This window comes from Nocardioides sp. PD653-B2 (assembly GCF_002117935.1).
In the GTDB taxonomy this organism is placed as follows: Bacteria; Actinomycetota; Actinomycetes; order Propionibacteriales; family Nocardioidaceae; genus Nocardioides.
The window spans coordinates 1-53,497 of record NZ_BDJE01000071.1 but is presented as its reverse complement, the minus strand read 5'-3'; the positions used below and the strand labels follow the sequence as shown (position 1 = coordinate 53,497).

55 protein-coding genes, 1 pseudogene and 1 riboswitch are annotated in these 53,497 nt (G+C 71.6%); of the genes and pseudogenes, 30 read left to right on the top strand and 26 right to left on the bottom strand.

Annotation, left to right across the window (positions count from 1 at the left end):
• The first annotated feature begins 52 nt into the window (after nt 1-52).
• Nucleotides 53-1,060, top strand: coding sequence for an aldo/keto reductase family protein (locus PD653B2_RS23735; RefSeq protein WP_085874893.1), 1,008 nt, complete (start codon nt 53-55; stop codon nt 1,058-1,060).
• On the opposite strand, the gene PD653B2_RS23730 is transcribed toward PD653B2_RS23735, so the two are convergent.
• The gene (locus tag PD653B2_RS23730) at nt 1,057-1,644 is read right to left on the bottom strand and encodes a DUF3043 domain-containing protein (protein WP_085874892.1); all 588 of its coding nucleotides are present in this window, start codon (nt 1,642-1,644) and stop codon (nt 1,057-1,059) included. The genes PD653B2_RS23735 and PD653B2_RS23730 overlap by 4 nt on opposite strands.
• Nucleotides 1,645-1,773: 129 nt before the next feature.
• Here PD653B2_RS23730 and PD653B2_RS23725 point away from each other — a divergent pair.
• The 5 genes and pseudogenes from PD653B2_RS23725 to PD653B2_RS23705 all read left to right on the top strand — a co-directional run bounded on the left by PD653B2_RS23725 (nt 1,774) and on the right by PD653B2_RS23705 (nt 7,262).
• Nucleotides 1,774-2,642 (top strand): annotated as a pseudogene (locus tag PD653B2_RS23725) (PspA/IM30 family protein).
• Nucleotides 2,594-3,520 carry a zinc metalloprotease HtpX gene (gene htpX / locus PD653B2_RS23720; RefSeq protein WP_085874890.1) on the top strand — a complete coding sequence of 309 codons (927 nt, stop codon included), beginning with the start codon at nt 2,594-2,596 and terminating at the stop codon, nt 3,518-3,520. Before PD653B2_RS23725 ends, htpX begins: the two are co-directional and overlap by 49 nt.
• Complete coding sequence (pspAB, locus tag PD653B2_RS23715; RefSeq protein ID WP_085874889.1) at nt 3,520-4,092, top strand: PspA-associated protein PspAB; 573 nt, start codon at nt 3,520-3,522, stop codon at nt 4,090-4,092. The genes htpX and pspAB overlap by 1 nt, the downstream gene beginning before the upstream one ends.
• Nucleotides 4,093-4,177: 85 nt before the next feature.
• The gene (locus PD653B2_RS23710) at nt 4,178-5,938 is read left to right on the top strand and encodes a sensor histidine kinase (RefSeq protein ID WP_085874888.1); all 1,761 of its coding nucleotides are present in this window, start codon (nt 4,178-4,180) and stop codon (nt 5,936-5,938) included.
• Between the two features lie 106 nt (nt 5,939-6,044).
• Nucleotides 6,045-7,262, top strand: coding sequence for a sensor histidine kinase (locus PD653B2_RS23705; protein ID WP_207559353.1), 1,218 nt, complete (start codon nt 6,045-6,047; stop codon nt 7,260-7,262).
• Nucleotides 7,263-7,265: 3 nt separating this feature from the next.
• Here the strand turns inward: PD653B2_RS23705 and nadA are convergent, their stop codons facing one another.
• Both nadA and PD653B2_RS23695 read right to left on the bottom strand, forming a co-directional pair.
• Entirely contained in the window at nt 7,266-8,438 is a 1,173-nt protein-coding gene (gene nadA, locus PD653B2_RS23700; protein WP_085874886.1) for a quinolinate synthase NadA, read from the bottom strand.
• A 41-nt stretch (nt 8,439-8,479) separates the two neighbouring features.
• Nucleotides 8,480-9,361, bottom strand: coding sequence for a GNAT family N-acetyltransferase (locus tag PD653B2_RS23695; protein ID WP_085874899.1), 882 nt, complete (start codon nt 9,359-9,361; stop codon nt 8,480-8,482).
• Nucleotides 9,362-9,395: 34 nt separating this feature from the next.
• Here PD653B2_RS23695 and PD653B2_RS23690 point away from each other — a divergent pair, with 34 nt between their 5' ends.
• Complete coding sequence (locus PD653B2_RS23690) at nt 9,396-10,469, top strand: glycerate kinase (protein ID WP_085874885.1); 1,074 nt, start codon at nt 9,396-9,398, stop codon at nt 10,467-10,469.
• A gap of 61 nt (nt 10,470-10,530) precedes the next feature.
• Nucleotides 10,531-10,893 (top strand): iron-sulfur cluster insertion protein ErpA, encoded by a 363-nt coding sequence (gene erpA / locus PD653B2_RS23685; protein ID WP_056148953.1) that lies wholly within the window; start codon nt 10,531-10,533, stop codon nt 10,891-10,893.
• Between the two features lie 103 nt (nt 10,894-10,996).
• Here the strand turns inward: erpA and PD653B2_RS23680 are convergent, their stop codons facing one another.
• Nucleotides 10,997-11,212: a hypothetical protein gene (locus PD653B2_RS23680; RefSeq protein WP_085874884.1), complete on the bottom strand. Its 216-nt coding sequence runs from the start codon at nt 11,210-11,212 to the stop codon at nt 10,997-10,999.
• A 63-nt stretch (nt 11,213-11,275) separates the two neighbouring features.
• Between PD653B2_RS23680 and PD653B2_RS23675 the strand changes: the two genes are divergently transcribed.
• A complete protein-coding gene (locus PD653B2_RS23675; RefSeq protein ID WP_085874883.1) occupies nt 11,276-12,259 on the top strand; it encodes a carbohydrate kinase family protein in 984 nt (327 codons plus the stop codon).
• On the opposite strand, the gene PD653B2_RS23670 is transcribed toward PD653B2_RS23675, so the two are convergent.
• Together PD653B2_RS23670 and PD653B2_RS23665 are read right to left on the bottom strand one after the other, a co-directional pair.
• The gene (locus PD653B2_RS23670; protein WP_085874882.1) at nt 12,252-12,485 is read right to left on the bottom strand and encodes a sulfurtransferase TusA family protein; all 234 of its coding nucleotides are present in this window, start codon (nt 12,483-12,485) and stop codon (nt 12,252-12,254) included. The two genes, PD653B2_RS23675 and PD653B2_RS23670, sit on opposite strands and share 8 nt — an antisense overlap.
• Nucleotides 12,482-13,612 carry a cysteine desulfurase family protein gene (locus PD653B2_RS23665; protein ID WP_085874881.1) on the bottom strand — a complete coding sequence of 377 codons (1,131 nt, stop codon included), beginning with the start codon at nt 13,610-13,612 and terminating at the stop codon, nt 12,482-12,484. The genes PD653B2_RS23670 and PD653B2_RS23665 overlap by 4 nt, the downstream gene beginning before the upstream one ends.
• Before the next feature lie 93 nt (nt 13,613-13,705).
• Between PD653B2_RS23665 and coxB the strand changes: the two genes are divergently transcribed.
• From coxB to PD653B2_RS23640, 5 genes are all read left to right on the top strand, one after another.
• Nucleotides 13,706-14,692 (top strand): cytochrome c oxidase subunit II, encoded by a 987-nt coding sequence (coxB, locus tag PD653B2_RS23660; protein ID WP_207559352.1) that lies wholly within the window; start codon nt 13,706-13,708, stop codon nt 14,690-14,692.
• Nucleotides 14,631-16,388: a cytochrome c oxidase subunit I gene (gene ctaD / locus PD653B2_RS23655; protein ID WP_085874880.1), complete on the top strand. Its 1,758-nt coding sequence runs from the start codon at nt 14,631-14,633 to the stop codon at nt 16,386-16,388. Before coxB ends, ctaD begins: the two co-directional genes overlap by 62 nt.
• Entirely contained in the window at nt 16,385-16,783 is a 399-nt protein-coding gene (locus PD653B2_RS23650) for a cytochrome c oxidase subunit 4 (RefSeq protein ID WP_085874879.1), read from the top strand. Before ctaD ends, PD653B2_RS23650 begins: the two co-directional genes overlap by 4 nt.
• Before the next feature lie 130 nt (nt 16,784-16,913).
• A complete protein-coding gene (locus PD653B2_RS23645) occupies nt 16,914-18,131 on the top strand; it encodes a L,D-transpeptidase (protein WP_085874878.1) in 1,218 nt (405 codons plus the stop codon).
• 191 nt (nt 18,132-18,322) lie between these two features.
• Nucleotides 18,323-19,309, top strand: coding sequence for a type IV toxin-antitoxin system AbiEi family antitoxin domain-containing protein (locus PD653B2_RS23640; RefSeq protein WP_345775759.1), 987 nt, complete (start codon nt 18,323-18,325; stop codon nt 19,307-19,309).
• Nucleotides 19,310-19,459: 150 nt separating this feature from the next.
• Here the strand turns inward: PD653B2_RS23640 and PD653B2_RS23635 are convergent, their stop codons facing one another.
• Genes PD653B2_RS23635 through PD653B2_RS23620 form a run of 4 tightly spaced genes read right to left on the bottom strand, consistent with a single transcriptional unit; the run spans nt 19,460 to nt 23,846 of the window.
• Nucleotides 19,460-21,211 carry a cytochrome b gene (locus PD653B2_RS23635; protein ID WP_085874876.1) on the bottom strand — a complete coding sequence of 584 codons (1,752 nt, stop codon included), beginning with the start codon at nt 21,209-21,211 and terminating at the stop codon, nt 19,460-19,462.
• A 2-nt stretch (nt 21,212-21,213) separates the two neighbouring features.
• Nucleotides 21,214-22,317, bottom strand: coding sequence for a ubiquinol-cytochrome c reductase iron-sulfur subunit (locus PD653B2_RS23630; RefSeq protein ID WP_085874875.1), 1,104 nt, complete (start codon nt 22,315-22,317; stop codon nt 21,214-21,216).
• A complete protein-coding gene (locus PD653B2_RS23625; protein WP_089504063.1) occupies nt 22,314-23,195 on the bottom strand; it encodes a c-type cytochrome in 882 nt (293 codons plus the stop codon). Before PD653B2_RS23625 ends, PD653B2_RS23630 begins: the two co-directional genes overlap by 4 nt.
• A 45-nt stretch (nt 23,196-23,240) precedes the next feature.
• Nucleotides 23,241-23,846 carry a cytochrome c oxidase subunit 3 gene (locus PD653B2_RS23620; protein WP_278247454.1) on the bottom strand — a complete coding sequence of 202 codons (606 nt, stop codon included), beginning with the start codon at nt 23,844-23,846 and terminating at the stop codon, nt 23,241-23,243.
• Between the two features lie 106 nt (nt 23,847-23,952).
• Between PD653B2_RS23620 and PD653B2_RS23615 the strand changes: the two genes are divergently transcribed.
• Genes PD653B2_RS23615 through trpD form a run of 3 tightly spaced genes read left to right on the top strand, consistent with a single transcriptional unit; the run spans nt 23,953 to nt 26,361 of the window.
• On the top strand, nt 23,953-24,906 hold the full coding sequence (locus PD653B2_RS23615; RefSeq protein WP_242665423.1) for a cytochrome c oxidase assembly protein: 954 nt from the start codon (nt 23,953-23,955) through the stop codon (nt 24,904-24,906).
• 10 nt (nt 24,907-24,916) lie between these two features.
• Nucleotides 24,917-25,336 (top strand): response regulator transcription factor, encoded by a 420-nt coding sequence (locus PD653B2_RS23610; RefSeq protein WP_207559351.1) that lies wholly within the window; start codon nt 24,917-24,919, stop codon nt 25,334-25,336.
• Nucleotides 25,336-26,361 (top strand): anthranilate phosphoribosyltransferase, encoded by a 1,026-nt coding sequence (gene trpD, locus PD653B2_RS23605; RefSeq protein WP_085874873.1) that lies wholly within the window; start codon nt 25,336-25,338, stop codon nt 26,359-26,361. The genes PD653B2_RS23610 and trpD overlap by 1 nt, the downstream gene beginning before the upstream one ends.
• On the opposite strand, the gene PD653B2_RS23600 is transcribed toward trpD, so the two are convergent.
• The 3 genes from PD653B2_RS23600 to PD653B2_RS23590 are packed head-to-tail and all read right to left on the bottom strand — an operon-like array spanning nt 26,358 to nt 29,065.
• Complete coding sequence (locus PD653B2_RS23600) at nt 26,358-26,987, bottom strand: YgjV family protein (RefSeq protein ID WP_085874872.1); 630 nt, start codon at nt 26,985-26,987, stop codon at nt 26,358-26,360. The genes trpD and PD653B2_RS23600 overlap by 4 nt on opposite strands.
• Nucleotides 26,988-26,994: 7 nt before the next feature.
• Nucleotides 26,995-27,273, bottom strand: coding sequence for an Lrp/AsnC family transcriptional regulator (locus tag PD653B2_RS23595; protein ID WP_085874871.1), 279 nt, complete (start codon nt 27,271-27,273; stop codon nt 26,995-26,997).
• A 10-nt stretch (nt 27,274-27,283) separates the two neighbouring features.
• On the bottom strand, nt 27,284-29,065 hold the full coding sequence (locus tag PD653B2_RS23590) for a DEDD exonuclease domain-containing protein (RefSeq protein ID WP_085874870.1): 1,782 nt from the start codon (nt 29,063-29,065) through the stop codon (nt 27,284-27,286).
• Nucleotides 29,066-29,157: 92 nt separating this feature from the next.
• On the opposite strand from PD653B2_RS23590, the gene PD653B2_RS23585 reads away from it, so the two are divergent.
• From PD653B2_RS23585 to PD653B2_RS23560, 6 genes are all read left to right on the top strand, one after another.
• The gene (locus tag PD653B2_RS23585; protein WP_085874869.1) at nt 29,158-29,427 is read left to right on the top strand and encodes a hypothetical protein; all 270 of its coding nucleotides are present in this window, start codon (nt 29,158-29,160) and stop codon (nt 29,425-29,427) included.
• An 11-nt stretch (nt 29,428-29,438) separates the two neighbouring features.
• Nucleotides 29,439-30,722: an NYN domain-containing protein gene (locus PD653B2_RS23580; protein ID WP_085874868.1), complete on the top strand. Its 1,284-nt coding sequence runs from the start codon at nt 29,439-29,441 to the stop codon at nt 30,720-30,722.
• 72 nt (nt 30,723-30,794) lie between these two features.
• The gene (locus tag PD653B2_RS23575) at nt 30,795-31,004 is read left to right on the top strand and encodes a hypothetical protein (RefSeq protein WP_085874867.1); all 210 of its coding nucleotides are present in this window, start codon (nt 30,795-30,797) and stop codon (nt 31,002-31,004) included.
• A 171-nt stretch (nt 31,005-31,175) separates the two neighbouring features.
• A riboswitch (cyclic di-AMP (ydaO/yuaA leader) is annotated at nt 31,176-31,340 on the top strand.
• A gap of 95 nt (nt 31,341-31,435) precedes the next feature.
• A complete protein-coding gene (locus tag PD653B2_RS23570; protein ID WP_242665424.1) occupies nt 31,436-32,350 on the top strand; it encodes a C40 family peptidase in 915 nt (304 codons plus the stop codon).
• A gap of 62 nt (nt 32,351-32,412) precedes the next feature.
• On the top strand, nt 32,413-33,624 hold the full coding sequence (locus PD653B2_RS23565) for a hypothetical protein (protein WP_085874865.1): 1,212 nt from the start codon (nt 32,413-32,415) through the stop codon (nt 33,622-33,624).
• Complete coding sequence (locus PD653B2_RS23560; protein ID WP_085874864.1) at nt 33,621-34,859, top strand: M48 family metallopeptidase; 1,239 nt, start codon at nt 33,621-33,623, stop codon at nt 34,857-34,859. Before PD653B2_RS23565 ends, PD653B2_RS23560 begins: the two co-directional genes overlap by 4 nt.
• An 89-nt stretch (nt 34,860-34,948) precedes the next feature.
• On the opposite strand, the gene PD653B2_RS23555 is transcribed toward PD653B2_RS23560, so the two are convergent.
• The 9 genes from PD653B2_RS23555 to PD653B2_RS23515 form a co-directional block, all read right to left on the bottom strand.
• A complete protein-coding gene (locus PD653B2_RS23555; RefSeq protein WP_085874863.1) occupies nt 34,949-35,167 on the bottom strand; it encodes a Flp family type IVb pilin in 219 nt (72 codons plus the stop codon).
• Nucleotides 35,168-35,464: 297 nt separating this feature from the next.
• A complete protein-coding gene (locus PD653B2_RS23550; protein WP_085874862.1) occupies nt 35,465-36,109 on the bottom strand; it encodes a response regulator transcription factor in 645 nt (214 codons plus the stop codon).
• Entirely contained in the window at nt 36,106-37,671 is a 1,566-nt protein-coding gene (locus PD653B2_RS23545; protein ID WP_085874861.1) for a sensor histidine kinase, read from the bottom strand. Before PD653B2_RS23545 ends, PD653B2_RS23550 begins: the two co-directional genes overlap by 4 nt.
• A gap of 13 nt (nt 37,672-37,684) precedes the next feature.
• Complete coding sequence (locus PD653B2_RS23540; RefSeq protein WP_085874860.1) at nt 37,685-38,599, bottom strand: type II secretion system F family protein; 915 nt, start codon at nt 38,597-38,599, stop codon at nt 37,685-37,687.
• A gap of 1 nt (nt 38,600) precedes the next feature.
• Nucleotides 38,601-39,572: a type II secretion system F family protein gene (locus PD653B2_RS23535; protein WP_085874859.1), complete on the bottom strand. Its 972-nt coding sequence runs from the start codon at nt 39,570-39,572 to the stop codon at nt 38,601-38,603.
• Entirely contained in the window at nt 39,569-40,954 is a 1,386-nt protein-coding gene (locus tag PD653B2_RS23530; RefSeq protein WP_085874858.1) for a CpaF family protein, read from the bottom strand. Before PD653B2_RS23530 ends, PD653B2_RS23535 begins: the two co-directional genes overlap by 4 nt.
• Nucleotides 40,951-42,141, bottom strand: a complete 1,191-nt coding sequence (locus PD653B2_RS23525) for an AAA family ATPase (RefSeq protein WP_085874857.1) — start codon at nt 42,139-42,141, stop codon at nt 40,951-40,953. Before PD653B2_RS23525 ends, PD653B2_RS23530 begins: the two co-directional genes overlap by 4 nt.
• A gap of 6 nt (nt 42,142-42,147) precedes the next feature.
• Nucleotides 42,148-42,891, bottom strand: coding sequence for a Flp pilus assembly protein CpaB (gene cpaB, locus PD653B2_RS23520; RefSeq protein WP_085874856.1), 744 nt, complete (start codon nt 42,889-42,891; stop codon nt 42,148-42,150).
• 234 nt (nt 42,892-43,125) lie between these two features.
• A complete protein-coding gene (locus PD653B2_RS23515) occupies nt 43,126-44,925 on the bottom strand; it encodes an AMP-dependent synthetase/ligase (protein ID WP_085874855.1) in 1,800 nt (599 codons plus the stop codon).
• A gap of 138 nt (nt 44,926-45,063) precedes the next feature.
• Here PD653B2_RS23515 and PD653B2_RS23510 point away from each other — a divergent pair, with 138 nt between their 5' ends.
• The 5 genes from PD653B2_RS23510 to PD653B2_RS23490 are packed head-to-tail and all read left to right on the top strand — an operon-like array spanning nt 45,064 to nt 49,127.
• Nucleotides 45,064-45,504, top strand: a complete 441-nt coding sequence (locus tag PD653B2_RS23510) for an SRPBCC family protein (RefSeq protein WP_085874854.1) — start codon at nt 45,064-45,066, stop codon at nt 45,502-45,504.
• 17 nt (nt 45,505-45,521) lie between these two features.
• The gene (locus PD653B2_RS23505) at nt 45,522-46,715 is read left to right on the top strand and encodes an ArsA family ATPase (RefSeq protein ID WP_085874853.1); all 1,194 of its coding nucleotides are present in this window, start codon (nt 45,522-45,524) and stop codon (nt 46,713-46,715) included.
• Between the two features lies 1 nt (nt 46,716).
• Nucleotides 46,717-47,178 (top strand): hypothetical protein, encoded by a 462-nt coding sequence (locus PD653B2_RS23500; RefSeq protein ID WP_085874852.1) that lies wholly within the window; start codon nt 46,717-46,719, stop codon nt 47,176-47,178.
• The gene (locus tag PD653B2_RS23495; RefSeq protein WP_085874851.1) at nt 47,175-48,116 is read left to right on the top strand and encodes an ROK family glucokinase; all 942 of its coding nucleotides are present in this window, start codon (nt 47,175-47,177) and stop codon (nt 48,114-48,116) included. The genes PD653B2_RS23500 and PD653B2_RS23495 overlap by 4 nt, the downstream gene beginning before the upstream one ends.
• A 3-nt stretch (nt 48,117-48,119) precedes the next feature.
• Nucleotides 48,120-49,127, top strand: coding sequence for an ROK family protein (locus tag PD653B2_RS23490; protein WP_085874850.1), 1,008 nt, complete (start codon nt 48,120-48,122; stop codon nt 49,125-49,127).
• Here PD653B2_RS23490 and PD653B2_RS23485 read toward each other — a convergent pair.
• The 3 genes from PD653B2_RS23485 to PD653B2_RS23475 form a co-directional block, all read right to left on the bottom strand.
• Complete coding sequence (locus PD653B2_RS23485) at nt 49,060-50,304, bottom strand: TIGR00300 family protein (RefSeq protein WP_085874849.1); 1,245 nt, start codon at nt 50,302-50,304, stop codon at nt 49,060-49,062. The genes PD653B2_RS23490 and PD653B2_RS23485 overlap by 68 nt on opposite strands.
• Before the next feature lie 130 nt (nt 50,305-50,434).
• Nucleotides 50,435-50,908: a hypothetical protein gene (locus PD653B2_RS23480; RefSeq protein WP_085874848.1), complete on the bottom strand. Its 474-nt coding sequence runs from the start codon at nt 50,906-50,908 to the stop codon at nt 50,435-50,437.
• Nucleotides 50,909-51,060: 152 nt separating this feature from the next.
• A complete protein-coding gene (locus PD653B2_RS23475; RefSeq protein ID WP_085874894.1) occupies nt 51,061-51,834 on the bottom strand; it encodes an alpha/beta hydrolase in 774 nt (257 codons plus the stop codon).
• Nucleotides 51,835-51,958: 124 nt separating this feature from the next.
• On the opposite strand from PD653B2_RS23475, the gene PD653B2_RS23470 reads away from it, so the two are divergent.
• Together PD653B2_RS23470 and PD653B2_RS23465 are read left to right on the top strand one after the other, a co-directional pair.
• Nucleotides 51,959-52,690, top strand: a complete 732-nt coding sequence (locus PD653B2_RS23470; protein ID WP_085874847.1) for a lysophospholipid acyltransferase family protein — start codon at nt 51,959-51,961, stop codon at nt 52,688-52,690.
• Nucleotides 52,687-53,193 carry a flavin reductase family protein gene (locus PD653B2_RS23465; RefSeq protein ID WP_085874846.1) on the top strand — a complete coding sequence of 169 codons (507 nt, stop codon included), beginning with the start codon at nt 52,687-52,689 and terminating at the stop codon, nt 53,191-53,193. The genes PD653B2_RS23470 and PD653B2_RS23465 overlap by 4 nt, the downstream gene beginning before the upstream one ends.
• 126 nt (nt 53,194-53,319) lie before the next feature.
• On the opposite strand, the gene PD653B2_RS23460 is transcribed toward PD653B2_RS23465, so the two are convergent.
• Nucleotides 53,320-53,497, bottom strand: a 178-nt coding sequence (locus PD653B2_RS23460; RefSeq protein WP_165763595.1) for an integrase core domain-containing protein, incomplete at its 5' end; no start/stop codon positions are given.

The window sequence follows — 53,497 nt, the reverse complement described above, 5'->3', positions numbered from 1 at the left end:
CGAGACAGGCGCTGCGCGCCTTCCTCAACCACCGGTGGATAGGGTCGAGCACATGGAGATTCGGAACCTCGGCGGTAGTGGACTCAAGATCTCGGCGATCGCGTACGGCAACTGGCTGACGCACGGGTCGCAGGTCGAGGAGGACGCGGCGACCGCGTGTGTGCGCCAGGCGCTGGACGAGGGCATCACGACCTTCGACACGGCCGACGTCTACGCGAACACCGCGGCCGAGACGGTGCTGGGCAAGGCGCTGGCGGGGGAGCGGCGCGAGGGGCTGGAGGTCTTCACGAAGGTCTACTGGCCGACCGGGCCCGGCAAGCACAACGACCACGGGCTGTCGCGCAAGCACATCATGGAGTCGATCAACGGGTCGCTGAAGCGGCTCCGGACCGACTACGTCGACCTCTACCAGGCGCACCGCTACGACTACGAGACCCCGCTCGAGGAGACGATGGAGGCCTTCGCCGACGTCGTCCGGCAGGGGAAGGCTCTCTACATCGGGGTCTCGGAGTGGCGGGCCGAGGAGATCCGGGCGGCGCACGCGCTGGCCCGCGAGCTGAAGATCTCGCTGGTGTCGAACCAGCCGCAGTACTCCATGCTCTGGCGCGTCATCGAGGCCGAGGTCGTGCCGACGTGCGAGGAGCTCGGGATCGGCCAGATCGTCTGGTCGCCGATCGCGCAGGGCGTGCTGACCGGCAAGTACCTGCCCGGTCAGGCGCCGCCGGAGGGCTCGCGCGCGACCGACGAGAAGGGCGGCAAGGACATGATCAGCCGCTGGATGCAGGACGACGTCCTCGAGCGCGTCCAGCGGCTCAAGCCAATCGCCGACGAGGCGGGGCTGTCGCTGGCCCAGCTGGCCGTCGCGTGGGTGCTGCAGAACGACAACGTGTCGGCGGCGATCATCGGCGCGAGCCGGCCCGAGCAGGTGACCGACAACGTCAAGGCCGCCGGCGTACGCCTCGAGGCCGCCACGATGAAGGCGATCGACGACGTGGTCGGCGACATCGCCGTCCGCGACGCGGCGCGCACCGAGTCGCCGCAGCGCCGCAACTTCGGCTAGCGGTAGTCGTCCGGCAGCTGCTGGCCGATCTTCACCTTCGACTTGGGCAGTCGCATGAACTTCATCTGCATCGCCCGGGTCACGGCGTAGTAGGTCAGCCCCTTCGTGGGCGCGTCCGGGAACCGTCGGGCGAGCTCGCGACCGAGGCGGAACCGCAGCATGAACATGTCGCCCAGGACGATGACGACGGTGAGCAGCAGCATCGTGTTGCCCCACTGCTTCAACGTCTGGTTGCCGGAGTAGCCGAGCACCATGGTGACGAGGAGCAGCGGGATGACGAGCTCGACGAACGAGAAGCGGCAGTCGACGAAGTCGCGGACGAAGCGGCGCACGGGGCCGCGGTCGCGCGCCGGGTAGTAGCGCTCGTCGCCGTCCTTCATCGCCTGGCGCATGCTCTTGCTCGACTCCGAGCGCATGGAGCGCTGCGACTGGGCCAGCTCCTTGCGGCTGCGCGGGACTTTCGCGCGCGCCCTCGCGGCGGCCTCGGCCTCACGGCGGGTGGGGGTGGGTCGACCCTTGCCCCCGACCTTGGTGACGGTCTGCTCGGCGGGGGTGGCGGACTCTGACTTGCTGCGACGGAACAACGCGGGGCCTTACACGGGAGTGGGTACGACAGAACGTGCCCCAGACTACCGGCGCCGTCGCGTGTGCTTGCTTTTGTGCCTAGGCTGGGGATTCAGACGTGTGATTCATATGGAGAGGGATTCGTCCTCATGGGCATGTGGCAGCGCTTCACCCTGATCTTCCGCGCGAAGGCCAACAAGGCGCTCGACCGCGCCGAGGACCCGCGCGAGACGCTCGACTACAGCTACCAGCGCCAGCTCGACCTGCTCTCCAAGGTCCGGCGCGGGGTCGCCGACGTGGCGACCAGCCGCAAGCGGGTCGAGCTCCAGATCAACCAGCTCGAGCAGCAGTCGACCAAGCTCCAGGACCAGGCCCAGAAGGCCATCACGATGGAGCGCGAGGACCTCGCCCGCGAGGCGCTGACCCGCAAGTCCGGGCTCACCACCCAGATCAACGACCTCAAGGTCCAGCACGCCCAGCTCCAGGGCGAGGAGGAGAAGCTGACCCTCGCGCAGCAGCGGCTGCAGGCGAAGGTCGAGTCCTTCCGCACCCGCAAGGAGACGATCAAGGCGACCTACACCGCCGCCGAGGCGCAGACCCGCATCAACGAGGCGATGTCGGGCATCGGCGACGAGATGGGCGACGTGGGGGCCGCGATCCAGCGTGCCGAGGACAAGACGGCGCAGATGCAGGCCCGCGCGGGCGCCATCGACGAGCTGATCGCCTCCGGCGCGCTCGACGACGTCAGCTCCACCGGCTCCGGCGACGACATCGCCCGCGAGCTCGACGCGATGAGCTCCGCGGCCGACGTCGAGGCCGAGCTCGCCGCGCTCAAGGGCGGCGCATCGGCCCCGCAGCAGATCGAGGCGGCCGAGAACGGCGGCGACATCCTGAAGGCGGAGCCCGAGAAGAACACCGCCGAGGGCAACCAGCCCTAACGGCTTGGAGCGACCGGCAAGAATCGCTCGTATGGCACGCACACGGTTCGTCGGCGACGCCGGGCTCACCGCCCGGATGACGCTGGTGATGTTCCTGCTCGGTGGGCTCTTCGTCGGCCTCGTGGTCGTCGTGATGTCGCTCTTCTGGAGCTCGATGGGGCCTGGCATCGGGGTGCTGATCGGGCTGATCGGCCTCGGGATCGCCTGGTTCCAGTGGTACAAGTCCGACACCGTCGCCATGAAGGCGATGGGAGCCCGTGAGGTCAGCCCCGAGCAGGCGCCCGAGCTGCACGGCATGATCGACCGGCTCTGCGCCCTGGCCGACATGCCGAAGCCGCGGGTGGGCATCGCCGACACCCGGTTGCCCAACGCGTTCGCCACCGGCCGGTCGCCGCAGCGCTCGGTCGTCGTGGTCACCACCGGCATCCTGCGGACCCTCGACGCCGAGGAGCTCGAGGGCGTGCTCGCCCATGAGCTGTCCCACGTCGCCCACCGCGACGTGCTGGTGATGACCGTCGCATCCAGCGCCGGCATCGTGGCCGGCATGCTGACGCGGGGCGCGCAGTTCGGCATGTTCTTCGGCACTGGCCGCCGCGACAACAACAGCGGTGGGCTGCCCGTCTGGCTGGTCGTGCTGCTCGTCAGCCTGGTCACGTACGCCGTCAGCTTCCTGCTGTTGAAGCTGCTCTCGCGCTACCGCGAGCTCTCGGCCGACCGGGCCGGTGCCTACCTGACCATGAAGCCGGCCGCGCTCGCGTCGGCGCTGCAGAAGATCACCGGCGAGATGAACACCATCCCCGACCGCGACCTGCGCGCCTCGCAGCCGATGAACGCGTTCTTCATCGCCCCCGCGGTCCGCGGCGTCTCGCTGCGCACCCTGACCTCCACCCACCCGACGCTCGAGCAGCGTCTCGAACAGCTCGCGAAGATCCAGGCCGAGCTCAGCCGCCCGACCTGATGGGTCTCTGGGACGTCATCACCGGCCGCTCCCGGCCCAAGCAGGCCAACCTGGACTCGCTGTTCCTGGTGCCGAGCGCGGCGATCACGCTGGAGACGACCATCGGGCTGCGCCCGACGGGGGAGGGCTCGGTCTGCTTCCGGGCCGCCGCAGGCGGCGCCTTCCAGGAGATGCAGGACGACGTCGTCGAGCTGCTGAACGCCGACCCCGACGCGCCCGACGTCCAGGTGACGCGCGACGAGTACGGCTACACCTGGCTCGTCGCCCACCGCGAGCCCGACGACACCGCCGGGCTCTGCACCGACCTGCACGCCGTCAACACCGCCCTGGAGGGCCAGGGCTTCGGGCCCGGCCTGCTCTGCTCGGTGGTGCCGTTCGCCGACCCGAGCGGGCGCCGGGTCGCTCTCGTCTACCTCTACAAGCAGGCCAGCTTCTACGCATTCGCGCCGAGCGGCCCGCAGCGCCGCGACAACCTGCTCGAGATGCAGATCCGCGACACCCTGGCCGGCGAACTCCCGATGGAGCAGGACCTGAGCCGCTGGCTCGCGCTCTGGGGCGCGCCCGGCATCTGACCTGCCGAGCAGACCGGCCTCCCGGGCGCCACAATATCCGACGGGGATCGACGGGAGGCGGGGAGCGGTGTGCGGTGACTGCGCGGTGGAGAGCAGGCCCGACCGGGTCGCTTGGTCGGACTCGTCGGCCCGGGGCGTGCTGCAGCTGATGGTCGAGTCCGTCGCCGAGATGATCGGCTTCGAGGTCGCTGCGCTCTCCGTGGTGCTCGAGGGGGAGCTGCACACGATGGCCTTCACCGGGCCTGAGGAGATCCGTGAGCAGATCATGGGGGTCGACCCGGTCTCGGTCCTCGACCCGGTCCTGGCGCAGGCCGAGACGTGGGGTCGGTTCCGCTTCCTCGCGGGCGAGGACTACGACCACGACATCGACGGTCACTGGGCGGTCACGATGGAGCGCCGCGCCGACCATCCCGACGCCTGGCACCCCTACGACGTCCTGCTGGGCTGCCTGAGGGACGACCGGGGCGACCTGGTCGGCGTGCTCTCGGTGGACAGGCCGGTCTCAGGTCACCGGCCCGGCGCCACCCAGCGGCGTCTTCTCGAACGCTACGCCGCGCAGGCCGAACGAGCCGTGCTGACGGCGTTCGAACGGGAGGCCCTCGTGCAGCAGGTCGCGCAGGCGGAGGCGGCGCGGCGGATCATCCGCTCGGCCTCGATGCCCGCACAGGCGTCTCTCGAGGCCGTGCTCGCGCACACCCACCGGCCCCTCGTCGAGGGCTTCCGGGCCAGCGGCACCTGGATCCAGGTGCTCGAGCCGGACGTCGGACGCGGTTATGCGCGATCCCGACACGGCGAGCTGGTCGACCTCTCCGACCGCGTGGTCGACCTGGCGCGGCAGCTCGCACCGCGACTCTGGGAGGAGCAGCGGGTCCTGGTGGTCGCCGACGACGAGGAGCCGTGGCTGCCCGAGGGCTCGACGGCCGACCTGCTGGACGAGGCGCGCCGCCAGCTGGCGGAGCTCGGCGTCGCGTCGATGCTGGCGGTGCCGTTGGGTGTCGGTGCGGGCTGCCTCGGGTTCCTGGTGCTCACGCGTCGCGCCGAGGACCCGCCCTGGTCGTCGGTGGAGGTCGACTCCGCCCTCCAGATCGGCCACGACCTGGGGGCGGCCCTGATGACCTCCCGCGCGCTGGAGCGCGAGCGCCGGCTGGTGCTGGAGCTGCAACAGCTCGACGACTACCGCGGGCAGCTGATCGCGACCCTGTCCCACGAGCTGCGCACCCCGCTGACGGTCATCTCGGGCAACCTCGAGATGCTCGCCGACCTCGGCCTGGAGGGTCCGGCGGCGCGCTACGAGGAGGCCATGACCCGGGGCGCCCGCCGGATGCAGAAGGTGGTCGACGACCTGCTGATGCTCGCTCGCGTGAGCCACCCGCAGCATCCGCTGGTGCGGGCGCCGGTCGACCTCCGCGTCGTCGTCGACGACGTCGTGGCACTGGTCGAGTCGACCGCCCGGTCGAAGGGGCTGGACCTCCAGGTGCGGCTCGACGGTTCGGAGCTGGTCGTGCGCGGCGACGCTGCGGAGCTCGACCGGCTCCTCGGCAACCTGCTCAGCAACGCGGTGAAGTACACCTCCTCGGGCGGGACCGTCACGGTGTCTGCCGCCCGCCACGGCGACCAGGTCGTGCTGGCCGTGGCCGACGACGGTCTGGGCATCGCGGAGGAGGATCAGGTCGGCCTGTTCCACGCCTTCTTCCGGACGGCGAACCCGGACGCCCTGAGCCAGCCCGGCACCGGGCTCGGGCTGGCGATCGTCGAACGGATCGTCGATCGCCACGAGGGCACCGTGCAGGTCGCCTCCACCCTGGGTGTGGGCACGACCTTCACCGTGACCCTGCCGGCTGTCTGAGCGCCCGGCAGCGGCAGGGGGGACCGCCCTCCCGGGCGCGGGCGTGGGGCTCCGGGCATCCTGAGCCCGTAGCGGTCCGCGCTGACGTCTGCCTTAGGCTGTGCGGGTGGGAACCTCTGTCAACGTGACGACGACCCACCCGGCGGATGCGCCGAGGGTCGCCGAGATCGGCAAGTACCGGATCCTGACCGACCCCCCGCGGGCGGACCTGGTCGCACTGGTGGGGGTCGCGGCGCAGGTGGCCAGGGTGCCGATGGCCACGATCAACCTGATCACCGACCAGGAGCAGCACCAGGTGGCCACGCACGGCTTCGACGCCTCGGTCTGCCGGCGCGAGGACTCGATGTGCCACGTGGTGCTCCACGAGGGTGCGCCGGTGGTGGTGCCGGACGCCACCAAGGACCCGCGCTTTCGGGACAACCCGTTCGTCACGGGCGTGATCGGCGATATCCGGTTCTACGCGGCCCACCAGCTGGTCACCCCCGAGGGCATCGTCATCGGGACCCTCTGCGTCTTCGACAACGAGCCCCGGACGATCGCGCCCGCGCAGGCGCAGGCCCTGCAGGCGCTCGCCGAGCGGGTCGTCGACCTGCTCGAGCTGGAGCTGCGCACCCGTGAGCTGAGCACCTCGCTGCACGAGCTGCAGCGCACCCAGTCGGAGCTCGAGCGGTCGAACGAGCAGCTCGCGGCGTTCGCCGGCCAGGTCAGCCACGACCTGCGCAACCCGCTGACCGCGGTCAGCCTCTCACTGAAGATGATCGGCGAGGACCTCGGTGGCGGGCCCGAGCAGCTGGAGTTCCTCGTCACCCGCGCGATCGGAGGCGCCGAGCGGATGCAGTCGCTGATCGACGACCTGCTCGCCTTCGCCCGCGTTGGGGGCGAGCTGCAGCGGGTCCAGGTCGACCTGGCCGCCGTGCTCGCCGACGTCCGCGACGACCTGGCCACCGCGCTGGACGGCGCGACGGTGGTCACCGGCGACCTGCCGACCGTGACCGGGGACCCGGTCCAGCTCCGGGCGGTGCTGCAGAACCTGGTCGCGAACGCCGCGAAGTTCACCCGGCGCGGAGAGCCCGCGCACATCGAGGTCGACGGCACCCGGCTCGGGGACAGGTGGCGGATCGAGGTCTGCGACCGCGGCCCCGGCATCCCGGAGGACCAGCAGGAGCGGGTCTTCCAGCCGCTCGCGCGGGTCAACGACGACGTCGACGGCTCGGGCATCGGCCTGACGACCTGCCGGCGCATCGTCGAGGCGCACGGCGGCCGGATCGGCCTCACGAACTCGCCGTCCGGCGGGACCTGCGCGTGGTTCGAGCTGCCGCTCTGACCCCTAGTCCTTATGGGTCTTGCCCGGCAGGGCGAGCATCCGCTCGAGCGCGACCAGCGCCCACTTCTCGGTCTCGGGGTCGACCTCGATCCGGTTGACGACCTGGCCGGCGACCAGCGACTCCATCGCCCACACGAAGTGGGGGAGGTCGATCCGGTTCATCGTCGAGCAGTAGCACACGGTCTTGTCGAGGAACGTGATCCGCTTGTCCGGGTGGGCGGCGGCGAGCCGCTTGACCAGGTTGAGCTCGGTGCCGATCGCCCAGCTCGAGCCCGCCGGGGCCGCCTCGATGGTGGTGATGATGAACTCGGTCGACCCGACCAGGTCGGCCTTGAGGACGACCTCGTGGGCGCACTCGGGGTGCACCAGGATCTGGACGTCGGGGATGGTCGCGCGCAGCTCGTCGACGACCTCGGCGGTGAAGCGGCCGTGCACGGAGCAGTGGCCCTTCCAGAGGATCATCGTGGCGTCGCGCAGCTCCTCGGGGGTGAGGCCGCCGTTCGGGCGGTGCGGGTCCCACACGACGCAGTCGTCGAGGGTCAGCCCCATCTTGAGGACGGCGGTGTTGCGGCCGAGGTGCTGGTCGGGCAGGAACAGCACCTTCGCGTCCGGCTTCTGGGCGAAGGCCCACTCGAGCGCCACCTCGGCGTTGCTCGAGGTGCAGACGACGCCGCCGTTGCGGCCGCAGAACGCCTTGATGTCGGCGCTGGAGTTCATGTAGGTCACCGGGACGACGGACTCGGCGACACCGGCCTCGGTCATCGCCGCCCACGCCATCTCGACCTGGGTGAGGCGGGCCATGTCGGCCATCGAGCAGCCGGCGGCGAGGTCCGGGAGGATCACCTGCTGGTCGGGGCTGGTCAAGATGTCGGCCGACTCGGCCATGAAGTGGACGCCGCAGAAGACGATGTACTCCGCGTCGGGGCGACCGGCCGCGTCGCGCGCGAGCTTGAAGGAGTCACCGGTGACGTCGGCGAACTGGATGACCTCGTCGCGCTGGTAGTGGTGACCGAGCACGAAGACCCGGTCGCCGAGCGCCTCCTTGGCTGCCAGCGCGCGCGCCACCAGGTCGGGGTCGGACGCCGAGGGCAGGTCGCCGGGGCACTCGACGCCGCGTTCGCTGTTGAGGTCGGTGCCGCGCCCCAGGGGCAGCAGCGGGAGGTCGACGGTCGTCATGGGTCGATCCTATTCTCGGGCCACATCGATCGCTGCGGCGGTCACAGCAGGGCACCGTGGTGAACGTACGGCGCGGGCGGTTTCATCCCGCGCAGCCCGAGACAGCCCTTCTGGTGCAGCTCGAGCCGGGCCGCGAAGCCGACGTCGAGCGCCCACTGGTTCGCCGCGGTGAGGTGGTCGACCGCGACCTCCTCGGGACCGTCCGCGAGGACGGCCCAGAGCAGACGGGTCGCCGTCCGCCGGTTCGAGGCGGCCAGGAGCGCCAGCTGGCCGCGCTCGTTGACGTAGGCGTAGCCCGAGCCCGTCGTCGTGTCGGAGACCAGCAGGTGCCAGGTGCGCAGCATCAGCGCGTGGTCGGGTCCGTGCGCGGCACCCCGGGTGGCCCGGTCGAGCGAGTCCATCAGGTCGATGTCGCCCGCGCTGCCGTCGCGGACCTTCTCGACGACCGGGATCGCGCTGCGGTCGAGGATGCCCGTGAGGGACATCTGCGGGTGCAGCTCGAAGCCCGCCTGGTGGTAGATCCGCAGCGCCTTCGGGTCCGCCGACGCGGAGAGCATCCCGCGCGTGCAGGCCCTGCCGTGCTGGAGCGCCGCGGCCAGGAGAGGCTTGCCGATGCCCCGGCCCTGGCGGCCCGGCAGCACGGCGTACGTCGCCAGGCACCAGAGCGTCTCGCGGCGGTACGACGTGACGATCCCGACCAGACCGGTGTCGTCCTCGGCGACCCAGCAGCCCCCGGGGTCGGTCGTCACGAGGTGCCGGGTCCGCTCGATCCAGACCGCCCGATGGGCGTCCCCGCGGCGCGTGGGCTCCGGGTCGGAGACCGTGCGCATCCGCACGTCGAGGTCGAAGAAGCCCTCGTCGCTGACGCGCTCCGCGGCGGGGACGTCGTCGGAGGTCATCGGCCGGATCGTCAGGTCTCCCACGCGGTCACCGTAGGGCGCGCGCCACAATGCCCGCATGCGAGTTCTCGTGGCACCCGACAAGTTCGCCGGCACCCTCACCGCGGTGGAGGCGGCCGCAGCGATCGCCGAGGGCTGGCGGCGCCATGCTCCCGACGACGAGCTCGACCTGGCCCCGATGGCCGACGGCGGGCCGGGCTTCGTCGACGTGCTGCACGCGGCGCTCGGGGGCGAGCTCCTGGCGGTGACGGTGCGCGGACCCCACGGCGAGCCGACCCCGGCGACGGTGCTGCTCGACGGCGCCACGGCGTACGTCGAGGCGGCGCAGGCGTGCGGCCTGCACCTCACGGGCCGCGAGGGTGCCGAGACGGCCACGACGTACGGCGTCGGCGAGCTGGTCCTGGCCTCGGTCGACGCCGGGGCGACCCGCATCGTCATCGGGCTCGGCGGCAGCGGCACCAACGACGGGGGAGCCGGCCTCCTCGCGGCCCTCGGCGCGACCGCCGACCGGCCGCTCGACGGCGGGGTGGCGGGCCTGCAGGGGATCACCCGCGTCGAGCTGCCGGCGTTCGACGTCGAGCTGGTGGCCGCGAGCGACGTGGACAACCCGCTCACCGGGCTGTTCGGCGCGACCAAGGTCTTCGGGCCACAGAAGGGCATCCCCGAGGAGCGGCTGCCCGTGGTGGACGGCTGGCTGGAGGAGCTCGCCGCCGCCACCGACCGCCGGGTCTCGCTCGAGAAGGGCGCCGGCGCCGCCGGCGGCCTCGGCTTCGCGGTGCTGCTCCTCGGCGGCACCCGCGAGCCCGGCCTGGGTGTCGTCGGCGACGCGGTGCGGCTGGCCGAGCGGGCCCGGGCCGCCGACCTGGTCCTCACCGGCGAGGGCGCCTTCGACTTCTCCAGCCGCGCGGGCAAGGTGCCCTACGGCGTGGCCGAGGTCGCCGCCGAGGCGATCCGGCCGTGCGTCGTGCTCGCCGGTCAGGTGCTCGTCGGCTCGCGGGAGATGCGCGCCCTGGGCATCGAGTCGGCGTACTCCCTGGTCGACCTCGTCGGGAAGGAGCGCGCCTTCGCCGACCCGTCCGGTGCGCTCGCCGACCTGGCCCAGCGGATCGCGCGCACGTGGTCCAGGGAATAACCGGTCATGTGCGACCATTGGACTCGGTAACACACTTCCTCCGACCTTGGGAGAACCGCACATGACCGAGCAGGTCGAGACCACCACCGAGCGCCGCACCGACCAGATCAACCTGAGCGACGTCGCTGCCGGCAAGGTGAAGAGCCTTCTCGAGCAGGAAGGCCGCGACGACCTGTCGTTGCGCATCTCCGTGCAGCCGGGCGGCTGCTCGGGCCTCCGCTACCAGCTCTTCTTCGACGAGCGCAGCCTCGACGGCGACGTCGTCACCGACTTCGACGGCGTGTCCGTCGTCGTCGACCGGATGAGCGTCCCCTACCTCAACGGCGCGATGATCGACTTCGTCGACTCCATCGAGAAGCAGGGCTTCACGATCGACAACCCCAACGCCACGGGTTCGTGCGCGTGCGGTGACTCGTTCCACTGATCGAGACCCGGTGAGTTCACGAATCAACCTGAACTGAGCCACATAGCGACAGCCCCCGCCGGGCGACCGGCGGGGGCTGTCGTGCGTCTGAGGGAGGGGGTCCTCAGTCGCCGTCCACCTGGAGGTGCAGCGCGCCCGCGATGCGGGCGGTGGCCGCAGAGATCTCGATCCCCGGCTTGCGCTGCTCGCGCGACAGCTCGCTGGCCGCGGCGGCGAGCGGCCGGGTGAGGGACGCCTGGACGGCGCGGCAGTCGTCGCGCATCTCGGCGGGCGTCGAGGGGTCGTCGTACGCGAGCCGGGCAGTCGAGGTGTCGGTCATGCCATCGACGCTATTGGCTACCGAGGGGTAGTCCCAGCGGTACCCATCGGTAGTCTTCGCGGCATGTCGCTGCTCATCGCCGGGTCGATCGCCACCGATCACCTGATGACCTTCCAGGGCAAGTTCGCCGACTCCCTCGTGGTGGAGCAGCTGGACAAGCTCTCCGTCTCCTTCCTCGTCGAGGACCTCGAGATCCGGCGGGGCGGGGTGGCGCCCAACATGTGCTTCGGCCTCGGACGGCTCGGGCTGCGACCGGTCCTGGTCGGGTCGGCCGGCGAGGACTTCGCCGACTACCGCTCCTGGCTGGAGCGACACGGCGTCGACTGCTCGCACGTGCGCATCTCCGACACCCGGCACACGGCGCGGTTCGTCTGCACGACCGACGCCACGATGGCGCAGTTCGCCTCGTTCTACCCGGGCGCGATGAGCGAGTCCCGGCTGATCGAGCTCTCGCCGATCGTGGCGCGGGTCGGCACACCCGACTACGTGCTGATCGGCGCCGACGACCCCGACGGGATGCTCCGGCACACCGAGGAGTGCCGCCAGCGCGGCTACCCCTTCATCGCCGACCCGAGCCAGCAGCTCGCCTTCAGCGAGGGAGACCTGATCCGCAAGCTGATCGACGGCGCCGCGATCCTCTTCTCCAACGAGTACGAGTCGCACATGATCGAGCAGAAGACCGGCTGGTCGGCCGCCGAGATCCTCTCGCGGGTCGGCATCCAGGTCACCACCCTCGGCAAGAACGGCGTCCAGATCCTGCGCGAGGGCGAGCCCACCATCGAGCTGCCGGCCGCGAGCAACGTCGTCGCCCTCGAGCCCACCGGCGTCGGTGACGCCTTCCGCGCCGGCTTCCTGGCCGCGATGACCTGGCAGGTCGGCCTCGAGCGGGCCGCCCAGGTCGGGTGCGTGCTCGCCGCCTACGTCGTCGAGACCGTCGGCACCCAGGAGTACACCTTCACCGCGAGCCAGTTCCTGGCCCGGATCGAGGAGTCCTACGGCCGCGAGGCGGCCGACGACGTCGAGCCGCACCTCAAGGCGATCAGCTAGCTCTCCGGACGAGGTAGCGCGGCACGCCGTCCGCGGCCGGCTCCACGCCGACGTACTCCTGACCGCGCATCCGGCACCACGCCGGTACGTCGGTCCGCGCGGCCACGTCGGTGGCCGCGACCGCGACCAGCCCGCCGACCGGCACCTCGGTGTAGCGCTTCCCGAGCTCGATGACCGGCAGCGGGCAGAGCATCCCGCGGCAGTCCAGCTCGAGATCCGCGGTCACAGTCCCGCCTCGGCGCGGATGTCGCGGACGACCTGGGGGAGCGCGGCCAGGAAGCCGTCGACCTGCTCGTCGGTGGTGTCGCGGGTCAGCGAGACCCGGACGTTGCCGTGGGTGAGCACCCCCATCGCCTCGAGCACCCGGCTGGGGGTGAGCGTCGACGCGGTGCAGGCCGAGCCGCTCGCCACGCCGTACCCCCGTCGGTCGAGCTCGGTCACCAGCGCCTCGCCGTCGACGTACAGGCAGGAGAAGGTGACCAGGTGGGGCAGCCGGTCGACCGGGTCGCCGACGACTTCGACGTCCGGCACGGCGGCGGCCGCCGCCCGGATCCGGTCGATCAGCGCGAACTGGCGGGCGTTGACCTCGTCCCGCTCCGCCACGACGGCGCGGAGCGCGGCCGCCGCGGCCAGGGCGGCGGGGACGTTCGGGAAGCCGGTCGCGGACTCGTCGAGCGGGTCCTCGCCGGGGAACGCGTTGGCCCAGAACGTCCCCTTGCGGACGACGAGGACGCCGACCCCGGCGGGACCGCCCCACTTGTGGGCCGAGCCGGCGAGCACGTCCCAGCGGTCGGGGAGCGGCAGCCGACCCATCGACGCGCCGGCGTCCACGAACAAGGGGGTGCGGTCGGGCAGGTCGAGGCGGTCGAGCGGCTGGAGCGTGCCGACCTCGTGGTTCGCCGACTGGACCGCGACGGCGGCGAGGCCCGCGGGCACCGGCCCGGTCACCCGCCCGAGCCGGTCGACCGGGAGGACGACGTGGTCCTCCGACCGGGTCCACTCGAGCGCGTGCAGCACGGCGGAGTGCTCGACGGCCGAGTAGGCGACCGCGGAGCCGGCCCAGGGCCGCCCGGCGCGCAGGCCGAGGAGGCCGCGGTGCACGGCCTCGGTGCCGGAGTGGGTGAACGACACCTCGTCGGGTCGCACGCCCAGGCACTCCGCGACCACGGCGCGCGCATTGTCGAGGAGCAGCCGCGCGTCACGGCCCGGACCGTGCAGCCGGCGCGGGTCGGCGTACCCGCGGTCCAGGGCCGCCAGCAGGGTGTCGCGGGCGGCGGGATGGAGGGGCTCGGAGGAGGCTGCGTCGAGATAGGCCGACGGGGGCACCCGCGGTCCGTCAGCGGCATTTGTCACACACCGAACGTACCGGGTGCCCCACCGCTCAAACCGGTCCTCGATTCCTATAGTGTTCGGCGTATCCGAGATCGTTGAGAGAGAGGCTCGTTCGTGGGTCTGCAACTCCCCAAGCGTGTGGCCGGCAACCACGGGACAGCCCGTCGAGTGACCGCCCTCGCCGTCCTCGGCATCAGCGTGCTGGTGCTGGGCGGCTGCTCCTCCGAGACCAAGGGGGAGTGGGAGCGGTTCGCGATGCCGGACCCGGCGTCCGAGCAGGGCGAGCACATCTTGAACCTGTGGCAGGGCGCGTGGATCGCCGCCCTGATCACGGGCGTGATCGTGTGGGCCCTGATCTTCTACGCGATCTTCCACTTCCGCCGTCGCAGCGACGACGAGATCCCGATCCAGACGCGCTACAACCTGCCGCTCGAGATCTTCTACACGATCGCGCCGGTCATCATGGTGATCGTCTTCTTCGTGCACACGGTGGACACCCAGAACTTCGTCCTCGACGACGACCGCAAGGTCGACAACACGATCGAGGTCACCGGCCAGCAGTGGTCGTGGACCTTCAACTACGGCATCGGCGAGCAGGACCGCTCGGCCGACGACGACCTGTTCGACGACCAGTTCCCCTACTCGTCGTACGTCCACGAGGCCGGCACCGGCTCGCACATCCCGACCCTGGTCCTGCCGGTCGGCCTGACGACGCGCTTCAACCTGCACTCGCCCGACGTGATCCACGACCTCGGGGTGCCGGCGTTCCTCATGAAGATGGACGTCGTCCCCGGTCGCGTGAACCACTACGAGATCACGCCGACCCGCGAGGGCTCGTTCCGCGGGAAGTGCTACGAGCTCTGCGGCGTCTACCACTCGCGGATGCTCTTCAACGTCGAGGTCGTGAGCGTCGAGAAGTACCAGGAGTACCTCCAGCAGCTCCAGGACGCCGGCGCCGAGTCCGACGCGCCGCTGCTCGGCGGCTCCTTCGCCAGCACCCAGGCCGGGCTCTCCGGCGACGAGCCGAGGAGGGGGCGGAGTGACCGCCACGACCGCACACCCGACCGCCACCGGAGGGACGGAGCGCCCGCGTCTCGGTGAGCAGGTCGCGCGGGTCCTGACGACCACCGACCACAAGCTGATCGGCAAGCTCTACCTCGGGACGTCGTTCGCCTGGTTCCTCGTGGGCGGCCTGATGGCGATGCTGATCCGCTCCGAGCTCGCCTACCCGGGCATGCAGGTGGTCAACGACGAGCTGTACAACCAGCTCTTCACGATGCACGGCACGATCATGCTGCTGCTGTTCGCGACGCCGCTGTTCTTCGGGTTCGGCAACGTGATCATGCCGCTCCAGATCGGCTCGCCGGACGTCGCGTTCCCGCGCCTGAACATGTTCAGCTACTGGCTGTTCCTCTTCGGTGGGCTGATCGCCGCCTCCGGCTTCCTGACCCCGCAGGGCGCGGCCGACTTCGGCTGGTTCGCCTACACGCCGCTCTCCGACGCGATCCGCTCACCCGGCGTCGGCGGTGACCTCTGGATCATGGGCCTGTGGATGGCCGGTCTCGGCACCATCCTCGGTGCGGTCAACTTCATCACCACGATCATCTGCATGCGCGCGCCCGGCATGACCATGTTCCGGATGCCGATCTTCGTCTGGAACACGCTGGTCACCAGCCTGCTCGTGCTGATCGCCTTCCCGGTCCTGGCCGGCGCGCTGCTCTCGCTCGAGGCCGACCGCCAGCTCGGCGCCCACGTCTTCGACACCGCCCACGGCGGCGCGATCCTGTGGCAGCACCTGTTCTGGTTCTTCGGGCACCCCGAGGTCTACATCATCGCGCTGCCGTTCTTCGGCATCGTCACCGAGATCCTGCCGGTCTTCAGCCGCAAGCCGATCTTCGGCTACATCGGCCTGGTCGGTGCGACGCTCGGCATCGCGATCCTCTCGGTCGCGGTGTGGGCGCACCACATGTTCGTGACCGGCGCGGTCGACCTGCCGTTCTTCTCGGGCATGACGTTCCTGATCGCGGTGCCCACAGGAGTGAAGTTCTTCAACTGGATCGGCACGATGTGGGGCGGGTCCGTCTCGTTCGACACGCCCATGCTCTGGTCGATCGGCTTCCTCACGACGTTCCTCTTCGGTGGCCTGACCGGCATCATCCTGGCCAGCCCGCCGCTCGACTTCCACGTCTCCGACTCCTACTTCGTGGTCGCGCACTTCCACTACGTCGTGTTCGGCACGGTGGTGTTCGCGATGTTCGCGGGCTTCTACTTCTGGTGGCCGAAGATGACCGGCCGGATGCTCGACGAGCGCCTCGGCAAGCTGCACTTCTGGCTGCTGTTCATCGGCTTCCACACGACGTTCCTCGTGCAGCACTGGCTGGGGGTGGAGGGCATGCCGCGGCGCTACGCCGACTACCTGCCCGACGACGGCTTCACCACCCTCAACCAGGTGTCGACGATCGGTGCGTTCCTGCTCGGTGCCTCGACGCTGCCGTTCCTCTACAACGTCTACGTGTCGCGCCGGGCGCCCCTGGTCAACACCGACGACCCGTGGGGCTGGGGCCGCTCGCTCGAGTGGGCGACCAGCTGCCCGCCGCCGCGCCACAACTTCGTGACGATCCCGCGGATCCGCTCCGAGTCTCCGGCGTTCGACCTCCACCACCCGGAGGTCGCGGCGATCGAGCTGGAGGACAACGAAGCCGCTCGCGACGGTGACGTCGCGGACGCACCCGACATGGAGGGTCGCGAGGAGATGCTCCGCGACCGCAACGCCGACCCGGAGGGCGACGCCCGATGAAGTCTGAAGCCTGGATCTTCGGGATCTGCACGATCTTCTTCGTGCTGGTGAGCCCCGCCTACTGGTTCATCACCGGTGACTGGACCGGCACCTCCGCGCTGACGATGACGACCCTGCTCTCGGCCATGGTGACCCTCTACCTCGGGTTCCACGCCAAGAACATGGACCCACGTCCCGAGGACCGCAAGGACGGCGACATCGCGGACGGCGCCGGCGAGCTGGGCTTCTTCCCGCCGTACTCCTGGTGGCCGCTGTGGTGCGCCCTCGCGCTCGGTGTGTGCGTGTACGGCGTCGCGGCCTACGCGTGGTGGCTCTTCATCATCGGGGTCGCCCTGGGTGCCCTGGCGCTGGTGGGCTGGATCTTCGAGTACTACCGCGGCGAGCACGCGCACTGACGCTCGCCACGGCGGTTTGGTTGCGCTCGGACGGCGTGAGCCTTCGCACGTCGCGCCGAATCGGACTCGTGGGGCCCGGCGGTTACGCTGGACGTACGACCGCACGCAGCCAGTCACGGGGAGTTTTCGCATGTCCGAGAGTCGTCAGCGCCGACACGGGCGCCGAGCGATCGCCGGCGCAGCCGCGCTCGTCGCCATCGCCGCCCTGGGCCTGACGGCCTGCGACACCAACGACGCGCCCCTCGTCGGCTCGGAGCCCACCGACGCCACCAGCAGCTCGGCGGCGCCGGTCGCGAAGCCGAAGGTCAGCCTCAACGTCGAGAGCGGCACCGCCGACGTCTCGGTCGACACCACCCTGGCCGTCACGGTCGCCAACGCGGAGCTCGAGTCGGTCGACGTGACGTCGACCGAGGGCGCCCTCGCGGGCACCATGGCCGGCAACGGGCTCTCCTGGAAGGCCGACAGCCGCCTCGAGCCCGGCACGTCGTACGTCGTGAAGACGGTCGCGCAGGGCACCAACGGCAAGCAGGTCCGCCGTACGTCGAAGTTCACGACGCAGGACCTCACCCTCGACGAGCAGACCTACCCGTCGGTGGCCCCGCTGGCCGGCGAGACGGTCGGCGTCGGGATGCCGGTGATCGTCACGTTCGACCTCCCGGTGACCGAGCGTGCGTCGTTCGAGAAGCACATGAGCGTCACGTCGACCCCCCGCCAGCCGGGCGCGTGGCACTGGCTCAGCGACACCGAGGCCCACTGGCGCCCGAAGACGTACTGGAAGGCCGGCACCGACGTGCACGTCGACGTCGACGTGAACAGCATCCCGGCGGGCCACGGCATCTACGGCCAGGAGAGCCGCCAGCTGGACTTCGAGGTCGGGGACGCGCACATCTACAAGGTCGACGCGCAGACCCACCAGATGAAGGTCTTCAGCAACGGCTCCCTGCTCCGGACGATCCCGATCACCACCGGCAAGGCCGGCTTCACCACTCGCTCCGGCACCAAGGTGATCATCGAGAAGTTCGACTCGAAGCGGATGAACTCCGAGACCGTCGGCATCACCGGTGCGGAGGCGTACGACCTCGACAACGTCCAGTGGGCGATGCGGCTGACCTACTCGGGCGAGTTCATCCACGCCGCCCCGTGGTCGGTCGGCTCCCAGGGCTACGCCAACGTGTCCCACGGGTGCACCGGGATGAGCACCGACAACGCGGCCTGGCTCTACGCCATGAGCCGCCGCGGCGACGTGGTCGAGTACACCGGCACCGACCGCCCGATGACGCTCGACAACGGCTACGGCGACTGGAACGAGTCCTTCGCCCAGTACGCCCAGGCATCCGCTCTCTCCTGATCGCTGACCCGTCGCTTGGGTGCGCGTGAGAGCGCTGACCCGTCGCTTGGGTACGCGTGAGAGCGCTGACCCGTCGCTTGGGAACGCGTGAGAGCGCTGACCCGTCGCTACGGCGCGCACGTCGACGCGTTGTCCACAGGTGACCACTGCGTCTGATTGGCGACCTGGTCGGTGGGGGCATCGACCTGCCCATGACCGACGTACCCCGACACACGCCTTTCCTGGGACCGGATGCTCCGGTTCCCATCGACCGACCTTTCACCTCTGCTGAGGCACGGGCAGCCGGGGTCAGCCGGCGCCAGCTGGCGACCTGGGTGGCGGACGGCCTGCTGATCACCCCGATCCGTGGGGTCGCGTACGCCGCGCAGCTCGCCGACGGACTCGAGCTGCGTGCCGCCTGCCTGAGGCTGGTGGTCCCGGACGACGCCGTCGTCACCGACCGCACTGCCGGGTGGTTCCACGGTGCGTCGATGGTGCTCGCGCCCAACGACCACCTCGCGGTCCCTCCGGTCTCGATGTATCGGTCGAGAGCGGGATACCGGCTCCGCAACGACCTCACCCAGAGCGGGGAGCGCACCTTCCTCCCGGGGGAGGTGGTGCAGATCGGCGACCTTCACGTCACGAGCAAGCTCCGTACCGCCTGCGATCTCGGGTTGTTGCTGCCGCGGGAGCAGGGGTTCGCCGGCATGGACGCCATGGCAGCGATCGCCGACTTCGATGCGAGCGATCTCGTCAGGCTCGGTGACAGCCGGTTCAAGGGGTACCGGGGCGTGCGGACGTTCCGTGGCACGGCGCCGTACGTCGACGGTCTGGCCCAGTCGCCGCCCGAGAGCGTGATGAAGCTGCGGTGGCGCGACTGCCAGGAGCTGCCGCTGCCGGTCCCGCAAGTGCCTGCGAAGGGGCCCGACGGGTGGTTCTACCTGGATCTCGGAGTCCCCGACCTCCGGTACGCGGCCGAGTACGACGGACCCCAGTGGCACGGGCCGGAGCGCCAGGAGCACGATCGTGCTCGCCGGTCGTGGCTGGTCGAGCACGAGGGGTGGATCGTCGACGTCTTCACCGCGTCCGATCTCTGGGGTCCGGGCGCGCACGTCGAGCGTCGACTCCGGGCCGGCATCGTCGCCGCCCGTCGGCGCTTCGGCGGTCTGACCTGGTCCGGCCAGGATCGCGGTCCGTGATGAAGCGACGGGTCAGCACTCCCAGAGCGTGCCGAAGCGACGGGTCGGCACTCCCAGAGCGTGCCGAAGCGACGGGTCAGCGAAACGACCGAGGCCGCCCGACTCCCGTTGGGGGGAGAGGGGCGGCCTCGGAGTGGCCCTGCAGTGGCGTCAGTGCGAGCGCAGGTTCTCGTCCTCGACCAGGTGGTGGCCGTCGAACTGGTGGCCGTCGGCGGCGTGGCCGTCCATCGGGCTCTGCAGCTCGTGCTCGTGCTCGGCGTGGTGGTGGCCCGCAGCGAGCTCCTCCGGCGTCGGCTTCTGCACGTTGTCGGCGTACCAGACCGTGCGGATCCGGTTGCGGAGACCCGTGAAGCGTCCCTTGGCCGGGCCCGGCAGGCCGTTGGCGTCGACCTCCTCGTGGTGACCGTTCGGCACCGGGTCGCGGTCGCGCGCCGTGAGCGTGTAGGCCCGCGACGGCGCCAGCGGCAGGTGCTTCTCGGAGTAGCCACCCTCGGCCGACCGCATGATGATGCCGGTCTCGTAGCCGTGGAGCAGGTCGTCGTTGTCCTTGCGCTGCAGCGAGATGCACCAGCGCCGGGTGATCACGAAGGCGATGACCGGACCGATGAAGACCGCCGCCCGCAGGAAGTACGTGATCTGGTTGATCGACGCGTGCAGCCTGATCGCGATGATGTCGTTGCCGCCGGCCGCCCAGAAGAGGCCGTACATCGTCATCAGCGCGACCATGGTGGCCGTCCTGGTCGGCGCGTTGCGCGGGCGCTCCAACAGGTGGTGCTCGCGCTTGTCGCCGGTGATCCAGGCGTCGATGAACGGCAGCAGCAGCAGGATCGTGAACATCAGCATCGGCAGCACCAGGATGGGCAGCAGCACGTTCCAGCTGAGCGTCACGCCCCAGAAGTGCGACTCGATGCCGGGCATGATCCGCAGCGCCCCGTCCGGCCAGCCCATGTACCAGTCGGGCTGGGAGCCCGCGGTCACCTTGGACGGGTCGTACGGGCCGTACTTCCACACCGGGTTGATCGACAGCACCGCACCCATCAGGGCGGTCACGCCGAACACGATGAAGAAGAAGCCACCGGCCTTGGCGGCGTACACCGGGAGCATCGGGAAGCCCACGACGTTCTTCTCGGTGCGGCCGGGACCAGGCCACTGGGTGTGCTTGTGGTAGACGAGCAGCAGCATGTGGGCCGCGATCAGCGCCAGCAGCAGGCCCGGGATCAGCAGCACGTGGATCGTGTAGAGCCGCGGGATGATCGCCTCACCCGGGAACTCGCCGTCGAAGAGGAAGAACGACATGTACGTGCCGACCACCGGCGTCGCCTTGACGAAGCCGTCGGCGGCGCGGACGCCCGTGCCCGACAGCAGGTCGTCGGGCAGCGAGTAGCCGGTGAAGCCCTCGAGCGTGCCGAGGAGCAGCAGCAGCGAGCCGATCACCCAGTTGAGCTCGCGCGGCTTGCGGTAGGCGCCCGTGAAGAACACCCGGAGCAGGTGCACCATCATCGACGCGATGAAGAGCATCGCGGCCCAGTGGTGCATCTGGCGCATCAGCAGGCCGCCGCGGACGTCGAAGGAGAGCTTGAGGCTCGAGGCGTACGCCTCGGACATGTGGATGCCGCGCAGCTGCTCGTAGGAGCCGTGGTAGGTGACCTCGCCCATGCTCGGCGTGAACCAGAGGGTGAGGAACACGCCGGTCAGCAGCAGGACGACGAAGCTCCACAGCGCGATCTCGCCCAGCATGAACGACCAGTGGTCGGGGAAGACCTTGCGCAGGTTCTTCTTGGCCATCGATGCGAGGCCGAGGCGCTCGTCGGCCCAGGTGGCGATCGCGCCTGCCCGGCTCGGCTTCTTGGCCGTCGCCGCGGTCGTCGTGTTGCTGGTGGCGACCTTGCTCGTGTCCACCATGATCAGCCACGCTCCCAGAAGCTAGGTCCCACAGGTTCGTCGAATGGTGCCTGCGCCACGAGGTAGCCCTCGGAGTCGACCTCCAGCGGCAGCTGCGGCAGCGCGCGGGCCGCGGGGCCGAAGACCACCTTGGCCGAGTCGGCGAGGTCGAAGGTCGACTGGTGGCAGGGGCAGAGCAGGTGGTGGGTGGTCCGCTCGTAGAGCGAGATCGGGCAACCCACGTGCGTGCAGATCTTGGAGTAGCAGACGATCCCGTCGACGGACCAGTTCTCGCGGCCCTTGCCTGGGATGATGTCGTCGGGCTCCATCCGGACGACCACGACGGCACCCTTGGACTTGTTGATCTGGAGCACGACGCCCTCGAGGGGCTCGCCGTCCTCACCGCCGTTGAAGAGGGCCTCGGGCTCGGCGTTGACGAGGTCACCGATCTCGAGGTCCGAGGGCTTGATCGGCGTGCCGACGACATCGCGTACGACGCGCATGCCCTTCGCCCAGATGGTGTGCTCGATGCCGGCGCCGGGGTAGTCGATCTTCTTGTCCGGGCCGACCTGGTGCGGCGTGGGGCCGAGGTCGCGCAGCATCACGACGGCCGGCAGACCGAGCAGGCCCAGCGCGCCGAGCAGCGAGTTGCGGACCAGCGGGCGCCGGCCGATGCCGGACTCCTCGAGGCCGGCGTTGAGCGCGGCCAGCGTCGCCTGGCGGTCCTCCTCGGAGGATGCGGCGGGGTGGCGGTACTCGACGATCTCCTGGTCGGCCATCAACTTGCGGGCCCACTGGATGATGCCGATGCCGATGAAGAGCAGCATGCCGGCCATGGAGAGGCCGATCGTCAGGTTGGAGGCGCCGAAGCCGCCGATGACGTCGGGGTCCTCGCCGATCTCGAAGGCGAAGTAGGAGACGATCAGGAGGATCGTGCAGACGGCCGACAGCCCGAAGAGGGTCGCCACCTGCCGCTCGGCGCGCTTCTCGGCCTTCGGGTCGACGTCCGTGGGACGCCAGTGGTGCTCCGGCAGGCCCGGGTTGGCGAACAGGTCGTCGCGAGCGGGCAGGTTCTCGTCCACGGGCTCGTCGTGCGCGTGGTCGTCGTTCGTGGGCGGGGTGCTCACGCCTCCACCTTCTTCTTGTCCGAGCGGGTCGTGTGGGCGGCGATCCAGACGGCGGCGCCGGTCAGCAGGCCGATGCCGAACAGCCAGGCCGCCAGGCCCTCGGGCACGGGGCCCATGCCGCCGAATCCGAAGCCGCCGTAGCTGGGCATCTCGTCGAGCGAGCCGAGGTAGGCGATGACGTCGCGCTTCTCGTCGGGGGAGAGGTTGCCGTTGGAGAAGTTCGGCATGTTCTGCGGGCCGGTCAGCATGGCCTCGTAGATGTAGCGCGGCTCGACGCCGCGGATCTTCGGCGCGTAGCCGCCGCGCGGCATCGCGCCGCCGGAGCCCTCGAAGTTGTGGCACGCCGTGCAGTTGGTGAGGAAGATCTGACCGCCGCGGGTGATCGCCTCCTGGCGCTCCTCGTCGGACAGGCCCTCGATGCTGTAGTCGCCCTCGTCGGGGATCGCCGGGCCGGGGCCCAGCGAGGCGACGTACGCCGCCAGCGCGGCGACCTCGTCGTCGGTGTAGGTCGGGGTCTTGCTCGGCACCTGAGCGCCGGGCTGGGCCATCGGCATCCGGCCGGTGCCGACCTGGAAGTCGACGGCTGCGGCGCCGACGCCGACCAGGGACGGGCCGAGCTGGTTGTCGCCGCCCTGGGAGTCGATGGTGCGGACACCCTCACCGTTCTGGCCGTGGCAGAAGGCGCAGCCCACGAGGAAGAGCTCACGTCCCTGGGCGATCTGCTCCTCGCTGGCCGTCGTCTGATCCGCCGACGCGGGGGAGAACGCGGTGTAGAGCCCACCGGTCAGCAGCAGGCCCAGCAGCAGGACCATGAACCCGGCGAGCGGGCCGCGGCGGTGCCGGGACAGTCGACCCGCCGAGCGATTCAGGAGACGCACATCTAGTCCTTCGGTTTCGGGATGCGGTTCGGTGGCCGAGAAGCGCTACTTGACGAGGTAGATGGTCGCGAACAGCCCGATCCAGACGACGTCGACGAAGTGCCAGTAGTACGACACGACGATGGCGCTCACGGCCTGCTCGTGGGTGAACTTGCGCGCGACGAGGGTGCGGCCGAGCACGAAGAGGAAGGCGATCAGCCCGCCGGTCACGTGGAGACCGTGGAAGCCGGTGGTGAGGTAGAACATCGTGCCGTACGCCGAGTCCTGGATCGTCACGCCCTCCTTGACGAGCGAGGCGTACTCGGTGGCCTGGCCCGCGATGAAGATCGCGCCCATGACGTAGGTGAGCACGAACCACTCGCGCAGGCCCCAACCCTTGACCCGGAACACCGAGCCGGTGCGGCCGACCTGCCCGCGCTCGGCGGCGAACACGCCGAGCTGGCAGGTCAGCGACGACAGCACCAGGATCGTGGTGTTCACCGATGCGAACGGGACGTCGAGGATCGCGGTGTTCTCGGCCCACAGCTCGGGGCTCACCGCGCGGATCGTGAAGTACGACGCGAAGAGCGCGGCGAAGAACATCAGCTCGCTCGAGAGCCAGATGATCGTCCCGACGCTGACCATGCTCGGTCGGTCGTGGTGCCCGTGCAGTCGGGAGGCCGGAATCGCGGTTGCTGTCGCCACGCGGTCATTATGTCGTGACCCGAGGACGAGGGCACCCCGACCCCCTGTGTTTGGGGGTCATAAAGTTCACAACGTGCTCATCCCGTCCGCCGGAACCGTCCTCGACGCCGCCGGCGCGCTCCCGCGCTTCACGTTCGGCACCGTCTTCACCGAGTGGTCGCTGGCCCCGATCCCGTTCGTCATCACCGTCTGGGTGGCGGGTCTCTACCTGTACGGCGTGCACCTGCTGCACCGCCGCGGGGACCGCTGGCCGGTGGGGCGGACGATCGCGTTCGTCGTCCTCGGGATGGGCTCGTTCTACTTCGCGACGGCGTCCGGTCTGGGGACCTACGACCTCACCCTGCTGAGCGTCCACATGGTCCAGCACATGATCCTGGCGATGCTGGTCCCGATGGCGCTCGCGCTGGGGGCGCCGGTCACCCTCGCGCTCCGGACGCTGCCGCCGGCGCCGCGGCGCTGGCTGCTCGCCGTGCTGCACTCCTGGCCGGCGAGGGTCCTGACCTTCCCGCCCCTCACGCTGCTGCTCTACGTCGTGTCGCCCTGGGCCCTCTACTTCTCCGGCTGGTACGACGCGACCCTCCACTCGGCGTACCTCCACGAGGTGATGCACATCCACCTCGTGCTCGTCGGCTCGCTCTTCTTCTGGCCGATCGTCGGGGTGGACCCGGTCCCGGGCCGGGTGAGCTACCCGTTCCGGATGCTGCTGGTGGTGCTGACGCTGCCGTTCCACGCGTTCCTCGGGGTCACGATCATGGGCGAGACCGAGCTGATCGGCGGGTCCTGGTACCCCGACCTGCACGACGGTCCGCTGGGCTCCTGGCTGCCGGAGCCGATCGACGACCAGCACCTCGCCGGCGGGATCCTCTGGGGCTCGGGCGACCTGGTCGCGCTGGTGCTCTTCGGCGTGCTGTTCACCCAGTGGGTGCGCGCGTCGCTCAAGGAGGCCACGCGCGAGGACCGCCGCCTCGACCTCCTCGAGGCGCGAGAAGCGGCGGCATCGCGCCGCGCACCGGAGAGTGAGCGGTAGCATCGCCGCCGTGAGCGACTCGACCTCTCCCCGGACCGCGCTGCGCGTGCTCGTCTACAGCGACGACGTCAACACCCGCCAGCAGGTGATCCTCGCGCTCGGCCGCCGGCCCCACCCCGACCTGCCCGAGCTCGAGTACGTCGAGGTCGCCACCGAGCCGGTCGTGCTGCAGAACATGGACGCCGGCCTGATCGACCTCGCGATCCTCGACGGCGAGGCCGTGCCCGCCGGTGGCATGGGCATCGCCAAGCAGCTCAAGGACGAGATCTTCCGGTGCCCGCCGATCGTCGTGCTGACCGGCCGCCCGCAGGACGCCTGGCTGGCGACCTGGTCGCGGGCCGAGGCCGCCGTGCCACACCCGCTGGACCCGATCCAGCTCGCCGAGACCGTGGTCTCGGTGCTGCGCTCGCACGTGCCCGCCACGACCTGATGTCGAGCTGGCCCGACGTCCTCGGTGCCCTGGTCGCGGGGCAGGACCTCACCGCCGAGCAGACCGCGTGGGCGATGGGGGAGGTGCTCTCGGGCGAGGCGTCGCCGTCGCAGGTCGCCGGCTTCGCGGTCGCGCTGCGGGCCAAGGGGGAGTCGGTCGACGAGGTCACCGGCCTCGTCGAGGCGATGTACGCCGTCGCGACCCCGATCACGGTCTCCGGACGGCTGCTCGACGTCGTCGGCACCGGCGGCGACCGCTCGATGTCGGTCAACATCTCCACGATGGCCGCGATCGTCGCCGCCGGCGCCGGCGCCCGCGTGGTCAAGCACGGCAACCGGTCCGCGTCGTCCCAGTCCGGCAGCGCCGACGTGCTCGAGCAGCTCGGCATCCGGCTCGACCTGCCGCCCGCCCGCGTGGCCGCGGTGGCGGAGGAGGCCGGCATCACGTTCTGCTTCGCCGCCGCCTTCCACCCCGCGATGCGGCACGCCGCGGTCACCCGCCGCGAGCTCGGCATCGGCACGACGTTCAACATCCTCGGACCGCTCACCAACCCGGCCCGCGCCGGAGCCCTCGCGATCGGCTGCGCCGACCTCCGGATCGCCCCGGTCATGGCCGGCGTCTACGCCCGTCGCGGTGTCGACGCCTGGGTGGTGCGCGGCGACGACGGCCTCGACGAGCTGACCACGACGACGACGTCGCGGGTCTGGTGGGTGCACGGCGGCGAGGTCACCGAGTCGGTCCTCGACCCGGCCGACATCGGCGTCCCGCGCGGGACCACCGAGGCCCTGCGCGGCGGCGACGCGGCCCACAACGCCGACGTCGTACGCCGGCTCCTGGCCGGCGAGACCGGCGCCGTGCGCGACGCCGTCCTGCTCAACGCCGGCGCCGCGCTCGCGGTGTACGACGCGCCCGGCACCCCGCCGGCCGACGCGCTCGCCGCCGGCGTCGAGAAGGCGCGCGACGCGGTGGACTCGGGCGCCGCGCGCGCGGCGCTCGACCGCTGGATCGAGGCCAGCTCGGTCTAGGGCAGGTCGAGCACGTACTCCCGGCCGTTGCTGCGGAAGCCGACGTGGTCGTAGTAGGCCCCGATCATGTGCGGCGGGGTGATCACCTGGCGGAAGCCGAGGTCGGCCAGCAGACCGCTGCGCCGCCACACGAACTCGCCCGGCGTGAAGTCACGGTAGCGGGGGGTCACGTAGTCGAGCAGGATCCGGGCGACGTCGCCGTCGCGGCGCAGCAGCACCACCCCGACGGTCTCGTCGGCGCGCATCACGATGAAGGCGAGGTCGCGGTCGGGCTGCGGGTCCCAGGCGAAGTCGGGCTGGAAGCGCAGGATGTCGGTCCGGTGGTTGCGCAGCACGTGGTGCAGGTAGTCGTCGCCCAGGCCGACGCCGAGGACCTCGAACGCCGCCTCGTCGTGGCGCTCACCGAGCAGCTTGACGATGAACCAGACGTTGATCGACGCGAGCACGACGTTCATGCCGACCATCGGCCACACGCCGAGCATCGCGTTGAAGACGATCAGGATCAGGCAGCCGATCGTGTTGAGCGTGCGGAAGCGCAGCACCCGCGCCTGCAGGAGCGAGAACACCAGCAGGGCGCTGCCGCCCCATCCGACGAGGTCGAGCCAGTGGTCGCTCAGCCAGTCCACGGGTGGGTCAGTCCAGGCCGAGCGAGAACGCCGACTCGAGGTCGTGACGCGAGTAGGTGCGGAACGCGATGTGGGTCTCGGTGGCGTTGACGCCGGGCACCTTGTTGAGGCGGTCGGCGACGACGTCCGAGACGTCCTCGTGGTTGCGCACCCGGACCAGGGCGATCAGGTCGATCTGACCGGTGACCGAGTAGACCTCGCTGACCCCGTCGAGCGCGGCGATGGCCTCGGCGACCTCCGGGATCCGGGCGACGTCGGCCTTCACGAAGACGATGGCGGTGATCATGGCGGTCAGGCTAACGGGTCGGCTGGTGGACCGTGGAGACCTCGCGGCGGTCGTCGAACGGCACCAGGGAGAGCCGGGACTGGTTGACCGCGTCGTGGATGGCCAGGTGGCGGGTGGCGCCGGCGACCGGGCAGGTCCACTCGCCGTCGACGTCGACCAGGCGGATCCCCGGCGACTCCAACCAGCGCAGCACCCTCTCGGTCTCCTCGGCGGTCGCGGCCGGCACCGGGCCGGGGGCCGTGGCGACCGTCTCAGCCGAGAGCCGCAGCGTCGCGACGTAGGAGTGCGCGTCGGCGCCGGGCGGGATCACCCCGGCGGCGGCGAGCCGACCGAAGCGCACCACGTGGACGGCCCAGCGGCCGTCGTCCTCGCGCCGGGCGGCGACCACCTCGGGGCAGCGGGTCAGCGCGGAGAGCCGCTGGGTGCGGGCCGCGGCGCGCACGAACGCCGCGAGCCGGTCCCGGTGGACGCCGGCCTCCTCGAACCGCTCGTCGGCGGCCAGCGCCGCCATCCGCGTGTTGATCGCCTCCACCACCTCGTCAGGACGCCGGAGCAGGGAGTCGCGCAGCTGGCGCACCACGGCGGCGTACGTCGTGGCGTCGACGCTGCCGTCGCACGGGGAGAGGCAGCGCCCCATCTCGGCCAGCACGCACGGGGCCCGCGAGGGCGTGAGGGACAGCCGGTCGGAGCACTGGCGGACCGGGAACGTCTCGTGCAGCGCGGTCAGGCACTTCTCGGCGGTCTTCCGCGACGAGAACGGGCCGAGGTAGTCGGCGCCGTCGTCGAGCACCCGGCGCACCAGCGACAGCCGCGGCCACGTCTCGCGGGTGAGCTTGACGAAGTGGACCTTCTCGGGGAACCGGGAGCGCCGGTTGTAGCGCGGCTTGTGCTCCGCGATCAGCCGCAGCTCGCGCACCTCGGCCTCGAGCGCGGTCGCGCACTCGATGCCGTCGACGCGGCTCGCGATGCCGACCATCTCGCCCATCCGCGAGCGGGTCTCGGAGGCGGTGAAGTAGGAGCGGACCCGCGAGCGCAGGTCGCGGGAGGTGCCGACGTAGAGGACCCGCGCGCGGTCGTCGCGGAAGAGATAGACGCCCGGGGCATGGGGGAGCGACTCGGCGAGGTGCCGCTTCTTGCGCTGCGCCGTGGTGACCCGCGAGGAGAACGTCTGCAGCTCCTCGAGCGTCTGGACGCCGAGACCGCCGAGCCGCTCCATCAGCCCGTGGAGGACGTCGACGGTCGCCCGGGCGTCGGAGAGCGCGCGGTGGTTGGGCGTCGTGGTCGACCCGAACGCCTTGGCCAGCGACGACAGCTTGCAGTTGGGCGCGTCGTCGCGGGTGATCACCCGGCGCGCGAGCTTGGCGGTGTCGAGGACCTCGAAGCGCGGCCAGGGCCGCTCCTGCCGGGCGGCGAAGTGCTTGAGGAAGCCGACGTCGAACGGGGCGTTGTGGGCGACCAGCACCGAGCCCGCCGCGAACTCCAGGAACGCCGGCAGCGCCGACTCGATCGAGGGCGCGTCGGCGACCATCGAGTTGCTGATGCCGGTGAGCACGGCGATGAACGCCGGGATCTCGGTGTGGGGGTTGACCAGGGTCTGGAACTCACCGAGCACCTCGCCGCCGCGCACCTTCACGGCGCCGATCTCGGTGATCATCGCGCCGCCCTCGGCCGAGCCGCCGGTGGTCTCGAGGTCGACGACGCAGAACGTGATGTCGCGCAGCGGGCGTCCCAGCTCGTCGAAACTGCGTTGCGACTCCCACTGGGAGGTCGCACGCTGAACGCCGGTAGCCATGCCGTCGACGCTAGATCGGTGCACCGACATTCCCGGGGCGGCGCGCGGGAAACCATAGGGTGTGGCCAGAACGGCCCGAGAGAGGAGCGCAGATGAGCACCGCCATCCCCGACGACGCGCACCGCTGGCGCTGCTCGGGCTGCGGCAACCTCACCCGCTTCGACGTCACGCGCACCCGTCGTACGACGGAGTTCTGGCACTTCGACCTCGCCGGCGACCACACCGTCGAGGAGACCGAGCTGCGCGGCGAGTCCGTCGAGGCCGTCGCCTGCCGGTGGTGCGGTCGCTCCGACGCGATCGAGGTCGTGCCGCGTCACCAGGCCGACGACCAGCCCGTCACCGCCGAGCCCGGGACGAGCTGACGGGCCCGGCCATGACCGTCCCCGTGCTCCGCTCGCTGGTCGAGCTCCCGGAGCCGGTGCGCACCCGCATCGTCGCGCTGACCGCCGACGCGCTGCCCGACGTACCCCGGCTCCCTGCGTCGGTTCGACGGGTCGCGACCTTCGCGCCCGCCCGCCGGGCCCGTCTCGGCGGCACCGCGATCGCCGAGGCGCTGGCCGACGACGACTTCCGGGCCCGGGTCGGCACCCAGGTCGCGGCCCGGCCGGCTCCGGCGGGCGACGACCCGGCGACCGAGGCCGCGCTGGACTGGCTGACCCGTCCCGACGACTGGGAGGCCGCCTTCGACGACGCCGTACGGCGGGTCGCCGAGCGCACCGGGCCTCCCGACGACCGTGCGGACCGAGCCGACCGGGAGCTGGACCGGCTGCGCGTCAAGCTGGCCGACGCGGAGCAGACGGTGCGCGACCTGCGCGCGGCCCAGCGGGCCCAGCTCGACGAGATCAAGGCCGACAACGCGGCGCTGCGCCGCAAGCTCGGCGACACCCGGGCCGCCGAGCGCGAGGCGCGGGCCGCCGCCGACGAGGCCGACGTCGCCCGGCTGGCCGCGGAGTCCGACGCGGAGCAGCGCTGCGCCGCGCTGGAGAAGGAGAACCGCCGGCTGCGTGGCCAGGTCGAGCGCCTCGAGGCCGAGGCGACGCAGGGCCGCCGTGACGCGCGGTCGGAGCGCGACGAGGCCACGCTGCGGGCCCGGGTCCTGCTCGAGACGGTGATCGATGCGGCGAGCGGGCTCCGTCGCGAGCTGGCGCTGCCCGCGGTCAGCGGCTCGCCGGGCGACCGGGTCGAGGCCGACCTGGCCGAGTCCGGCGCCCGCGTCCCGAGCTCGGCCGGCGCGTGGGGACCGTCGAGCCCGGCGCTCCTCGAGCAGCTGCTCGCGATGCCGCGAGCTCGGTTGATCGTCGACGGCTACAACGTGAGCAAGTCCGCCTGGCCGGCCTCGTCGCTGGAGGCGCAGCGGATCCGGCTCGTCACCGGCCTGGCGCCCCTGGTGGCGCGCACCGGCGCGGAGACCACCGTCGTGTTCGACGCGGCCGACACCGACCACCGGCCGCCGGTGAATGCGCCCCGAGGGGTCCGGGTGCTGTTCAGCCCGCGCGGCGTGATCGCCGACGACGTGATCCGCGACCTGGTGGCGGCGGAGCCGAGCGGCCGCGCCCTGGTCGTGGTGTCCGACGACCGCGAGGTCGCCGAGGACGCCGCCCGCGGCGGCGCCCGGGTCGCGGCGACCGGCGCGCTGCTCGCCCTGTTGGCGCGCTGAGGCGCACCCCGACACGCCGAGGGGTGGTCCGGCCGGCCCCCACTGTCGGTGGTCCCTGCGAGCGTTCCCGGCATGACGACGAGAATCGACTGCGACACCTGCTCCGTGCGGGGTCTGCACTGCCACGACTGCGTGGTGACGGTGCTGCTCGGTCCGCCACCCGAGCTCACCTTCGACGACGACGCGGGCCGGGCCCTCGACGTCTTGGCCCGCGGGGGCCTGGTGCCTCCGCTACGGCTGGTTCAGCCCCTCGACGGGCCGCCGCAGGTCGAGTCCGCCTGAGTCTCCTGTGACGGGTGTAACGGAAGTGACCCGCATCCGTAAAGAATCGTCGTTCGGGGCGAGAAACATCGCGCGACATGGGTCGAAAGTTGGCCAGCACCCGGACCCGCCACTAACGTGTGTCGCTCAGGTGGCCGTGGCAGTGGATCACTCGGATCCGCGCGGCCGCCGCGCTGAGTTCCGGACTCCTCCACCTCCGTGGGGGAGCCCGGAAGCCGGGGAACCAACTCACCTGGGGTGAATCCCTCGCAAGGCGGAGGCACGCACCGTGGCCACCGCGGAGCGGGGGTAGGGCAAACGTTGTGCCCGAACCCGTCAGCTCACCCGGTAGGCGTACGACGTGCAAGGGAGAGCGCCCGCTCGTGCAGAACGGCCGCAAGCGTTTCATCACGATCCTTTCTGGGTGCGCCATGATCGCGGCGGTGGGCTTCATGCCCTCCTCCCCGGCGCAGGCCCAGCCCGACATCGACGACGTGCAGGCCCGGGTCGACCGCCTCTACCACGAGGCGGAGCAGGCCTCGGAGCGCTACAACGACGCCAAGCTGGAGCTCCAGGAGCTCACCAGCGACCTCGGCTCCCTCAGAGCCGACCAGGGCCGCCAGGACCAGGAGCTCGAGGCGGTCCAGAACCAGGTGCAGGACTCCGTCGTGCGTCAGTACGAGGGGCAGAACCTCTCCGCCGTCGGCCAGGTCGTCGTCTCCGACGATCCTGAGGCGTTCCTCTCCCAGCTCTCGACCATGTCGGCCTTCAACGACATGCAGTCGCAGCTCTTCGACGACTACGCCACCGAGCTGAAGGCCCTCGACATCCGCCGCGCCGCGACGGAGAAGCGGGCCGCCCAGGTCGCCGAGACCCAGAAGCGGCTGGCCGAGGAGAAGGCCACCATCGACGACAAGCTCGCCGAGGCCCAGGACCTGCTCGGCGACCTCAAGGCCGAGGAGCGCGAGGCGATCCTGTCGCGCGGCGAGGTGCGCGTCCCCTCCGACGTCCCGGCCTCCGGTCGGGCCGCGGCCGCGGTCTCCTACGCCATGGCGCAGGTCGGCAAGGCGTACGTCTATGGCGCAGCCGGTCCGAGCGCGTTCGACTGCTCCGGTCTGACGATGATGGCGTGGGCCCAGGCCGGCGTCGCGCTGCCGCACTCGTCGAGCGCCCAGTACTCCTCCGGACCGCACGTCGCCGAGAGCGACCTGCAGCCCGGTGACCTGGTGTTCTACTACAGCCCGATCAGCCACGTCGGCATGTACATCGGCAACGGCATGATCGTGAACGCCGAGAACCCCGGCTCCGGGGTCCGCGTCACCAGCCTGCACGCCATGCCGTACGTCGGCGCCGTACGGCCCGGCTGACCCACGGCTGATAGTTGGCCGAACCCGCACGCTCACGACTGGCCGGTCGCCCACGGTGGTGGGTGGCCGGCCTTTCGCTGTGCCTGCTGGTGGTGGTCGGGCTGCTCGCCTGGACGATCACCGACGACGACCCGTACGTCGCCCCGGCACCGGCGCCGGTCGAACGGAGCGTCCAGCCCGCGCTGGCGACGGAGACCCTGGCCCGCTTCGTGCGTGCCGTCGACGACGGTGACGCGGACGCCGCCCGGGCGCTCGCGCCGGAGGGTGACACCGACACCGCCGACCTGCTGGCCGGGATCGTGCGCAACGCCCAGCTGCTCGAGGTCGACGACTTCGCGCTGCGCTACGTCGACGCGGAGGACTCGCTCTCCCGTCCCGACGACTCCTGGAGCGCGGCCGCGGACGCGACCTGGCAGTTCCACGGGTTCGACCGGGCTCCGGCCAGCGCCGAGATCCAGGTGCAGCTGCAGAACGACGGAGACCGGGTCGCGCTGACCGGCTTCGGGGGCGGCGACCGGATCTCGCCCCTGTGGCTGACCGGCCCGCTCCAGGTGCGCCGTACGCCCCGGACCCTGGTGATGGTCGACGGCACCGCGGCCGCCGCCGACGGCTACGCCCGCCGCGCGACCGCGGCGGTGCCGGTCGTACGTCGGGTCCTGCCGCAGTGGCACCGCGGCCTGGTGGTCGAGGTGCCGTCGTCGGTCGGGGCGCTCGACCAGGCGCTCGACGCAGCCCAGGGCACCTACGACCAGATCGCAGCGGTGACGACCGCGGCCGACGGTTCGCTCGCGCCGGACGCGCCCGTGCACGTCTTCGTGAACCCCGACGTCTTCGGCGGCCTCCGGCCGACCGGCGCCCAGGTCGTGATGAGCCACGAGGCCACCCACGTCGCCACCGACGCGTGGGTGAGCCAGCTGCCGCTGTGGCTGCTCGAGGGCTTCGCCGACTACGTGGCGCTCCGCGACGTCGACCTGCCGCTGGCCACCTCGGCGTCCCAGATCATCGCCGAGGTGCGCCGCGACGGGCCGCCGCGGGCGCTCCCGGGGGCCGCCGAGTTCAACACGCAGACGAAGGACCTGGGCGCGACGTACGAGAGCGCGTGGCTGGCCTGCCGGCAGCTCGCGATCGACGGCGGCGAGGACGCGCTCGTGTCCTTCTACCGCCGCGTCGACCGGGGGACCGACCTCGCCACCGCGCTGCGTGCGTCGTTCGGGCTGACCGTCGCGGGCTTCACGGAGCAGTGGCGGACCCTCCTGTCAGACTTGGCGGAGTGAGCCCCGCCCCCGACCGTCGCGTCGCGCTGATCGTCACCGCTGTGGGCGGCATCGCCTTCGTGGTCCTGGCGGTCCTGCTGGTGCCGTGGCACCCGGTGCCGGGAGGCACCCCGTCGCCGGCCGCGGCCGACTCGGTGTTCACCCCGGCCGAGATCGCCCGAGCCGAGGACTACTCGCAGTGGGCCCGCGTGTGGAGCTGGAGCTCGCTCGGGGTCTCCCTGGTCATCGCCTGCGTGCTCGGCTTCAGCCGCTGGGGCCGGCGCTTGGTCGGGCGGCTGCCCGGCTGGTGGTGGGTGCGGGTCCTCCTCGGCGTGACGCTGGTCGAGCTGGTCGGACGGGTGGTCACGCTCCCGTTCGCCGTGCTGCTGCGCCGCCACGTCCTCGACTACGGCCTGAGCACCCAGGCGTGGTCGGGGTTCGCGGTGGACCTCGTCAAGCACCAGGTGGTCAACACGGTGGCCACGTCGGTCATGCTGATCGTGCTGCTCGGCTGCGCGCGCCGGTGGCGGCGGGCCTGGCCCGCGGTCGCGGGCGGGCTGCTCGGGGTGCTGGTCCTCGCCGGCTCGTTCGTCTACCCCGTCGTGATCGAGCCGCTCTTCAACAGCTTCACCTCGCTGCCCGACGGCCGGCTGCGGACCGCGGTCTTCGCGCTCGCCGACCAGGAGGGCGTGCCGATCGACGACGTCCTGGTCGCCGACGCCTCACGCCGTACCACGACCCTAAACGCCTACGTCTCCGGCTTCGGAGGCACCCGGCGGGTGGTGCTCTACGACAACCTCGTCGACGACGTGCCGCAGGACCAGGCGCTGTCGGTGGTCGCCCACGAGCTCGCGCACGCCCAGCACGACGACGTGCTCACCGGCTCGCTCCTGGGCGCGGCGGGCGCGGTCTTCGGGGTCGGTCTGCTGGCCCTCCTCGTCGGCGCGGTGGGGGAGCGCCGCGGACTGTCGATCCGGGACCCCGCGGTGGTGCCGCTGGTGCTGGCGCTGATCGCCGTCGGCACCGTGCTGGCCAGCCCGATCGAGAACGGCATCAGCCGGCAGATCGAGACCCGCGCCGACGTCGACGCCCTCCAGGTCACCCGCGACGGCGATGCGTTCGTCGGCGTCCAGCGCCAGCTGGCGCTGCGGTCCCTGGCCGACCCCACCCCGCCCGCGTGGTCGCAGTTCTGGTTCGGCTCCCACCCCACCGGCCTCACCCGGATCGCGATCGCTCGTCAGCTGACGGGGGAGTAGGCGCGGGCTTGCCCCGATGAGTCCGGCCCGGACACGACCGTGGCCGCGGACCTCGCGGTCCGCGGCCACGGTCGGTGACCCTGGTCAGCTCAACAGGTTGCGGTCGACGACGACGTCGCCGACGAGTTCGTGTCGATGTCCGTGCAGGCCTTGTCGAAGAGCCCACTGACCTGTCCCCCGAGGGCGAAGACGAGGACGACGACGACGGCGGCGATGCCGCCGACCAGCAGGCCGTACTCGACGGCGGACGCGCCGTCCTCGGTGCGCTCGCGCCGGCCCGCCACCAGACTGCGGATGTACTCCATCATGATGTTCTCCCTCTCGCTTGGGCCAGACGGCCCCGGGGTCCCTCAACCCCTCACGGGTGATCATCCGCTCGCAGAAGGGCTATTCGGATCGGGCGAACGCACTAGTCTATCTAGTCATTTATGACTAGATGGCATGCCCGATCGGCCAGGTCCGCGGGCGTGGTCGGGCCAGCGCGGTGGGGACCGTGCAGAAGCGACGGGTCGACGCCCGGACGCCGTGCGGACACGACGGGTCAGCGCGTCCACGCCGTGCGGAAGCGACGGGTCAGCGCCCCCACCGCGTGCGAAAGCGACAGGTCAGGCGTCGGCGGGGCGCACGCTGGAGAGCAGGCCGACCCGCATCGCGGTGACCAGGGCCTGGGCGCGGTTGGCGGCGCCCAGCTTCTGGTAGATGTGCCCGATGTGGGCCTTGGCGGTCGACTCGCTCATGAAGAGCCGGTCGGCGATGGCGGCGGTGCCGAGGCCGTCGGCGAGCAGGACGAGGACGTCGTGCTCGCGGTCGGAGAGCCGCGCCGAGCCGCCGCCGATTCGGCGCGCCATCGCGCTGGTCAGCCCGCTGCAGACGAACGCGCGTGGGGAGACCCTGGCGTGCCGGACGGTCCGCACGACCTCCTGGGCCGGGGCGTCCTTGCCGACGAACCCGGACGCGCCGGCCTGCATGGCCGCGAAGATCTGGTCGTCGCCGGAGTGCATGGTCAAGACGACCAGGCCGATCGTGTCGCTCGTGCGCCGGACCGTGCGCACGATGTCGAGGCCGGTGCCGTCGGGGAGCTGGAGGTCGGCGATCACGACGTCCGGCTGCAGCGCGTCGACCGCCGCCAACGCCTCGGCCACGGTGCCCGCCGTGCCGACCAGGTCGAGGTCGTCCTCCAGGTCGATGACCGCGGCGAGGCCGCTGCGGATCAGCTCGTGGTCGTCGACGAGCAGCACCCGGGTGCTCATGCCGACACGCTCTCGGCCAGCGCCGCGGCGGGCACCCGGACCGTGACCGACGTGCCGTGCGGGCGCCGCTGCTCGACCTCGAGCCGGGCGCCGATCAGCGTCGCGCGCTCGCGCATGATCTCCAGCCCCTGCGAGTCGGGTCGCGCGGGACCGAGCCCCTGGCCGTCGTCGCGCACGGTGATCACGGCACGCGGCGGCCGGACCCGGCAGTGCACGTCGATGGTCGTGGCATCGGCGTGGCGTACGGCGTTGGTCATCGCCTGCTGGGCGATCCGGAACAGCTCGGCCTCGACCTCGGGCCGCAGCCGGGTCTCGCGCTCGTCGAGCGTCACGTGCACCGGGATGCCCGATGACTCGGTGAGGTGCCGGGCCACGGTGCCGAGGGCGGTGCCGAGGCTCGCGCTGTCGCCGACCCCGGTCCGCAGCGAGACGACGGAACGGCGTACCTCGGAGACGACCGCGGAGATCCGCTCCCGCAGGGCCTCGATCTGGGCGGCCTGCGCGGGGGAGGCGGGTCGAGCGGCGAGCGCGTCGGTGAGATAGCCGAGCGACGCGATGTCCTGGGCCAGCCCGTCGTGCATCTCCCGGGCCAGCCGATGCCGCTCCACGGCGGTCGCCCGGTCGCGGAGGGACTCGAAGAGCAGCGCGGTGTCGAGGCGCACGGTGCTCGGCCCGAGGCGGACGGCGAGCTCGCGGATCCGGCCGTCCAGCCCGACCCGGGCCTCGTCGAGCCGGTCGGAGACCCGGCCGGCCACCACGCCGACGGCGTTGCCGCCGGACGACAGCGGGAAGGCGAACGCCCGCCCGCGCACCAGCGACCGGGCCGACGACCACGACTCGACGGCGAGCGCCTCCTCGGCGGCCGCGTCGGTCCTGGTCCCCCCCGAGAGGGCCACCAACGGCGTCAGGTCGTGGTCGCGGGGCACGTAGATCGCCACCGAGGTGGTCGGCAGCTCGTCGCGCACGGCGGTCAGGATGGAGGTGCCGAGCGTGGTCGGGTCGAGCCCGGAGCTGAACCCTCCGGACAGGTCGATGAGCTGGTGGATCAGCGCCTGCGCGTCGTGGTACGGCGCGAGCGGGTCGGGCTCGCGGCGCAGCGCGGAGTGCAGGAACGTCGCGATCATGCCGAGCCCCAGCGCGACCACGCCCCAGGTGACGATCGCGAGTCCCTGGGCGCTGTCGAGCGGCCCGTAGAGACCGGTGGCGACAATGATGGTGCCGGCCATCTCGGCGGTGAACGCCGACAGCGCGCCGCCCGCACCCTGACGCAGGCCGGCGGTGAGCGGGCCGACCGCGAGCGCGCCGAGCATGGCGGTCGAGGTGTGCAGGGTGAACCCGCAGATGAGCCCGACGCAGAGGGGCTCGAGGACGGTGGTCAGCCAGACCGGCAGCGCCGGCTGCAGCTCGGAAACCTCGCCCAGCACCCACATCACGCCGATCGCGAGCAGGGCGAGCAGCGCCGCGGCGTCCTGGGTCCACAGTGCCGGGGCGAGCAGGGCGACCAGGGCGCACACCCGGACCGCGGCGCCCAGCCGCAGCGAGTGCCAGCTCCGACGGGCCATCAGACGGTGCCCATCAGAACGTGTCCATGATGTTGAGGACGGCCGGCCCGAGCACGACCACGAACAGGCACGGGAGGATGCAGAAGATCAGCGGCACGGTCATCTTCACCGGCACTTGCTGGGCCTTCTCCTCCGCACGCTGGCGGCGCTTCACCCGGATCTCGGCCGACTGGACGCGCAGCACCTGGGCGATCGGGATGCCGAGGCTGTCGGCCTGCACCATCGCGCCGACGAAGCCGCGCAGCTCGGCGACCTCGGTGCGCTCGGCGAGCGCGCGCAGCGCGGCCGCACGTCCCTGGCCGAGCTGCATCTCGCGCAGGACCCGGGCCAGCTCGTCGGCCAGCGGACCTTCGGTGTTGCGGGCGACCTGCTGGACCGCCGCGTCGAAGCCGAGCCCGGCCTCGACGCTGATCGTCAGCAGGTCGATGGCGTCGGGCAGGTCGCGCCGGATCCGCTCGGACCGGTCGTAGGTGCGCTGGTAGAGGTAGAGGCCCGGCGAGAAGAAGCCGAGGACCGCGCCCGCGACGACGAGCAGGACGGCGAACGGAAGCGCCGGGTCGAGCAGCAGCGCGCACGCACCCGAGACCACCAGCCCCGCGGTCGCGCCGAGTACGGTGCCGCTCAGCACCCGGTCGACGGTCCAGCCGGCCGGGTTGCCGGCCAGGTCGAGGCGGTGCCGGATCCGCTCCGCCGCGTCGGAGCCGGCCAGCCGTCGGCCCGTGCGCAGCGCCCGGCCGCGCAGGGGCCTCAGCACCCGCTCGCCGAACGGCGAGTCCGCCTCGTCCGTCAGGAGCTCGGGAGCGGTGGACGTCGCGCGGACCAGCGCGAGAGAGCGGGCCACGCCACGGGTGTCGCGCTCCTCGGCCACCGCGACCGAGAGCAGCACGATCGCGACCGCCAGGAGCAGCACGCCGAGGACGAGCACCATGTCAGACCTCCACCTTCACCAGGCGACTCATCCAGAAGACACCCACGGCGAGACACAGGCCGGCCGCGGCCAGGAACACCCAGCCGCGAGGGTCGGAGAAGAGCACCATGACGTACTCGCGGTTGGCGAGCAGCAGGTAGAGCAGGAACGCCGGCGGCAGGCAGCCGAGCACCCACGCCGAGATCCGGCCCTCGGCGGACAGCGCCGAGACCTGCCGGCGGATGTACTCGCGCTCGCGCATCGTCGCGGCGACGGTGTCGAGCAGCTCGGCGAGGTTGCCGCCCACCTGACGCTGAATCCGGATCGCCATCACCGCCCATGCCAGGTCGGCGCTGTCGAAACGTTCGGCGATCCCTTCCAGGGCGTCCTCGATGGGCACGCCGAGCCGCGTCTCCACGAGCGCCCGGCGGAACTCCGAGGCCACCGGCTCCACGCCCTCGCGCGCCACGGTCGCGGCCGACTGGGCCAGCGAGAGCCCGGCGGCCAGCGACCCCGACATCAGCTGGAGCGTGTCGGGCACCGCGGCGGAGAAGGCCGTACGGCGTCGCGAGCCCCGCAGCCCGAGGTAGAGCCACGGTCCGAGCACACCCAGGACGAGGAAGATCGCGAAGACCGGCACGTTCCCGGCGCCCACGAGCAGGCCGACGAGACCGGCGCCCACAAACGCGGCGGTGTGCACGAGCAGCCACTCGGCGGGCTGCACGCGGCTCCCTGCCGTCTCGAGCCGGTGCCGGATCCGCTCCTCGAGGGAGCGGTTGCGGCCCAGCACCTGGGCGGCCGCGCCGGTGGCCTGGGCCCGGGCGTCGGGCCGCGGGTGGTCCGCAGCCACCGGCTCCGGCCTGCTCCCGACGTACGCCGACACCGCCTCGGCGGCGCCCAGCGCCGGGACCCGGGACGGCGGGACGAGGAGCACCATCAGGCCGAGCAGCCCGACCCCGACGGCGGCCGCACCCGCGACCAGGAGCCAGCTCACGGCCGGCCCGTGACGAAGAGGAGCGGGTCGACGGTCACGTTCGCCTGGGCGAGCTTGTCGAGCAGCTTCGGCCGCAGCCCGGTCGCCTCGAGCCGACCGCGCGCCCGGCCCTCACCGTCGAAGCCGGCCGCGTGGTCGAAGACGAAGACGTCCTGGAGGGTGACGACGTCGCCCTCCATCCGCTCGACCTCGGTCAGGTGGGTGATCCGGCGGCTGCCGTCCTTGAAGCGGGTCTGGTGGACGATGAGGTCGACCGCCGAGGCCACCTGCTCGCGGATCGCGCGGACCGGCAGGTCCATGCCCGCCATCAGCACCATCGTCTCGATCCGGGCCAGGGTGTCGCGGGGTCCGTTGGAGTGCACCGTGCAGATCGACCCGTCGTGGCCGGTGTTCATCGCCTGCAGCATGTCCAGGGCCGAGGCGTCGCGCACCTCGCCGACGACGATCCGGTCGGGGCGCATCCGGAGCGCGTTGCGCACCAGGTCGCGGGTGTCGACCGCGCCCCTGCCCTCGATGTTCGCGGGCCGCGACTCCAGGCGCACGACGTGCTCCTGGCGCAGCTGCAGCTCGGCGGCGTCCTCGATCGTCACGATCCGCTCGTCGTCGGGGATGAACGACGACAACACGTTGAGCGTGGTCGTCTTGCCGGCGCCGGTGCTGCCGGACACGATCACGTTGAGGCGGCCGCGGACGCAGGCGTCGAGGAAGTCACGCGCCTGCGCGGTCAGCGTGCCCAGCGCGACCAGGTCGTCCACGGTGAGCGGGTCGGCGGCGAACTTGCGGATCGTGAGCGCCGACCCGTCGATGGCCAGCGGGGGGATCACCGCGTTGACGCGGCTGCCGTCCGGCAGCCGGGCGTCGACCATCGGGCTCGACTCGTCGACGCGGCGCCCGACCCGGGACACGATCTTGTCGATGGTGCGGCGCAGGTGGGCCTCGTCGACGAAGTGCGCGGCGGTCGGGACCAGCCGGCCCTCCTGCTCCAGCCAGATGCTGTGGGCGCCGTTGACCATGATCTCGGAGATGCTCGGGTCGCGCAGGAAGGGCTCGATCGGGCCGTAGCCCAGCACGTCGTCGCTGATCTCCTGCGTCACCCGGGCCCGGTCGCTGTGGCTCAGCGGCCGTTCCTGCGCGGCGAGCACGTCGGCGAGCACGGCGCGCACCCGTTGGTCGAGCTGGTCCTGGTCCAGGTCGGCGTCGTACAGCTGCGGGCCGAGCTGCTGGAGCAGCTCGACGTGGACGGCCTCCTTGACCTGCTCGATCCGGTCCGGGGCGCCGGCCAGCCCGGCCCGGCGGCCGAGCGCCTCGTCGGGCACGGCGGCGGTCTCCAGGCTGTCCGGAGCCTCGGCGCGGGCGGCGGCCAGCCGGTCGGCGAGGCTCATCGTCGGACCCAGAAGCGGCGGGCGGACCGTTCCGTGACGGTCTCGGTGTCGGGCGCCGTCACCGGCGCGGCGGGCTCGCCGCAGAGCCGCACGGCCAGGGCGCGGATGGCCGTGCTCGACGGGTGGTCGGGCTTGCCGCTGACGATCGGGGTGCCGGCGTTGGTCGCCGCGGCGATGTCGATGGACGTGGCGACCCGGGCGGCGACGGCCAGACCGAGGATCGACTCGACCTTCTCGGGCCCGATGCCGACCGCGTCGTCGGCCCGGTTGAGCAGCAGGTGCCGGTGCCCGCGCGCGATGCCGAGCATCTCCAGCGTCTCGACCGCGACCCGCACGTTCTTGAGGGTGGGGACGTCGAGCGTCGCGACCACCACGCACTCGTCGGTCTCGTCGAGGGCTGCCAGGGTCGGCTCGTCGAAGGCGGGTGCGGTGTCGACGACGACGACGTCGAAGCTCTCGCGCAGCGTGGCGAGCAGCCGGGTCACCAGTGCCGGGGTGACCCGCTCGCGCACGTCGGGGCGGCTCGGCGCGGGCAGCACCATCAGCGAGTCCTGGTGCCGGGTCAGCAGCGACGTGACCAGCGAGGCGTCCAGGGACTCCTCCGAGCCGATCGCGTGCTCGATCGTGTGGGTCGGGAAGAGCTGGAGGGTGATGGCGACGTCGCCGAAGGCCAGGTCGAGGTCGACCAGGCACACCTGGCGCGCGCCGCGGTCGGCCAGCGCGAGGGCGAGGTTGACCGCCATCGTGGTCTTGCCGACCCCGCCCTTGGGCGAGAAGACGGTGATCACCTTGCCGCGCCGGGAGGCCCCCGCCGGGCCGCGCAGCGCGACGTACAGCTGGTGGGCGCGGCCGACGGCGCCGGCGACGGCGTCGAGGTCGTCGTCCGGTACGACGTCGCGGGCGCCCGCCTTGATCGCCCGCGTCAGCAGCGGGGCGTCGATCGGAGCGTCGGCCGGGTCGCGCACCAGGAGCACGCTGATGGTCGGCCGGCCGACCCGCAGCGACTCGCAGGTGGCGAGGGCGTGGTCGAGGTCGAGGTGCGGACCGAGGACGACGACGTACTCCTCGGTGTGCTCGCCCAGCCAGGCGTGCAGCCGGTCGATCGAGTCGACGCCGTGGCTGCCCTCCGGCAGCGCGGTGAGCAGCGAGGACAGCGAGGTCGGGTCAGGTTCGACGAGGACGGGCATCCGTGGTCACCCCTTCCGCCGGAAGAGGTTCTGCGCGGTGACCGCGCGACCGGGCTCGATGGTGCTGTCCCCGTCGAGCAGGGCGAACGCCAGCTCGCCGTTGGCCGACGCGAAGAGCATCTTCTGGGCGTCGCGCTGGTCGACGGCCACGGTCAGCAGGGTGGGCGGGAGCCGGTCGGGCGCCTGGGGGTCCTGGTCATCGCCGGCCGCGGCCGACTGCGGCGCCGCCGATCCGACGCCGAGCACGGTGACCCGGGGGAGCAGCAGCCGGGTGAACGGCTGGCCGCTCGCCTCGTCGGTGCCGTTGAGGAAGACCGCCACCTGGGCGCCGGGGGCGAGGAAGCCGGAGACCCGGGCCGCGTCGGTCAGGTTGACCGAGACCGCCATCTGGCCGGCGGGGATGGGCAGCGGCGCGGCGGCCTCCGACGCGGAGCCCAGCTTGGCGGCGATGACCTGCTCGCCCGGGTAGATCGGCACCAGCGCCACCTGGTCGGCCAGCGCCGCCGCGTCGGTCTCGTGGCCGTCGAGCAGCGCGTCCCGCGAGACCGGTCGTACGGCGAGCTTGCCGGCCGCGTCGGCGTCACCGACCGTCTCGCCCGCGCCGATCGGCGCGACCGCGACGAGGACGTCGACGGTGTCGAACCGGTGGGCGGCCCGCGCGTCGGCGCCGCGCGCGTAGACGAGCACCAGGGCCGTCCCGAGGGCGGCCACGAGCACGGCCGCGACGAGCAGGATCCTGCGTCGTTCCATCGCGGATGCCCCTCCCTGCCAGGGCCGTCCGGGCGCACCGCACCCGCACGGCCGACGCCGTCATCCCCGTGGGCGTCGGACAGTCCCCTCACAATCCGGCGCCGACGGCACTCTAGAAGAGGCGACCGGCACTCCGGAAAGGGGTGTGCTGACCGGACCGGACCGGTTGATCGCGCGGGTGTGAAACCCGTTACCGGTGGGTAAGGGGCGGGATCGACAGCCCCCGGGCGAGCGTCAGGAGACGTAGAGCGCCGCCACGTCGTCCTTGAGCTCGCGCATCACGACGTTCCTCTTGAGCTTGAGGCTGGGCGTGAGCTGGCCGCCCTCCTCGGTCCACTCGTCGGGGAGGATCGTGAACTTCCGGATCGACTCGGCCTTCGACACGGCCTTGTTGGCGTCGTCGACCGCGGCCTCGACCTCGGCGCGCAGGTCGGGGTCGTCGACCAGGTCGGCGATCGAGCCGGTCTTGCCGTGGGCCTGGGCCCAGGTGGGGAACGAGTCGCGGTCGAGGGTGATCAGCGCGGCGATGAACGGCTGCCCGTCGCCGACCACGATGCACTGGTCGATCAGCAGGTGGGCGCGGAGCCGGTCCTCGAGCACGGCGGGGGCGACGTTCTTGCCCCCGGCGGTCACGATGATCTCCTTCTTGCGCCCGGTGATCCGGACGAAGCCCTCGTCGTCGACCTCGCCGACGTCGCCGGTGTGGAACCACCCGTCGCGCTCGAGCGCCTCGGTGGTGGCCTCCTCGTTGTGCCAGTAGCCGGCGAAGACCTGGCCGCCGCGGAACAGCAGCTCGCCGTCGTCGGCCACGCGCACGGCGGTGCCGGGCAGCGGACGCCCGACGGTGCCGACCTTGATCGCGTCGGGGAGGTTCGCGGTCAGCGCCGCGGTCGTCTCGGTGAGGCCGTAGCCCTCGAGAACGGTCAGCCCGATGCCGCGGTAGAAGTGTCCGAGCCGGTCGCCGAGCGGGGCGCCGCCGGAGACGGCGTACTCGCAGCTGCCGCCCAGGGCATCGAGCAGCTTGCCGTAGACGAGCCGCTTGAACACCGCGTGCTTGGCGCGCACGGAGATCGGCGGTCGGCCCTTGTCGAGGCCCCGGGAGTAGGCGATCGCGGTCTCGGCGGCCTTGTCGAAGATGGCGCCCTTGCCGTCGGCGGTGGCCTTCTGCGACGCGGTGTTGAAGACCTTCTCGAAGACCCGCGGCACGGCGAGGATGAACGTCGGCTTGAACGCCTGGAGGTCGGAGAGCAGGTTCTTGATGTCGGCGCTGTGGCCCAGGCGGGTGCGCGACTTGATGCAGCCGACCTGGATGATCCGCGCGAAGACGTGGGCCAGGGGCAGGAAGAGCAGGGTGGACCTGCCCTCGCTGTCGAAGAGGTGCTCGAGCTCGTCGACGGCCACGGTCAGCTCGAACATGAAGTTGCCGTGGGTGAGCATGCAGCCCTTGGGGCGCCCGGTCGTGCCCGACGTGTAGATGAGGGTCGCCAGGTCGAGCGGGGTCGCGGCCGTGCGTCGCTTCTCGAGCTCCTCGTCGGAGATGTCCTCGCCGAGCCGGGTCAGGTTGTCGACGGCGTTGTCGGCGATCGACCAGACGTGGTTGAGCTGGTCGAGGCCCGCGCGGACCTCGGTGATGCGGGCCAGGTGCTCGGGGCCCTCGGCGACGATCGCGCGCGCGCCGGAGTCGCTGAGGATCCACTCGATCTGCTCCGACGACGACGTCTCGTAGATCGGGACGGTGACGGCACCCGCGAACCAGATCGCGTAGTCGAGCAGCGTCCACTCGTAGCGGGTCTTGGAGATCAGCGCGACCCGGTCCCCGGTCTCGACCCCGGCCGCGATCAGCCCCTTCGCCACCCCGCTGACCTCGGCGAGGAACTGCGCGGCGGTGACGTCGTGCCAGACGTCCTTCTCGGTCGTCGACGGGCGGCTGAAGGCGACGCTGCTGCCGGCCACGCGGGCGTTGGCGACGACGTCGTCGGTCAGGTTGCCGGTCGCGGGGACGTCGGTGGTCAGGGGCGTGGAGAACTCACGCACGGCGTCTCCTCGGGCTGCGGCACTGGGTCGTCACCGAGCGAGGTTACCGCTGCTCCCACCCTCCGAGGCATCCGGTACGCTCGCTCACCGAGCCGACCTCGACTCGAACTAGATCCGCACGCGATCCAGGGGGCCCGCATGGCCGAGCAGACCACGTCCTCGATCGTCATCGACGCGGCCCCGGCCGACATCATGGGTGTCATCGGTGACTTCCCCGCGTACCCGGAGTGGGCGAAGGGCGTCATCCGCGCCGAGGTCGTGAAGGGCGAGCCCGACGGCTGGGCCGAGCAGGTGTTCTTCGCGCTCGACGTCCCACCGATCAAGGACGAGTACACCCTCTCCTACGACTGGGACGGGTACGACGCCGTCACCTGGTCTCTCGTCGAGGGCAAGATGCTGCGCGCCCTGGACGGCGCCTACCTGCTGCGCGAGCTCGGCGACGGCTCCACCGAGGTGACCTACCGGCTGGCGCTCGACGTCTCGATCCCGCTGATCGGGATGCTGAAGCGCAAGGGCGAGAAGATCCTCATCGACACCGCGCTCAAGGGTCTCAAGAAGCGCGTCGAGTCGCTCGCCTAGCCGGCGACTCCTCCTTCGTGCGCATCCTCCTCTTCACCGGCAAGGGCGGTGTCGGCAAGTCGACCGTCGCCGCCGGCACGGCCGCGCTCGCCGCGGCCGAGGGCCGCCGTACGCTCGTGCTCTCCACGGACGCCGCACACTCGCTGGCCGACGCCTTCGGCTGCGCGACGGGCACGATCGGGTCCGAGCCGACCGAGGTCGCCGACCTCCTCTTCGTCCAGCAGGTCGACGCCCAGCTGAGGTTCGAGCAGTCGTGGGCCGACATCCAGCGCTACCTGCTCTCCGTGCTCGACGTGGCCGGTGTCGACCCGGTCGCTGCCGAGGAGCTGACCGTCATCCCGGGCGCCGAGGAGGTCCTCGCGCTGCTCGAGCTGCGGCTGCACGCGCTCTCGGGCGCCTGGGACGTGATCGTGGTCGACTGCGCCCCGACCGCCGAGACACTGCGGCTGCTGGCGCTCCCGGAGGCGCTCGGCTGGTACATCCAGCGGGTGCTGCCGGTCGAGCGGCGCGTCGTGAAGGCGCTGCGGCCGGTGCTCAACCGGGCCGCGGGCGTGCCGATGCCCGGCGACTCGGTCTTCGACGCGGTCGAGCGGCTGCACGCCGAGCTCGACGAGGTGCGGGCGCTGCTCAGCGGCCCCGACGCGAGCGTGCGGCTGGTGCTGACGCCTGAGAACGTCGTGCTCGCCGAGGCGCGCCGGTCCTACACGACGCTGTCGCTCTTCGGCTACCGCGTCGACGGGGTGGTCGCCAACCGGGTGTTCCCGGCCGAGGACGCCGACGACTGGCGCGCGGGCTGGGTGCTGGCCCAGGACGAGGTGCTCGACCGGGTCGGCGAGTCCTTCGCGGGGCTGCCGGTGTGGCGCTCGGAGTACCGCCCGCGCGAGCCGGTCGGCGTCGAGGCGCTCGGCGAGCTGGCCCGCGAGCTGTACGGCGAGAGCGACCCGCTCGCGACGACCAAGGGCAAGGGGCCGTTCCGGATCAGCAGGAACGAGGCGGGCGCCGTGCTCCGGCTCTCGCTGCCGCTGGTCTCGCGCACCGAGGTCGACCTGGCCCGCAATGGCGACGATCTGGTCGTGACCGTGGGATCGTATCGTCGGCTGATCACGCTCCCCTCCGGTCTGGCACGCTTCCGCATCGCCGGAGCCCGGGTGGAGCAGGGGGAACTGCAAGTGCGGTTCGTCGAGGGCCCCGCGGACGAGGCTGGGAGATGACGTGAGCCAGGACGGACACCACGGTGGCCCGGACGAGCCCTCGACGGGTCCAACGGATCGCGTCGGCTCGGTCGGCGAGGAGGCCGCGAAGCTGCTCGGCGCCCTCTCGGAGTGGGCGAAGGACCACGGGTCCGACCTCGGCCAGGCGGCCTCCGGGCTGGCCGGCCACGCGGCCCGCTCCGCCCACGGCGTGAACGAGCACCTCGCGACCGGCGCCACCGAGTGCACCTACTGCCCGGTCTGCCGGACCGTGCACGCGCTGCGCGAGACCAGCCCCGAGGTCCGGGCCCAGCTCACGACCGCGGCCACCGCGCTGCTCCAGGCCGCCTCCGGCCTGCTGGCGACCGCCGTTCCGGACACCCGTCGCGACCCGAGCGCCGGTGTCGAGAGAATCGACCTCGACGACGGGCCCGACGACGGACCCGGCTGGCCCGACGACGATCCCGAGGAGGGAGACCGATGAGCCTGGCATGTGGGATCGACGTCGGCGGCACGAAGATCGCCGGCGGTGTGATCGACGAGAAGGGCACCATCGTCGAGGAGCTGCGCGTCGAGTCGCCGGCGACCGACGCGGAGGCCATCGAGGAGGCGATCGCCGGCCTCGTCCTCGAGCTGCGCTCGCGGCACGCCATCGAGACCGTCGGTGTCGGAGCGGCGGGCTACGTCGACAAGGCCAGGGCCGTGGTGCTCTTCGCGCCGAACGTCGCGTGGCGCAACGAGGACCTCAAGGGCGAGCTGGAGAAGCGGGTCGAGCTGCCGGTCGTGATCGAGAACGACGCCAACGCCGCGGCGTGGGGTGAGTTCACGTACGGCGCCGGCCACGACGCCGACGACCTGCTGCTCGTGACCGTCGGCACCGGCGTCGGCGGCGGGTTCGTGCTCGACGGCGAGCTCTATCGCGGCGCCAACGGCGTGGGCGCCGAGATCGGCCACATGCGGGTCGTCCCCAACGGCATCCTGTGCGGCTGCGGCAAGCACGGCTGCTTCGAGCAGTACGGCAGCGGCTCGGCGCTCGTGCGCGAGGCGCGGTCGCTCGCCATGAGCGGCGCGATGATCGCCCGGGGCATGCTCGCCCGGGCCGGCGGTGACATCCACAAGATCACCGGGCCGCTGATCACCGAGGCGGCCCAGCACGGCGACGAGGGTGCCCGCCAGCAGCTGGCCGAGCTCGGCCGCTGGCTCGGTGAGGGCATCGCGTCGCTGACCGAGATCCTCGACCCCGGTGTCGTCGTCATCGGCGGTGGCGTGAGCGAGGCCGGCGACCTGCTGCTGGAGCCGATGCGGAGCGCGTTCGCGGGCCAGCTCGTCGGCCGCGGCTTCCGCCCGATCCCGGAGATCCGCAAGGCGCGCCTGGGCAACAAGGCCGGGCTGATCGGCGCGGCCGACCTCTCGCGGCGCTAGCCCGTGCCCCTCTTCATCGGCGTCGACATCGGCGGCACCAAGGTCCTGGCGACCGCGGTGTCGTCGGCGGGGCGCGTGCTGCGCACGGCTCGTCGCGAGACTCCGGGCCGCCGGGTCGAGGCGAGCCTGGTCGAGGACGCCCTCACCGCGGCGGTCCAGGAGATCGCGGGCACCCGCCGCGTCGGCGCGATCGGGATCGCTGCCGCCGGCTTCGTCGACGCGCAGGGTGAGCGGGTCCGCTTCGCACCCCACCTGCCCTGGCGTGACGAGGGCGTCCGGGCCCGGCTGGCCGAGCGCTGGAGCGCGCCGGTCGTCCTCGACAACGACGCGAACTGCGCGGCTCGTGCCGAGCTGACCTACGGCGCCGTGGGGAGCGCGCAGGACGCGATCGTCGTGACGATGGGGACCGGCATCGGCGGGGCGGTCGTGCTCGACGGCTCCGTGCACCGTGGCTACAACGGGATGGCGGGGGAGTTCGGCCACATGCAGGTGGTGGCCGGTGGTCACCCGTGCGAGTGCGGCGGGTCCGGCTGCTGGGAGCAGTACTCCAGCGGCAACGCGCTCGTGCGCTTCGCGCGCTCGCGCATCGGGCAGCAGCCGACCGCGTTGCGCGACCTCTGCGACGGCGACCCCGACCGGCTCACCGGGCCGATGGTGACCGAGGCCGCCTCGGCCGGGGACGACGTGGCGCTGCAGGCGTTCGCCTCGGTGGGGGACTGGCTCGGCGTGGGCCTGGCGAACCTGGTGGCGGCGTTCGACCCCGAGATCGTGGTGATCGGCGGCGGTGTGTCCGCGGCCGGCGACCTGCTCCTCGAGCCCGCCCGGCGCGCGATGCGCGAGTCCCTGGTGGGCGCGGAGCACCGCACGGTGCCCCCCGTCGTACGCGCTGCGCTGGGCCCGGAGGCCGGGGCGATCGGGGCGGCCGACCTGGCCCGGCAGACCTTCAGGAGCGCCGGTACTCGGGCACGAGCTCGACGGCGAGCTGCTCGAGGAACAGCCCGACATCGGTGACGATGCCGCGGGCCTGGGACGACCCGCGGTCGGCGAGCTTGGTGACCGTCGCCGGGTTGATGTCGACGCAGACGAGCGGGATCGATGCGGGCAGGATGTTGCCGGTCGCGACCGAGTGCAGCATGGTCGCGACCATCAGGCAGAAGCCCACGTCGGCGATCCCGGCACGCATCGCCCGCTGGCCCTCGATCACGTCGGTGTAGACGTCGGGCAGCGGCCCGTCGTCGCGCACCGAGCCGACCAGCACGAACTCCTTCTCGTGGGTGACGAGCGCGTGCATGATGCCGCCGGTCAGCACGCCGCTGTCGACGGCCGCCTTGATGGAGCCCTCCTTGCGGATCGTGTTGAGCGCGCGGATGTGGTGCTCGTGGCCGTGCTCGACGCCGCGGCCCATGGCCAGGTCGACCCCGAGGCTGGTGCCGTACAGGGACGACTCGATGTCGTGGGTGGCCAGTGCGTTGCCGGCGAAGACCACGTCCACGTAGCCGGCGTTGACGAGCGCGACCATGGCCGGGGCGGCGCCGGTGTGGACGACGCCCGGCCCGGCGACCCAGAGCACCTTCTTGCCCTCGGCCTTGGCCTCGCGCATGCCGTCCGCGACCTGGCGCACCAGGACCGCCTGCGGCTTCTCCGAGGAGACCTCGGACTCCATGAACCCGAACGCCCCGGCGGTGCGGTCCGGCGTGGGGATCGTGACCCGGATGCCCGAGGCGCCGGTGATGACGAGCATCCCGGCGCGGACGTCGGACATGGGCAGCGTGTAGACCCGGTGCGGGCGGCCCGCGCTGTCGCGCTCGAGGATCAACCCGCAGTCCATCTCCGGGTTGCCGACGTCGAGCCAGACGCCGTCGATGCGGACCCGGGTCTCGAGGTTGGTGGTCGAGTAGAAGTGATCGGGGAAGACCCCGTCCACGTCGGCCGCGCTGACGCTGGCCTCGCCCGGGTCGACCTGGTTGACCCCGCGGGTCTGCAGCCGCATGAGGAGCCGCTCGAGGGACTCGTTGTCGTCGGTCGTCACGGTGATCACGGCGTGGGACGGGTCGTCGGTCTCGCGGCCGACGTCGAAACGGTCGATGGTGTAGTCGCCGCTGTACTCCCGGATGTCGTCCAGGACCCGCGACAAGATGCCGTGGTCCATCAGGTGTCCGGTGATCTCGACGGTCTCGTGGGCGCTCACGCGAGCACAGTAACGAGCCACGGCACCGTTGCGCGCACGGCGGAGGGTCCCGACGCTCGGGTCACGACCTCGTGCCTCGGTCGCGCGGCCCGCTCGACCACCGTGTGCGGGTCAGCTTGGCGCGTCCCCGCTAGACCTGCGCGCCGTCGTCCCAGGGGTCGCGGGGCCCGCGGGGCATCTGGTAGACGAGGTAGACGAAGCCGCCCACGAAGCCGGCGACGAGGAGGTAGGCGACGAACGTCGGCATCGAGATCGAGAAGATCAGCGAGGCGAGCAGGACGGCCGGCGAGCCGAAGATGCCGATCCAGGCGGCCAGCCGGTCCGGCGTGGTGCGCGGCACCGGGGGAGGGGGCGGCGGCTCGAAGCGCTCGTCGGCGAGGAACGGCTCGTCCTCGTCCTCCTCGTCGAAGGCCGGGCCCGTCGTCAGGTTGCCGAACCGTCCACCGAACGGCGCCGAGGACGCCGGCGGCGCGATCGGCGCAGCGGGCGGCGGGTCGTCGATCTCCGCGCGGTCGCCGTAGTTGTCCACGATCGCGCGCCAGGCCGCCTCCGCCGGGTCGTCGGCGTCGCCGCGACCCTCAGGTCCGTCAGGGTTGGACTGCACAGGGCGAGCCTAGGCGCACCGTGTGCGCCGCCGGCCCGCGACGTCGGGTCAGCCGGCCTCGACCACCGGTGCGGTCGGGTCGGAGAGGTCGTCGTACGGGTAGCAGCCGTCGCGCCGGGGGATTGCCGGAGACACGTCCCTGCCGGGTACGGCTAGCGCGCTGCCGTCACCCGGGCCACGAACGCGGCGGACTGCTCGAAGATCTTCTCGGCGTCGTTGTCGATCGTCGCGACGTGGTAGCTGTTCTCGAGGGGTACGACGGTCACGTCGGTCGACGAGATGCCGCTGGTGATGATCGGCTGCGTCTTCTCGTCGACGACGTGGTCCTCGGTGGAGCGGAAGTAGATCATCGGTGCGGTGATCTTCGGCAGGTCCGCCGCGATCTTCGGCCAGGCCTGCATCATCGAGTGCGCCGCCTTGAGCGGCGTCTTGGTGTAGCCGTGCTCCTCGACACCCGGCTTCTTGATGTCGTTGGCGATGCCCGGGAACGACGGCACCAGGTGCTTGAGCAGCGGCAGCAGCTTCACGTCGAACCGCTTGGTGGCGATCGCCGGGTTGACGACCATGACGCCGGCGACCCGGTCCGGGTGGTCCTCGGCGAGCCGCAGCACGAGCGCCCCGCCCATCGAGAGCCCGCCGACGACGACGGCGTCGTTCTCGGCCGACAGCTTCTCGAAGGCGGCGGTGATCTCGGCGTACCAGTGCTCCCACCGGGTCGTGTTCATCTCCTGCCAGGTGGTGCCGTGGCCGGGCAGGCGCGGCAGCTCGACGGCGTACCCCTTCGCGGCCATCGCCTCGGCCCACGGCGTCATCGACGCCGGCTGGCCGGTGAACCCGTGGCTCAGCAGCACGCCGACCTTGCGGCCGCCGGTGAGCTCGGGCCGGGCGGGGCGGGAGAACGGCGAGGCGAGCGGGTGGATCGTCATGCCCCGGATCATGCCGTACCGGAGATATCCGTGGCCCGGTGTCTGCGGAACTGTCGGGCGACGGTCTAGGCTTCGCGACGTCGGCTGTCCCAGGCTGGCTCAGGCGGGTGTGCGGAGGTGCGGGTTGTTCTACTGGTTCCTGAAGTGGATCGCCCTCGGTCCGTGGCTGAAGCTGATCTTCCGGCCGCGCGTCACCGGCGCCGAGAACGTCCCGGACGAGGGACCCGCGATCCTGGCCAGCAACCACCTCTCGTACGCCGACTGGCTCTTCATGCCGCTCACGCTGTCGCGCCGGGTGACCTTCGTCGCGAAGGCCGAGTACTTCACCTCGCCCGGCCTCAAGGGCTGGCTCCAGAAGACGTTCTTCGCGGGCTCCGGCCAGGTGCCGATCGACCGCTCCGGCGGTGGCGCGTCCGAGGGCGCGATCATCTCCGCGAAGCGCGTGCTCGGCGACGGTGAGCTGTTCGGCATCTACCCCGAGGGGACCCGCTCCCACGACGGCAAGCTCTACCGCGGCAAGGTCGGCGTCGCCCGGCTCGCGCTCGAGACGAAGGCGCCGGTCATCCCGGTGGCCGTCGTCGGCACCGACGTGGTGGCCCCGCCCGGCAAGACGTTCGGCCGGTTCACCCGCCCGGTCGTGCGCTTCGGCAAGCCGCTCGACTTCTCCCGCTACGAGGGCATGGAGAACGACCGCTACATCCTGCACTCGATCACCGACGAGATCATGTACGAGATCATGCGGCTCTCCGGCCAGGAGTACGTCGACATGTACGCCTCCCGCGCCAAGGAGGAGCAGAAGAAGGCCGAGAAGGACGCCGGCCCGGGAGACGCCGACGAGCCCAAGCTCGCGTCGTGACCATCCACTCCACCCACCCGTTCGCCGACCCCGAGCCGGACCCCGTCCGGCGCCTGCGCGGCCGGCTGGGCGCTGCGGTCGCGCTCGTCACGGCGGGCGACGTCGACAGTAGGGCCGGGCTGACCGTCAGCTCGCTCCTGGTGGCGAACGGCGAGCCGGCCCGGCTGCTGCTGCTCGTCGACCCCGACAGCGACCTCGCGGAGGCCGTCGAGCGCACCGGTCGCGCCGTGGTGCAGCTGCTGTCGTGGCCGCACCGCGACCTGGCCGAGGCCTTCGCCGGCACCGCGCCGGCGCCGGGGGGGCCGTTCCGCACGGGCACGTTCGAGGACACCGCCTGGGGGCCGCGGCTGACGGACGTCTCGACGTGGGCGGGGGTGGTGCTGGAGTCCTCGGCCGAGGTGGGCTGGTCGACCCTGCTGACCTGTGTGGTCGAGGCCCTGACCGTCGGCGACGACGAGAGCCCGCTGGTGCACCGGCGCGGCCGTTATGTGCGGCCGACCTGAGCGACACGACGACCGCGACGAGCTGCGCGCCCTCGTCGACCGGATGCTCGCGTCCCACCTGTCCTGGGTCGCGGCGGGGGCACCCTGAGAGAGCCACCGCCTAGGTGTACTCGGCCACCACGTTGGTTACAGGCGGCTGATCGGTGGGAGTCCGCCGAGTGCGGTGTGGCGGCGTTGAGTGTTGTAGTACTCGAGCCAGGGTGCAAGGGCGGCGGTTCGCTCCTCGTTGGACTCGAAGACCTGGCGGTAGGCCCATTCGACTTGCAGGGTGCGGTTGAACCGCTCGATGCTCCTATGTTCGTCA

Bases quoted from the DNA above. Each gene is read 5' to 3' on its own strand.
- PD653B2_RS23735 (WP_085874893.1), top strand. From the start codon at position 53: ATGGAGATTCGGAACCTCGGCGGTAGTGGACTCAAGATCTCGGCGATC.
- htpX (WP_085874890.1), top strand. From the start codon at position 2,594: ATGGCACGCACACGGTTCGTCGGCGACGCCGGGCTCACCGCCCGGATG.
- pspAB (WP_085874889.1), top strand. From the start codon at position 3,520: ATGGGTCTCTGGGACGTCATCACCGGCCGCTCCCGGCCCAAGCAGGCC.
- nadA (WP_085874886.1), bottom strand. From the start codon at position 8,438: ATGACGACCGTCGACCTCCCGCTGCTGCCCCTGGGGCGCGGCACCGAC.
- PD653B2_RS23690 (WP_085874885.1), top strand. From the start codon at position 9,396: ATGCGAGTTCTCGTGGCACCCGACAAGTTCGCCGGCACCCTCACCGCG.
- erpA (WP_056148953.1), top strand. From the start codon at position 10,531: ATGACCGAGCAGGTCGAGACCACCACCGAGCGCCGCACCGACCAGATC.
- PD653B2_RS23680 (WP_085874884.1), bottom strand. From the start codon at position 11,212: ATGACCGACACCTCGACTGCCCGGCTCGCGTACGACGACCCCTCGACG.
- PD653B2_RS23675 (WP_085874883.1), top strand. From the start codon at position 11,276: ATGTCGCTGCTCATCGCCGGGTCGATCGCCACCGATCACCTGATGACC.
- PD653B2_RS23650 (WP_085874879.1), top strand. From the start codon at position 16,385: ATGAAGTCTGAAGCCTGGATCTTCGGGATCTGCACGATCTTCTTCGTG.
- PD653B2_RS23645 (WP_085874878.1), top strand. From the start codon at position 16,914: ATGTCCGAGAGTCGTCAGCGCCGACACGGGCGCCGAGCGATCGCCGGC.
- PD653B2_RS23640 (WP_345775759.1), top strand. From the start codon at position 18,323: ATGACCGACGTACCCCGACACACGCCTTTCCTGGGACCGGATGCTCCG.
- PD653B2_RS23635 (WP_085874876.1), bottom strand. From the start codon at position 21,211: ATGGTGGACACGAGCAAGGTCGCCACCAGCAACACGACGACCGCGGCG.
- trpD (WP_085874873.1), top strand. From the start codon at position 25,336: ATGTCGAGCTGGCCCGACGTCCTCGGTGCCCTGGTCGCGGGGCAGGAC.
- PD653B2_RS23595 (WP_085874871.1), bottom strand. From the start codon at position 27,273: ATGATCACCGCCATCGTCTTCGTGAAGGCCGACGTCGCCCGGATCCCG.
- PD653B2_RS23590 (WP_085874870.1), bottom strand. From the start codon at position 29,065: ATGGCTACCGGCGTTCAGCGTGCGACCTCCCAGTGGGAGTCGCAACGC.
- PD653B2_RS23585 (WP_085874869.1), top strand. From the start codon at position 29,158: ATGAGCACCGCCATCCCCGACGACGCGCACCGCTGGCGCTGCTCGGGC.
- PD653B2_RS23580 (WP_085874868.1), top strand. From the start codon at position 29,439: ATGACCGTCCCCGTGCTCCGCTCGCTGGTCGAGCTCCCGGAGCCGGTG.
- PD653B2_RS23575 (WP_085874867.1), top strand. From the start codon at position 30,795: ATGACGACGAGAATCGACTGCGACACCTGCTCCGTGCGGGGTCTGCAC.
- PD653B2_RS23570 (WP_242665424.1), top strand. From the start codon at position 31,436: ATGCCCTCCTCCCCGGCGCAGGCCCAGCCCGACATCGACGACGTGCAG.
- PD653B2_RS23555 (WP_085874863.1), bottom strand. From the start codon at position 35,167: ATGATGGAGTACATCCGCAGTCTGGTGGCGGGCCGGCGCGAGCGCACC.
- PD653B2_RS23550 (WP_085874862.1), bottom strand. From the start codon at position 36,109: ATGAGCACCCGGGTGCTGCTCGTCGACGACCACGAGCTGATCCGCAGC.
- PD653B2_RS23545 (WP_085874861.1), bottom strand. From the start codon at position 37,671: ATGGCCCGTCGGAGCTGGCACTCGCTGCGGCTGGGCGCCGCGGTCCGG.
- PD653B2_RS23540 (WP_085874860.1), bottom strand. From the start codon at position 38,599: ATGGTGCTCGTCCTCGGCGTGCTGCTCCTGGCGGTCGCGATCGTGCTG.
- PD653B2_RS23530 (WP_085874858.1), bottom strand. From the start codon at position 40,954: ATGAGCCTCGCCGACCGGCTGGCCGCCGCCCGCGCCGAGGCTCCGGAC.
- PD653B2_RS23525 (WP_085874857.1), bottom strand. From the start codon at position 42,141: ATGCCCGTCCTCGTCGAACCTGACCCGACCTCGCTGTCCTCGCTGCTC.
- cpaB (WP_085874856.1), bottom strand. From the start codon at position 42,891: ATGGAACGACGCAGGATCCTGCTCGTCGCGGCCGTGCTCGTGGCCGCC.
- PD653B2_RS23510 (WP_085874854.1), top strand. From the start codon at position 45,064: ATGGCCGAGCAGACCACGTCCTCGATCGTCATCGACGCGGCCCCGGCC.
- PD653B2_RS23495 (WP_085874851.1), top strand. From the start codon at position 47,175: ATGAGCCTGGCATGTGGGATCGACGTCGGCGGCACGAAGATCGCCGGC.
- PD653B2_RS23475 (WP_085874894.1), bottom strand. From the start codon at position 51,834: ATGACGATCCACCCGCTCGCCTCGCCGTTCTCCCGCCCCGCCCGGCCC.